The sequence below is a fragment of the Mycobacterium sp. shizuoka-1 genome, from assembly GCF_002723835.1.
Classification (GTDB): Bacteria; Actinomycetota; Actinomycetes; order Mycobacteriales; family Mycobacteriaceae; genus Mycobacterium.
Genome location: NZ_BEWG01000020.1, coordinates 110630 through 166705, shown reverse-complemented (window position 1 = coordinate 166705; position 56076 = coordinate 110630). Strand labels below are relative to the sequence as shown.

Annotated in this window: 58 protein-coding genes, 1 pseudogene and 1 riboswitch (1 of these 60 running past the window's edge); of the genes and pseudogenes, 25 read left to right on the top strand and 34 right to left on the bottom strand. The window is 68.4% G+C overall.

Annotated features, from left to right (window positions below):
- Positions 1-941, top strand: partial view of a GAF domain-containing sensor histidine kinase gene (locus tag MSZK_RS06060; protein ID WP_099245833.1) — the 3' portion only. The gene continues 628 nt to the left of window position 1, outside the view; the window shows 941 of its 1569 coding nt (coding positions 629-1569); its start codon lies beyond the left edge, outside the window; the stop codon is at positions 939-941.
- A gap of 11 nt (positions 942-952) precedes the next feature.
- Here the strand turns inward: MSZK_RS06060 and MSZK_RS06055 are convergent, their stop codons facing one another.
- The gene (locus MSZK_RS06055; RefSeq protein ID WP_233211133.1) at positions 953-1177 is read right to left on the bottom strand and encodes a three-helix bundle dimerization domain-containing protein; all 225 of its coding nucleotides are present in this window, start codon (positions 1175-1177) and stop codon (positions 953-955) included.
- Between the two features lie 143 nt (positions 1178-1320).
- Here MSZK_RS06055 and MSZK_RS06050 point away from each other — a divergent pair, with 143 nt between their 5' ends.
- On the top strand, positions 1321-1698 hold the full coding sequence (locus MSZK_RS06050) for a hypothetical protein (protein ID WP_142389876.1): 378 nt from the start codon (positions 1321-1323) through the stop codon (positions 1696-1698).
- Positions 1699-1713: 15 nt separating this feature from the next.
- Here the strand turns inward: MSZK_RS06050 and MSZK_RS06045 are convergent, their stop codons facing one another.
- Genes MSZK_RS06045 through MSZK_RS06020 form a run of 6 tightly spaced genes read right to left on the bottom strand, consistent with a single transcriptional unit; the run spans position 1714 to position 8285 of the window.
- A complete protein-coding gene (locus MSZK_RS06045; RefSeq protein WP_099245827.1) occupies positions 1714-2160 on the bottom strand; it encodes an SRPBCC family protein in 447 nt (148 codons plus the stop codon).
- 3 nt (positions 2161-2163) lie between these two features.
- The gene (locus MSZK_RS06040; protein WP_099245825.1) at positions 2164-2370 is read right to left on the bottom strand and encodes an antitoxin; all 207 of its coding nucleotides are present in this window, start codon (positions 2368-2370) and stop codon (positions 2164-2166) included.
- 3 nt (positions 2371-2373) lie between these two features.
- Positions 2374-4776 (bottom strand): HAD-IC family P-type ATPase, encoded by a 2403-nt coding sequence (locus tag MSZK_RS06035; protein WP_099245823.1) that lies wholly within the window; start codon positions 4774-4776, stop codon positions 2374-2376.
- Positions 4777-4804: 28 nt separating this feature from the next.
- Positions 4805-6388, bottom strand: coding sequence for a serine hydrolase (locus tag MSZK_RS06030; protein ID WP_099245821.1), 1584 nt, complete (start codon positions 6386-6388; stop codon positions 4805-4807).
- A gap of 18 nt (positions 6389-6406) precedes the next feature.
- Positions 6407-7522, bottom strand: a complete 1116-nt coding sequence (locus tag MSZK_RS06025) for an MBL fold metallo-hydrolase (protein ID WP_099245963.1) — start codon at positions 7520-7522, stop codon at positions 6407-6409.
- Between the two features lie 31 nt (positions 7523-7553).
- Complete coding sequence (locus MSZK_RS06020; RefSeq protein WP_099245819.1) at positions 7554-8285, bottom strand: enoyl-CoA hydratase; 732 nt, start codon at positions 8283-8285, stop codon at positions 7554-7556.
- A gap of 34 nt (positions 8286-8319) precedes the next feature.
- Here MSZK_RS06020 and MSZK_RS06015 point away from each other — a divergent pair, with 34 nt between their 5' ends.
- Entirely contained in the window at positions 8320-9792 is a 1473-nt protein-coding gene (locus MSZK_RS06015) for a carboxyl transferase domain-containing protein (RefSeq protein WP_099245817.1), read from the top strand.
- On the opposite strand, the gene MSZK_RS06010 is transcribed toward MSZK_RS06015, so the two are convergent.
- The 4 genes and pseudogenes from MSZK_RS06010 to MSZK_RS05995 all read right to left on the bottom strand — a co-directional run bounded on the left by MSZK_RS06010 (position 9789) and on the right by MSZK_RS05995 (position 14861).
- Complete coding sequence (locus MSZK_RS06010) at positions 9789-10394, bottom strand: NUDIX domain-containing protein (protein WP_233211132.1); 606 nt, start codon at positions 10392-10394, stop codon at positions 9789-9791. The two genes, MSZK_RS06015 and MSZK_RS06010, sit on opposite strands and share 4 nt — an antisense overlap.
- 46 nt (positions 10395-10440) lie before the next feature.
- Positions 10441-11088, bottom strand: a pseudogene (locus tag MSZK_RS06005) (phosphoribosyltransferase); the annotation flags it as partial.
- A 27-nt stretch (positions 11089-11115) separates the two neighbouring features.
- Complete coding sequence (locus MSZK_RS06000; RefSeq protein ID WP_099245811.1) at positions 11116-12933, bottom strand: ABC transporter ATP-binding protein; 1818 nt, start codon at positions 12931-12933, stop codon at positions 11116-11118.
- Positions 12930-14861 carry an ABC transporter ATP-binding protein gene (locus MSZK_RS05995; RefSeq protein WP_371411291.1) on the bottom strand — a complete coding sequence of 644 codons (1932 nt, stop codon included), beginning with the start codon at positions 14859-14861 and terminating at the stop codon, positions 12930-12932. The genes MSZK_RS06000 and MSZK_RS05995 overlap by 4 nt, the downstream gene beginning before the upstream one ends.
- A 228-nt stretch (positions 14862-15089) precedes the next feature.
- Between MSZK_RS05995 and prrA the strand changes: the two genes are divergently transcribed.
- Complete coding sequence (prrA, locus tag MSZK_RS05990) at positions 15090-15791, top strand: two-component system response regulator PrrA (RefSeq protein ID WP_047332111.1); 702 nt, start codon at positions 15090-15092, stop codon at positions 15789-15791.
- Between the two features lie 4 nt (positions 15792-15795).
- Entirely contained in the window at positions 15796-17133 is a 1338-nt protein-coding gene (locus MSZK_RS05985) for a HAMP domain-containing sensor histidine kinase (RefSeq protein ID WP_099245807.1), read from the top strand.
- A gap of 10 nt (positions 17134-17143) precedes the next feature.
- On the opposite strand, the gene MSZK_RS05980 is transcribed toward MSZK_RS05985, so the two are convergent.
- Positions 17144-17938 (bottom strand): SDR family NAD(P)-dependent oxidoreductase, encoded by a 795-nt coding sequence (locus tag MSZK_RS05980; RefSeq protein WP_099245805.1) that lies wholly within the window; start codon positions 17936-17938, stop codon positions 17144-17146.
- A 153-nt stretch (positions 17939-18091) separates the two neighbouring features.
- Here MSZK_RS05980 and MSZK_RS05975 point away from each other — a divergent pair, with 153 nt between their 5' ends.
- The 4 genes from MSZK_RS05975 to speB (MSZK_RS05960) are packed head-to-tail and all read left to right on the top strand — an operon-like array spanning position 18092 to position 22336.
- On the top strand, positions 18092-19654 hold the full coding sequence (locus tag MSZK_RS05975) for an ABC transporter substrate-binding protein (RefSeq protein WP_099245803.1): 1563 nt from the start codon (positions 18092-18094) through the stop codon (positions 19652-19654).
- Positions 19651-20286: a TetR/AcrR family transcriptional regulator gene (locus MSZK_RS05970; protein WP_099245801.1), complete on the top strand. Its 636-nt coding sequence runs from the start codon at positions 19651-19653 to the stop codon at positions 20284-20286. Before MSZK_RS05975 ends, MSZK_RS05970 begins: the two co-directional genes overlap by 4 nt.
- Positions 20286-21380: an agmatinase gene (speB, locus tag MSZK_RS05965; protein ID WP_233211131.1), complete on the top strand. Its 1095-nt coding sequence runs from the start codon at positions 20286-20288 to the stop codon at positions 21378-21380. The genes MSZK_RS05970 and speB (MSZK_RS05965) overlap by 1 nt, the downstream gene beginning before the upstream one ends.
- Complete coding sequence (speB, locus tag MSZK_RS05960) at positions 21380-22336, top strand: agmatinase (RefSeq protein WP_099245799.1); 957 nt, start codon at positions 21380-21382, stop codon at positions 22334-22336. Before speB (MSZK_RS05965) ends, speB (MSZK_RS05960) begins: the two co-directional genes overlap by 1 nt.
- Here the strand turns inward: speB (MSZK_RS05960) and MSZK_RS05955 are convergent.
- On the bottom strand, positions 22310-23086 hold the full coding sequence (locus MSZK_RS05955) for a class II aldolase/adducin family protein (RefSeq protein ID WP_099245797.1): 777 nt from the start codon (positions 23084-23086) through the stop codon (positions 22310-22312). The two genes, speB (MSZK_RS05960) and MSZK_RS05955, sit on opposite strands and share 27 nt — an antisense overlap.
- A gap of 104 nt (positions 23087-23190) precedes the next feature.
- Between MSZK_RS05955 and MSZK_RS05950 the strand changes: the two genes are divergently transcribed.
- Positions 23191-24135, top strand: coding sequence for a D-2-hydroxyacid dehydrogenase (locus tag MSZK_RS05950; RefSeq protein ID WP_158230553.1), 945 nt, complete (start codon positions 23191-23193; stop codon positions 24133-24135).
- On the opposite strand, the gene MSZK_RS05945 is transcribed toward MSZK_RS05950, so the two are convergent.
- The 5 genes from MSZK_RS05945 to MSZK_RS05925 are packed head-to-tail and all read right to left on the bottom strand — an operon-like array spanning position 24136 to position 27916.
- The gene (locus MSZK_RS05945) at positions 24136-24876 is read right to left on the bottom strand and encodes an SDR family oxidoreductase (RefSeq protein WP_099245959.1); all 741 of its coding nucleotides are present in this window, start codon (positions 24874-24876) and stop codon (positions 24136-24138) included.
- 51 nt (positions 24877-24927) lie between these two features.
- Positions 24928-25290 (bottom strand): FKBP-type peptidyl-prolyl cis-trans isomerase, encoded by a 363-nt coding sequence (locus tag MSZK_RS05940; RefSeq protein WP_099245793.1) that lies wholly within the window; start codon positions 25288-25290, stop codon positions 24928-24930.
- Positions 25291-25308: 18 nt separating this feature from the next.
- Positions 25309-26094 (bottom strand): GntR family transcriptional regulator, encoded by a 786-nt coding sequence (locus MSZK_RS05935; protein ID WP_099245791.1) that lies wholly within the window; start codon positions 26092-26094, stop codon positions 25309-25311.
- A 4-nt stretch (positions 26095-26098) separates the two neighbouring features.
- Positions 26099-26875 (bottom strand): 3-oxoacyl-ACP reductase FabG, encoded by a 777-nt coding sequence (gene fabG / locus MSZK_RS05930; RefSeq protein ID WP_099245957.1) that lies wholly within the window; start codon positions 26873-26875, stop codon positions 26099-26101.
- Positions 26876-26902: 27 nt separating this feature from the next.
- Positions 26903-27916: a phosphotransferase enzyme family protein gene (locus tag MSZK_RS05925; protein ID WP_099245789.1), complete on the bottom strand. Its 1014-nt coding sequence runs from the start codon at positions 27914-27916 to the stop codon at positions 26903-26905.
- Between the two features lie 298 nt (positions 27917-28214).
- Between MSZK_RS05925 and MSZK_RS05920 the strand changes: the two genes are divergently transcribed.
- Genes MSZK_RS05920 through MSZK_RS05910 form a run of 3 tightly spaced genes read left to right on the top strand, consistent with a single transcriptional unit; the run spans position 28215 to position 31427 of the window.
- A complete protein-coding gene (locus MSZK_RS05920; RefSeq protein WP_099245787.1) occupies positions 28215-29789 on the top strand; it encodes an APC family permease in 1575 nt (524 codons plus the stop codon).
- Between the two features lie 41 nt (positions 29790-29830).
- Entirely contained in the window at positions 29831-31150 is a 1320-nt protein-coding gene (locus MSZK_RS05915; protein WP_099245785.1) for an aspartate aminotransferase family protein, read from the top strand.
- Between the two features lie 28 nt (positions 31151-31178).
- Positions 31179-31427, top strand: a complete 249-nt coding sequence (locus tag MSZK_RS05910) for a DUF2630 family protein (protein ID WP_099245783.1) — start codon at positions 31179-31181, stop codon at positions 31425-31427.
- On the opposite strand, the gene MSZK_RS05905 is transcribed toward MSZK_RS05910, so the two are convergent.
- The 7 genes from MSZK_RS05905 to pdxH form a co-directional block, all read right to left on the bottom strand.
- Positions 31420-31836 (bottom strand): MarR family winged helix-turn-helix transcriptional regulator, encoded by a 417-nt coding sequence (locus MSZK_RS05905; RefSeq protein ID WP_099245781.1) that lies wholly within the window; start codon positions 31834-31836, stop codon positions 31420-31422. The two genes, MSZK_RS05910 and MSZK_RS05905, sit on opposite strands and share 8 nt — an antisense overlap.
- Positions 31826-33277, bottom strand: coding sequence for an MFS transporter (locus MSZK_RS05900; RefSeq protein WP_099245779.1), 1452 nt, complete (start codon positions 33275-33277; stop codon positions 31826-31828). The genes MSZK_RS05905 and MSZK_RS05900 overlap by 11 nt, the downstream gene beginning before the upstream one ends.
- Positions 33278-33415: 138 nt before the next feature.
- Complete coding sequence (locus MSZK_RS05895; RefSeq protein WP_199203207.1) at positions 33416-34714, bottom strand: citrate synthase; 1299 nt, start codon at positions 34712-34714, stop codon at positions 33416-33418.
- A gap of 105 nt (positions 34715-34819) precedes the next feature.
- On the bottom strand, positions 34820-35461 hold the full coding sequence (locus MSZK_RS05890; RefSeq protein WP_233211130.1) for a TetR family transcriptional regulator: 642 nt from the start codon (positions 35459-35461) through the stop codon (positions 34820-34822).
- Positions 35462-35498: 37 nt separating this feature from the next.
- A complete protein-coding gene (locus MSZK_RS05885; protein ID WP_099245775.1) occupies positions 35499-36161 on the bottom strand; it encodes a TetR/AcrR family transcriptional regulator in 663 nt (220 codons plus the stop codon).
- Positions 36162-36188: 27 nt separating this feature from the next.
- Entirely contained in the window at positions 36189-37469 is a 1281-nt protein-coding gene (locus MSZK_RS05880) for an MFS transporter (protein WP_099245773.1), read from the bottom strand.
- Between the two features lie 2 nt (positions 37470-37471).
- Positions 37472-38140 (bottom strand): pyridoxamine 5'-phosphate oxidase, encoded by a 669-nt coding sequence (pdxH, locus tag MSZK_RS05875; RefSeq protein WP_099245953.1) that lies wholly within the window; start codon positions 38138-38140, stop codon positions 37472-37474.
- A gap of 117 nt (positions 38141-38257) precedes the next feature.
- On the opposite strand from pdxH, the gene MSZK_RS05870 reads away from it, so the two are divergent.
- The gene (locus MSZK_RS05870; RefSeq protein WP_099245771.1) at positions 38258-39382 is read left to right on the top strand and encodes a citrate synthase 2; all 1125 of its coding nucleotides are present in this window, start codon (positions 38258-38260) and stop codon (positions 39380-39382) included.
- Positions 39383-39388: 6 nt separating this feature from the next.
- Here MSZK_RS05870 and MSZK_RS05865 read toward each other — a convergent pair whose 3' ends face one another.
- Positions 39389-40726, bottom strand: a complete 1338-nt coding sequence (locus tag MSZK_RS05865; RefSeq protein ID WP_099245769.1) for an MFS transporter — start codon at positions 40724-40726, stop codon at positions 39389-39391.
- Positions 40727-40873: 147 nt separating this feature from the next.
- Here MSZK_RS05865 and MSZK_RS05860 point away from each other — a divergent pair, with 147 nt between their 5' ends.
- Entirely contained in the window at positions 40874-41323 is a 450-nt protein-coding gene (locus MSZK_RS05860) for a VOC family protein (RefSeq protein ID WP_099245767.1), read from the top strand.
- A gap of 23 nt (positions 41324-41346) precedes the next feature.
- On the opposite strand, the gene MSZK_RS05855 is transcribed toward MSZK_RS05860, so the two are convergent.
- Both MSZK_RS05855 and MSZK_RS05850 read right to left on the bottom strand, forming a co-directional pair.
- Positions 41347-43038, bottom strand: a complete 1692-nt coding sequence (locus MSZK_RS05855) for an FAD-dependent oxidoreductase (protein ID WP_099245765.1) — start codon at positions 43036-43038, stop codon at positions 41347-41349.
- Positions 43039-43056: 18 nt separating this feature from the next.
- Positions 43057-44073, bottom strand: coding sequence for a diiron oxygenase (locus tag MSZK_RS05850; protein WP_099245763.1), 1017 nt, complete (start codon positions 44071-44073; stop codon positions 43057-43059).
- A 155-nt stretch (positions 44074-44228) separates the two neighbouring features.
- Here MSZK_RS05850 and serC point away from each other — a divergent pair, with 155 nt between their 5' ends.
- Entirely contained in the window at positions 44229-45344 is a 1116-nt protein-coding gene (gene serC, locus MSZK_RS05845) for a phosphoserine transaminase (RefSeq protein ID WP_099245761.1), read from the top strand.
- Between the two features lie 67 nt (positions 45345-45411).
- Positions 45412-46212 carry a septation protein SepH gene (gene sepH, locus MSZK_RS05840; RefSeq protein WP_099245759.1) on the top strand — a complete coding sequence of 267 codons (801 nt, stop codon included), beginning with the start codon at positions 45412-45414 and terminating at the stop codon, positions 46210-46212.
- A gap of 13 nt (positions 46213-46225) precedes the next feature.
- Here the strand turns inward: sepH and MSZK_RS05835 are convergent, their stop codons facing one another.
- From MSZK_RS05835 to MSZK_RS05825, 3 genes are read right to left on the bottom strand one after another with little or no spacing between them, the layout of a single operon-like run.
- Entirely contained in the window at positions 46226-46498 is a 273-nt protein-coding gene (locus tag MSZK_RS05835; protein ID WP_099245757.1) for a DUF2537 domain-containing protein, read from the bottom strand.
- 46 nt (positions 46499-46544) lie between these two features.
- Positions 46545-47387, bottom strand: coding sequence for an RNA methyltransferase (locus MSZK_RS05830; protein ID WP_233211129.1), 843 nt, complete (start codon positions 47385-47387; stop codon positions 46545-46547).
- Entirely contained in the window at positions 47384-47815 is a 432-nt protein-coding gene (locus MSZK_RS05825; protein WP_099245755.1) for a MarR family winged helix-turn-helix transcriptional regulator, read from the bottom strand. The genes MSZK_RS05830 and MSZK_RS05825 overlap by 4 nt, the downstream gene beginning before the upstream one ends.
- 102 nt (positions 47816-47917) lie before the next feature.
- On the opposite strand from MSZK_RS05825, the gene MSZK_RS05820 reads away from it, so the two are divergent.
- Entirely contained in the window at positions 47918-48208 is a 291-nt protein-coding gene (locus MSZK_RS05820) for a DUF2530 domain-containing protein (protein ID WP_099245753.1), read from the top strand.
- Positions 48208-48660 (top strand): SRPBCC family protein, encoded by a 453-nt coding sequence (locus tag MSZK_RS05815; protein WP_099245751.1) that lies wholly within the window; start codon positions 48208-48210, stop codon positions 48658-48660. The genes MSZK_RS05820 and MSZK_RS05815 overlap by 1 nt, the downstream gene beginning before the upstream one ends.
- Here the strand turns inward: MSZK_RS05815 and MSZK_RS05810 are convergent.
- A complete protein-coding gene (locus MSZK_RS05810) occupies positions 48657-49478 on the bottom strand; it encodes a DUF3027 domain-containing protein (RefSeq protein WP_099245736.1) in 822 nt (273 codons plus the stop codon). The genes MSZK_RS05815 and MSZK_RS05810 overlap by 4 nt on opposite strands.
- Before the next feature lie 69 nt (positions 49479-49547).
- On the opposite strand from MSZK_RS05810, the gene MSZK_RS05805 reads away from it, so the two are divergent.
- Both MSZK_RS05805 and MSZK_RS05800 read left to right on the top strand, forming a co-directional pair.
- Positions 49548-51257 carry an MFS transporter gene (locus MSZK_RS05805; protein ID WP_371411293.1) on the top strand — a complete coding sequence of 570 codons (1710 nt, stop codon included), beginning with the start codon at positions 49548-49550 and terminating at the stop codon, positions 51255-51257.
- On the top strand, positions 51254-51745 hold the full coding sequence (locus MSZK_RS05800) for a DUF2771 domain-containing protein (RefSeq protein WP_099245734.1): 492 nt from the start codon (positions 51254-51256) through the stop codon (positions 51743-51745). Before MSZK_RS05805 ends, MSZK_RS05800 begins: the two co-directional genes overlap by 4 nt.
- Here MSZK_RS05800 and MSZK_RS05795 read toward each other — a convergent pair.
- Positions 51742-52749 (bottom strand): glutathione S-transferase family protein, encoded by a 1008-nt coding sequence (locus MSZK_RS05795; RefSeq protein WP_099245732.1) that lies wholly within the window; start codon positions 52747-52749, stop codon positions 51742-51744. The two genes, MSZK_RS05800 and MSZK_RS05795, sit on opposite strands and share 4 nt — an antisense overlap.
- A 24-nt stretch (positions 52750-52773) precedes the next feature.
- On the bottom strand, positions 52774-53184 hold the full coding sequence (locus MSZK_RS05790) for a cold-shock protein (RefSeq protein WP_099245730.1): 411 nt from the start codon (positions 53182-53184) through the stop codon (positions 52774-52776).
- Between the two features lie 147 nt (positions 53185-53331).
- Here MSZK_RS05790 and MSZK_RS05785 point away from each other — a divergent pair, with 147 nt between their 5' ends.
- The 4 genes from MSZK_RS05785 to MSZK_RS32840 form a co-directional block, all read left to right on the top strand.
- Entirely contained in the window at positions 53332-53724 is a 393-nt protein-coding gene (locus tag MSZK_RS05785; RefSeq protein WP_099245728.1) for a YccF domain-containing protein, read from the top strand.
- Complete coding sequence (moaA, locus tag MSZK_RS05780) at positions 53721-54785, top strand: GTP 3',8-cyclase MoaA (protein ID WP_099245726.1); 1065 nt, start codon at positions 53721-53723, stop codon at positions 54783-54785. Before MSZK_RS05785 ends, moaA begins: the two co-directional genes overlap by 4 nt.
- The gene (locus tag MSZK_RS05775) at positions 54778-55047 is read left to right on the top strand and encodes a MoaD/ThiS family protein (RefSeq protein ID WP_099245724.1); all 270 of its coding nucleotides are present in this window, start codon (positions 54778-54780) and stop codon (positions 55045-55047) included. The genes moaA and MSZK_RS05775 overlap by 8 nt, the downstream gene beginning before the upstream one ends.
- A 215-nt stretch (positions 55048-55262) precedes the next feature.
- A riboswitch (cyclic di-AMP (ydaO/yuaA leader) is annotated at positions 55263-55480 on the top strand.
- Positions 55481-55489: 9 nt separating this feature from the next.
- A partial coding sequence (locus MSZK_RS32840; RefSeq protein WP_233211128.1) for a transglycosylase family protein occupies positions 55490-56076 on the top strand: 587 nt, incomplete at its 3' end.

The following is a 56076-nucleotide window of genomic DNA, read 5'->3' as shown; positions in this document are numbered from 1 at the left end:
GCGATTTCAGCTTCTACGCCACCCCGGACGACTCGGGTGGCCTGGCCGTGACGGCCACCACCCGGACCGAACTGATGGGCAGCCAGCTGTCCATGACCGAGTCGACGACGGGATCGGCCTTCACCGATCGCCGTCCGGTGCGCGTCAGCGAATTCCAGGACCTGTCACCGTCGGCCGATGCCCTGGCGGCGCTGGTGCTGCCGGTCTGCGAGCCCGACACCGCCACCGGTGTGCTGGTCTGCGTGGCGGCGCCGGGCAAGCAGTTCACCGAGGCGGACCTGGACATGGCGGCGGCGTTCGCCGCGCAGGCCGGGTTGGCGCTGCATCTGGCCACCGCGCAGCGGCGGATGCGCGAACTCGACGTGCTGACCGACCGCGACCGGATCGCCAGGGACCTGCACGACCACGTGATCCAGCGGCTGTTCGCGGTGGGCTTGTCGTTGCAGGGTGCGCTCAACGCCGAGCAGGCCGAAAGCGCGCGGCGCGTCACCGGCGCCCTGGACGATCTGCAGGAGGTGGTCGAAGAGATCCGCACCACGATCTTCGACCTGCACGGCGGATCGGTGACCCGGCTGCGCCAGCGCATCGAGCAGGCGGTGACCCGGATGACCGTCGACTCCGCGGTGCGGGCCGCGGTACACATCAGCGGGCCGCTGTCGGTGGTGGACGCCGCGCTGGCCGACCATGCCGAGGCGGTGGTGCGAGAAGCGGTCAGCAATGTGGTGCGCCACGCCCAAGCCCGCTCGGTGTCGGTGTCGGTGACCGTGGACGACGACCTGACCATCGGCGTCAGCGACGACGGCGTGGGGATCAGCGAGGACATCACCCGCAGCGGCCTGGCGAACCTGGCCGCCCGCGCCCACGAATGTGGCGGCCACTTCGCGATCACGCCGCGCCCCGGCGGCGGCACCAGGCTGGTCTGGTCGGCGCCGCTGCCCTGACCGGGCTCGCGCTAGGCCGAGATCTCGATCGCCGGCTGCACCTCGAACAGCGCGCGGCAGTGCCGCTCGACGAACAGCGGAACGAACTCGCGGATGCGCGCCCCGTCGAAGCGTCGGTGTGCGCTGTCCACGGTTTCGCTGATGACGTGATCTGGAACATAGGGGAACGACTCCGTCAGGCGATCCACCACCTGATCGATCTGGCGCCGCTCCTCAGCAAGTTCCACGCCGCACATCATCGGACGAAGTACGCCGGTTGCGCAACCACCGCTGTCACGGTGAGTGTCGGTCAGGTGTCGGGTCGGTGAACAAAAAGCGGTGGGCCAGACGATGTTCCACCCGGTGCGCGCCCGGCAGCGGGGTCGGATACAGTTCGCCCGTGACCTCACCGAGCAATGCGGACACGGGTAATCAGACTCCCGAATCCGCGAATCGCCAACAGGCGGAACATCTCCGGGAGATGCTGGTCGCCCAGTGTGAGCAACTCGACGCTGACCTGGCCACCTACGGCTCGGCCCTGGAGCGGTATCAGCGCCGCGGGGAGCAGACCCAGGCGCGGCGGATTCGCGGGATGATCCGCGCCGCCGAACGCGAGCGCCGCTCGGTGCAGGACCTGATCGCCGGATTGGAGCGGCGGTTCCTGGCCACCGAGCACCCGCGCGGTGAGCACAGCCGGCACCCGCTGCCGGGGCTGGTGCGCAACGGCACCCAGCGGGTACACCCCTACCCCAGCCCGCATCGGGTCATCCGGACCTAGCCGGTTGACGCGGAGCTAGGCCGGGGCGAACACCGCCACGAAGTTGTCCAGCGACTGCTTGATGTCGCCGCGCAGGGCACCGGCCACGATCATGCCGATTGGCCCGAACAGCGCCGGACCGCCGAGGTGGACGTCCATGGTCACCACGGAGGCAGCCGGGTTCTGCTCGTGCGCTCGGACCTTCCCGATCAGCTTGACCTTGACCCCACCGACACCTACCCCGTTGAGCGTCATCGCCTCCGGCGACTTGAAATGGACGATCGTCCACTTCACCCGGTTGGGCATGCCTTTGACCTCGACGATGGACTCCACCACGGTGCCCTTCTCCAGGGTCTCCGGCAGCACCGAGCGCCAGACGCGGTGGATCGTCAGCCAGTCCTTGTAGCGGGAGAGGTCGGACGCGTGCTCCCAGGCCTGCTCTGGTGGAAGTGGAACGTCTACGGATACCGAGAGTTTCGCCATAGGTCAGGTCGGCTGGTCGCCGGAGTCGGTGCGGTTCTTCTCGACGATGTTCTTGGCGGCGTCTTGCACCTTGTCGACGGTGCCGGAGTACTTGCCCTGCGTCTTCTCGTCGATGATGTCGCCGGCCTTGTCGATGACCTGGCCCACCTTGTCGGCGTTCTCGCTCAAGACTTCCTTCGTCTTGCCGAGGGCTTTGTCGAGGAATCCCATCGGTCAATCTTGCACCGAGGGCGCCCGTCGCCACAACGTCCGCCGTTCGCCCAGCGCCCGGCCCTGCAGCCACCACAACGCCTCGACCAGCACGGCGGCCAGCAACCCCATCGCCAGGCCGGACGAGGTGACTTCCAGGTTGGACGGGTCCAGCATGAAGATCCTGCGGGCCCACGGTATGGCGAAGATCACGACGTAGGCCAGACCGGAAACCGCCACCAACGCCACCCGCCACCACTCGTAGGGCCGCGCGACCACCGCCAGCACCCAGACCGCCCCCATCAACAGGGTGATCAGCGCGGCGGTCGAGGCCTGCAGTTGTTCGGCCGCGGTCGAGCTGTTGCCGTGATAGGCGATCAGGTACGACACGTAGGTGCTCAGACCGATCACCACCCCGGACGGCAGCGCCGAGGTCATCACCCGCCGGACGAACCCGGTGTGGGCGCGCTCGTTGTTGGGCGCCAGCGAGAGGATGAACGCCGGGATGCCGATGGTGAACCACGCCGCGATGGTCACGTGGATCGGCTGGAACGGGTACAGCAGCGGCGCGGTGCCGAACAGCTTGTGCGACAAGCCCGCAAGCCCCACCAGCAGCGCCAGCAGGACCGAGTAGACGGTCTTGGTGAGGAACAGGTTCGACACCCGCTCGATGTTGCCGATGACTCGCCTGCCCTCGCCAACCACATAGGGCAGCGTGGCGAACTTGTTGTCCAGCAACACGATCTGGGCCACCGCGCGCGAGGCGGGCGAGCCCGATCCCATTGCCACCCCGATGTCGGCATCCTTGAGGGCCAGCACGTCGTTGACGCCGTCGCCGGTCATCGCGACGGTGTGGTCACGCGACTGCAGGGCATGGACCATCGCCCGCTTCTGATCCGGGCGCACCCGGCCGAACGTGGTGTAGGTGGCCATGGCGTCGGCCAGCGCGTCGGGCTCCGACGGCAGGTTCCTGGCGTCCATCGTCTCACCGTGCAGGCCCAGCGCCCCGGCCACCGCGCCGACCGACACCGCGTTGTCACCGGAGATCACCTTCACAGAGACATGCTGGGAGGCAAAGTATTCCAGCGTGTCACGGGCATCGGGCCGGACCCGCTGCTCCAGGACGACCAGCGCCACCGGGGTGACGTGACCGGGCGCGTCCGGGCTGTCGACCGCGACGTCGCCGGCACCGAGCAGCAGCACCCGCATGCCGCGGGCACCGATCTCCTCGGCCTGGGCGGCCGTCGGCGAACCGGGGTCGAGCAGCACGTCGGGCGCTCCGATCAGCCAGTTGCCGTGCTCGCCGTAGGAGGCCCCACTCCACTTGGTGGCGGACTTGAACGGCGCGCTGGCAGTCGCGGTCCAGCCCGGCGCATCTGGATACGCCTCGGCGATGGCCTGCATGCTGGCATTGGGTTTGGCGTCGTCGGCGGCCAGCGCGGCCAGCACCTGGGCCACCCGCTGGCCGTCGTCGCTCACCGCCGTGACCTCGGCCAGCCGCATGCCGTTCTCGGTGAGGGTGCCGGTCTTGTCCGCGCACACCACGTCGACGCGGGCCAACCCCTCGATCGCGGGCAGCTCCTGGACCAGACATTGCCTGCGGCCCAACCGGATCACGCCGACGGCGAACGCGATCGACGTCATCAGCACCAGACCCTCGGGAACCATCGGCACCAACGCACCGACCATCCGCAACACCGATTCGCGCCAGCCCACACCCGTGGTGAACAACTGGGTGTAGATGATCAGCAGACCGGTGGGCCACAGCAGGTAGGTGATGAACTGCAGGATCCTGTTGATGCCGCTGCGCAGTTCGGATTTCACCAGCGTGAACTTGCTGGCCTCTTCGGCGAGCTTGGCGGCGTACGCTTCCCGGCCCACCTTGGTGGCGCGGTAGGCGCCGGTGCCGGCGACCACGAAGCTGCCCGACATCACTGTGTCGCCGACGTGCTTGGCGATCGGGTCGGCCTCACCGGTCAGCAGCGATTCGTCGACCTCAAGGTTTGCGGCCTCGAGCAGTTCGCCGTCGACGACGATCTGGTCACCCGGCCCCAACTCGATCACGTCGTCGAGGACGACCTCGTTGGGCGGCAGCGGGGTTGTCCCCGATCGGCGGCGCACGACGGGCTTGGCCTGCCCGACGATCGCCAGGTTGTCGAGGGTCTTCTTGGCCCGCAGTTCCTGGATGATGCCGATGCCGCTGTTGGCGATGATCAGCAGCCCGAACATGCCGTTGATCAGCGAGCCGGTCGCCAGCACGATCAGCAGCAGCACACCCAGGATGGCGTTGATGCGGGTGAACACGTTGGCCCGCACCACCTCGGCGACGCTGCGCGAGGCACGGGTGGGCACGTCGTTGGTCTTGCCCTCGGCGACCCGGGCGGCCACCTCGTCGACGGAAAGCCCCGCTGCAACACCGGTTGTCATTGGAATCCCTGCTCTTGGCGCGCGCGGCTCATCGGACGAAGGTCCCCATCTTTTCGGTGTCGTAGTACTCCAGAGTCAGCGTGCCCCCGGTGAACGTCGCCTTGGAAACGCTTCCCGGAGGGAAGTTCTCACTGGCGAACCGGAACGTGAACACGTCACCGTCCCAATGGGTGAGCTCGACCGTGTCCGGCCGTGGACCCAGCGACAGCGTGAGCGCACCGTTCTTCTCGGCGACCACCGCCGGACCCCAGTAGTCGTTGCGATAGGTGCCGACGTACGCGGCCGCCGGTCCGGCCGGGGCGGGGTTGGCGGGCGGGGTCTTTCCGGCCAGCGCACCGAACGGTTTGTCCATGTCGGCGAAGGCGTGCGCGTAGAGCGAGCGCCAATCCTGGCGGACCTCGCCGAACTGGACCAGATCGGCGAATTCGGCGGTCAGCGTCTCCGGGATGCCGGTCGGGGTGGCGTTGGTCAGTGCGACGATCGCGACGTCGGCGGACGGGATGATCACGAAGTTGGTGGCGGCCCCGAGGTCGAAGGCCCCCGAGTGACTCAGCTGCACCCGAGCCGCCGAGGTGGTGCCGACGTTGAACCCGTAGCCGTAGAAACCCGCTCGCGCCGCCGGCTCGTCGGGCGGGCTGGACACGATCTGCGGCGACACGGCGGGTAGCAGCGCGGCGGGTTCGACGATCTGGCGCCCGTCGTATCGTCCGTTTGCGAGCATCATCGTCAGCCAGTGGGTGAGGTCGTTGACCGACGAACTGACCCCGCCGGCAGGCGCCTCGGGATCGGCGTCGCGCCGATACAGCGGCTGGTATTTCCCGTCGATCCGGATGTGCGCGAGCGCCTTGTCGATCCTGGACTCGTAGTCGGCGAACCGCGAACTGGTCGATGTCATGCCCAGCGGCCGGTAGAGCACCTGGTCGCTGAGGTCCTCCCAGGACGTGCCCGCCGCCACGGCCACCGCCTCCGCGGCCGCGGTCAGCCCGAAGTTGGTGTAGGCGTACGAGGCACGGAACGGGGCGAGTGGAAGCTGGCGCAGCCGGTCCAGGATGTAGCGCCGGTCGTAGCCCAGGTCCTCGAGTTGGTCGCCGGCGTGGTCGGGCAGTCCGGAGCGGTGTGAGTACAGGTCGGCGACGGTGACCATCGTGGTGACCGCGGGGTCGGCGAGCGCGAACCACGGCAACTTGTCGATCACCGGGGTGTCCCAGCCGATCACATTGCGACCGACCTGATGTGCGACGACGGTGGCGCCGATCGGCTTGGACACCGAGGCCAGCTGGAACACGGTGTCGGGGTCCACCCGGTTGCCCGGGTCGTCGGCAGGCCGGGTGGCATCTTTGACGCCGAAACCCTTGGCGTACAACGTCTTACCGTTGTGCACTACAGCCACCGCCAGGCCTGGGATGCCGGAGGACTTCATCAGCTCCTCGGCGATGCCGTCGAGTTTGCCGACGGCATCGGCGACGGCGTTGTCCGGCAGCGGCGACGCGGGCACCAGCGGTGGCGGCTGATCGGACAGCGACGGGGTGGCGTGGCGGGGGGCCGAGCCGCTACACGCGGTGAGCGCGGCGACCAGGGCGACGATCGCGGCTCGCGCTGCCAGGGCGGTCATGGGATGAACCGTAGTGGCTCACAGCTCCCACCAGGGGTCTATTGCCCCCGCCGTGGCGGTCACCACCCGGCCTCCAGGGCGGGGAACCGCGGTCCGCACACCGGCGTCGTCGGCGGCCAGCAGCATCCGTTCGACCGGCTCCGCCCAGGGATGCGGCGCAAGCCGGAACGTGCACCAATGGATCGGGACCAGCAGTCCGGCGTCGGTGACGTCGCGGTGGGCCCGGACGGCTTCCTCGGGATTCATGTGGATGTCCGGCCACGCGGTGTTGTAGGCGCCGATCGGCATCAGGGTCAGGTCGAAGGGCCCGTGGTCGGCACCGATCTGGGCGAAGCTGCTGGTGTAGCCGGTGTCGCCGCCGAAGTACGCGCGGTGTTGCGGCCCGATGATCGCCCACGACGACCACAGGGTGGTGTTGCGGGACAGGAACCGGCCGGAGAAGTGCCGGGCGGGCGTGCACACCAGCGTCAGGTCGCCGATCCGGGTCTGCTCGTTCCAGTCCAGCTCGATGATGCGCTCCGGCGGGATGCGCCACTGGCGCAGATGTGCGCCGACTCCGAGCGGCACCACGAACGGTGCCCGCTGGGTACGGGCCAACGCGAGCACGGTGTCCATGTCGAGATGGTCGTAATGGTCGTGGCTGACGACCACCGCGTCGAGGGCGGGCAACGACTCCAGCGGAGTCGGTACCGGATGCAGCCGCTGGGGGCCGACGGCGCGCGACGGTGAACACCGGTCGCTCCACACCGGGTCGGTGAGCACCCGGTAGCCGTCGATCTCGATCAGCGCTGTCGAATGGCCGAGCCAGCTGACCGCCAGCGGCTGCGAGCTGATCGGCGCCGCCGAATGTGCCACCGGGATCACGCCGCGGGGACGGCTGGCCGAGCGGCTGCTGAGCATGTCGAACAGGACCAGCCGGTTCTCCTCGGCGTCCAGCTTCAACGGTGCCGCCGGTTCGAGGTTGTGGAAGACGCCCTCGCGGTAGTGGGGTGAGCCGTTGGCGACCGGACGGATTTCCCCGGGACCCGCCCCCAGCGATGCGGGGGTGTCGTTGAGCGCACGCAGCAGCCAGCCGCCACCGGCCAGGGACGCGGTCCCGGCAGCCAGCCGCAGCGCGCTCCGCCCCGACGGCAGCAGTACGGCGACTCGCGGACGGCCGGGCAAATTAAGCGCCCTTGAACTTGGCGGCACGCTTCTCGATGCGCGCCACCTGGGCCTCGATGACGTCCTGGCTGCCCCACGCCTTGTCGAACAGCTCCTTGTGGGCGGGCCACTGCTCTTCGAAGGCGCCGTCGTCGTTGAGCACTCGCTTGGAAGCCTGCAGCGACAGCGGGGCCAGCCCGGCGATCTCGGCGGCCCACGCCTGGGCATCGGCCAGGTCACCGAGCCGGTTGGCCATCCCGGTCAGCAGCGCCGTATCGGCGTCCAGCTTCTCGGCGGCCAGCAGCATGCCGCGGGCGCGGCCATAGCCGGCCAGCGAGCTCAGCCGCCGGATACTCCAGTTGTCCAGCGCCAGACCGTATTTGGCGATCGGGAACTGGAAGTAGGCACCGGGGGCCACCACCCGCAGGTCGCAGATCATCGCCAGCTGCACACCCGCGCCGATCGCCGGACCATTGATCGCTCCGATCACCGGCATCGGGACGGCGTCGATCGCCTTGTTCAGCGCGATCGCCTTGTCCGGGAAGTCCGCGGCGAACACGTCCCCGGACAGGTCGGCTCCGGCGCAGAAGACGGTGCCCTGGCCGGTCAGCACGATCGCCCGGACATCGTCGGCGGCCGCCTTCTCCACCGCCTCGCGCAGCGAGTCGACGAGCTCGGAATTGAGTGCGTTGCGCCGCTCCGAACGCTGCAGCTCGATCGTGGTCACATCGCCCACGCGGTTGATACCGATCATGACCGAGAGCCTACTGGCCGATTAACCTCGCCTCATGAGTCGCATCGGGGCCACCGAACTGCGCGATGCGGCCCTGGACCCAGGGTCGTTCCGAAGTTGGGATGACGCACCTTTGCTCGTCGAGGCCGACGAGGCCTATGCCCGCGAGCTCGAGCAGGCCCGGGCCGCGACCGGTTTCGACGAGTCGGTGGTGACCGGTGAGGGCACCGTGTTCGGCCGCCGGGTTGCGGTCGTGGCCTGCGAGTTCGACTTCCTGGCCGGGTCGATCGGGGTGGCCGCGGCCGAGCGCATCACCGCGGCCGTCGAGCGTGCGACGGCCGAGAAGCTGCCGCTGCTGGCCTCGCCCAGCTCCGGGGGCACCCGCATGCAGGAGGGCACGGTCGCCTTCCTGCAGATGGTGAAGATCGCCGCGGCTGTCACCCGGCACAAGCAAGCCCACCTGCCCTATCTGGTGTACCTGCGGCACCCGACGACCGGCGGCGTGTTCGCGTCATGGGGTTCGCTGGGGCACATCACCGCCGCCCAGCCGGGCGCGCTGATCGGGTTTCTCGGGCCGCGTGTCTATGAGCAGCTCTACGGCGAACCATTCCCGCCCGGTGTGCAGACCGCCGAGAACCTGCTGCGGCACGGCGTGATCGACGCGGTGGTCGGCGTCGAGGCGCTGCGCGCGACACTGGATCGCGCGCTGAGCGTGCTCACCGACATGCCGACCGCACCACCGGACGCGGTGCCCGACGAGCCGGTGGCCGACATCCCGGCCTGGGACTCGGTGGTGGCGTCGCGGCGTCCGGACCGCCCCGGTGTCAGCTGGTTGCTACGCGAGGCCGCCACCGACCGCGTGCTGCTGTCCGGGACGCATGGGGAGGCCGCCAGCACGGTGCTGGCGCTGGCCCGGTTCGGCGGCCAGCCCGCCGTGGTCGTCGGGCAACGACGGGTGGTGGGCGGCGTGGTAGGTCCGGCCGCACTGCGCGAGGCCCGCCGCGGCATGGCCTTGGCGGCGGGCCTGCGGCTACCGCTGGTGCTGGTGATCGACACCGCGGGGCCGGCGCTGTCCGCCGACGCCGAACAGGACGGCCTGGCCGGCGAGATCGCCCGCTGTCTGTCCGAGCTGGTGACGCTGGACACCCCGACGGTGTCGGTGTTGCTCGGCCAGGGCAGCGGCGGGCCGGCACTGGCGATGGTGCCCGCCGACCGGGTGTTGGCCGCCCAGCATGGCTGGCTGGCCCCGCTGCCCCCTGAGGGCGCCAGCGCCATCGTCTTCCGCGACACCGCACATGCGCCGGAATTGGCTGCGGCACAGGGTATTCGGTCTGCAGATCTGCTGCGCAACGGGATCGTCGACGCGATCGTGCCCGAACATCCCGATGCCGCCGACGAGCCGGTCGAATTCGCCCACCGGCTCTCCGATGCGATCGCCCGGGAGATCCACGCCCTGCGGGACACCCCGCCGGACCTGCGCTACGCGGCGCGGCTGCGGCGTTACCGGCGGATCGGACTGCCCGGCTAAGGACTGCGCCGGAACAGCTCGGCGGGCCGCCCGCCGGTGCGGGTGACCAGGTGGCCGGTCGGCCGCAGCAGCGGCTTCATCAGCCGCCGGAAACCGTCGCGCTGCAACGGCCGGCCCGCCACCGCCTCGTGCACCCGATGCAGCTCGCCGAGGGTGAACTGACGACCCAGGAGGTGGTCGGGGTCCGGCTGGGCGGCGTAGCGGTCGCGGACGTGCGCCACCGCGCGGGCGACGATCTCCCCGTGTCCGTACCGTAGCCGGCCCGGCCGGGCCACCGCGACGAGCCGGGTCCGGTCTGGGGTCCGCGCAGCAAGCCTGCGGATCGGGACGACCTCGACATGCGCCACCGACAACACCCACCCACGGCTGTCGCGGGCCGGGTCGTCGTAGACGTGCAGTTGGCTCGGCCGGAGCCCGCGCACATCGGCCTTGACGCGAAGGGACCTTTCGACGGCGTCGGCGAGCCGTTCGCCGGGGTGCAGGAAGGTTCCCGGCAGCGCCCAGCCCGGGCCGTCGGATCGTCGCACCTGCAGCACCAGCAGCTCCGGATCGGCCGGGTCGAGGGTCAACAACGCGGTGTCCACCGCCACGTGTGGGCTCACCAAATCACCCAGGTGAGTTTCGGTTGTATCGCTGATTAACTCATTGTTGCGTAAAGCCGCGGCCGGCGCAGTCCAACAGCGTGCACACCTCCTCGTCGGAGGTCTGCCGGAAGTCATCGTAGCCCTGGCCGACCGCGGTGAAATGGGCTGGTGCGCCCAGACATACGACCTCGTCTGCGTAGTGGCGCAAGTCGGCGATGGTGTCGGGGGCGCCGATCGGGGCGGCCAGCACGACCGTGGCCGCGCCGCCGGCGCGCGCCACCAGACACGCCGCCCTGGCCGTGGAACCGGTGGCGAACCCGTCGTCGACGATCAGCACCACCCGTCCGGCCAACGGAATCGGCGCCCGATCGCCGCGATAACGCCCGACGCGGCGCTCGAGTTCGGCGCGCTGGGCGGCCTGAACCTCGGCCATCTCGGCATCGCTGACCGACACATGCCGCAGCACCGCGTCGTTGAGAACCCGCACCCCACCCTCGCCGATCGCACCGAACGCCAACTCAGGCTGGCGGGGCACGCCGAGTTTGCGCACGACAAGCACATCCAGCGGGGCCTGAAGCGCGTTGGCGACCTCGAAGGCGACCGGAACCCCGCCACGCGGCAGGCCGAGCACCAGTACGTGGCGACCCCGGTAGGCCGTCAACGCGGCGGCCAGCCGGCGGCCCGCGTCGGCCCTATCCAAATAGCGCTGCATACCTCCGAGTATCCGGCGAGAACGCGGTTACGCCAGCGATTCCAGCCACGCCCGGTGTAGCGCGGCATACCGACCCTGCGCGCCGATCAGCTCGCCCGGCGGCCCGTCCTCCATGACGCGACCGTGCTCGAGCACCAGAACCCGATCGGCGATCTCGACGGTCGACAACCGGTGGGCGATGATCAGCGCGGTCCGGTCGGCCAGCACGGTTCGCAACGCCCGCTGCACCAGCCGCTCGCTGGGGATGTCCAGCGACGAGGTCGCCTCGTCGAGAATCAGCACCGCGGGGTCGGCGAGGAACGCGCGGGCGAACGCGATCAACTGGCGCTGTCCGGCCGACAGCCGTCCGCCGCGGGTGGCGACGTCGGTGTCGTACCCGTCGGGCAGCGCCGCGATGAACTCGTCGGCACCGACCGCGGCCGCGGCGGCGTGCACCTGCGCGTCCGACGCCGACGGCCGACCGAACCGGATGTTGTCGGCGATGCTGCCGGAGAACAGGAAGTTCTCCTGGGTGACCATCACGACGTGGCGGCGCAGGTCGCTCTGGGCGAAGTCCCGCAGGTCGACGCCGTCGAGGGTGACCGCCCCCGCCGTCGGGTCGTAGAACCGGGCGATCAGCTTGGCGATGGTGGTCTTGCCCGCACCGGTGGTGCCGACGAGCGCCACGGTCTGCCCCGCGGGCACCACCAACGACAGCTCGGGAAGCACGGGACGGTCCGGCACATAGCTGAATTCCACATCGCGGAACCCGATCTCACCGCGTACCCGCTCCAGGTGCACCGGGGCCGCCGGATCGGCGATCGCCGGCTTCTGCGCCAGCACTCCGGCCAGCTTCTCCAGCGCCGACGACGCCGACTGGAAGGTGTTGAAGAACTGCGAGATCTCCTGCATCGGTTCGAAGAACATCCGCAGGTACAGCAGGAACGCCGCCAGAGTGCCGATGGTCATCTGGCCGTGCAACACCCGGTAGCCGCCGTAGATCAGCACCACCCCGGTGGTCAGGTTGCCGACGAGCTTGACCGCCGGCATGAAGATCGCCAGCAGCCGGAATGTCCGCTCGTTGTCCTCACGGTACCGGTCGGCGACCTCGTCGAAGATCTGCTGGTTGCGCGGCCCGCGGCGGTAGGCCTGCACCGCCTTGATGCCGGTCATCGTCTCGACGAACTGCACGATCACCAACGCGGCGCTCTCTCGCACCCGGCGATAGGTCTTGGCCGATTCCGAGGAGAACCACCACACCAACCCGACCAAGATCGGGAACGCGGCCAGACACATCAGCCCCAGCCGCACATCGAGGACGACCAGCACGACGGCCGTGCCGAACAACGTCAGCACCGCGGTGATCAGGCTGTCGAAGCCGGTCTCCAGCATGTCCTGGATCGCCTCGACATCGTTGGTCAGCCGGCTGACCACCCGCCCGGACGTGTAGCGGTCGTGGAAGGCGACGTCCAGGCGCTGGAAGTGCCGGAACACCCGTCGGCGCACCTCCAGCAGCACCCGCTGCCCGATGCGCCCCGAGCGGTTGAGGAACACCAGCCGGCTGATCGCCTGCACACAGACCACACCGCACAGCGCGGCGACCACGATGACCAGTTCGCGCGCCGACCCGCCGGCCAGCAGCGGCGGGATCGCGTGGTCGATACCGCGTTGTACGAGCAGCGGAACCGACAGTCGTGCAACGTTTTCCACGATGACCACCAGCGCCAGCAGTCCGACGGCGGCCCGAAACGGCGTCAGCAGCGAGCCCAGCAGTGCCCGGGCCTCGCGGCCGCGGGGACGGGCCTCGTCGATGGGCAGGTCGTCGGGCTGCTCGTCGAGCCGGCCACGCCATTCGGTCGCGGTCATCGCCGCCTGCCGTCTGAGGCGTAGTCGGCGGTGCGCCGCGTGGCGCCGCGCTCACCGCAGGCCTCCTCGTAGGCGCGGTCGAGCCGGCCGCGGGCGTCGTCGTCCTCCCAGTCACACCGCGGCTCGCAACCGTCGTCGAGTTCGTCGTCGGCGGCCAGCAGGAAGCGGTAGCGGGGCACCGTCGCCAGCAGTTCGGTGTGGGTGCCGATGTGGGTGATCGTGCCTGCACCGTCGACCGAATCGAGCAACGCGACCTTGTCGGCCAGCAGGACCGTCGAGGCGCGGTGGGCGACCACCACCGCCGTGATCCCGGCGAGCACCCGTCGCAGCGCCTCGGTGACCGCGGCTTCGGTGTGCACGTCGAGGGCCGACAGCGTGTCGTCGAGCACCAGGATGCGGGGTGCGGCCAGGATCGCCCGGGCCAGCGAAAGTCGTTGGCGCTGGCCGCCGGACAGGCTCATGCCCTGCTCACCGATGCGGGTCTGCAAACCGTAAGGCAGGTCGTAGACGAAGTCCGCGGCGGCGATCTGAACGGCCCGGGCCAGTTCCTCGTCAGTGGCCTCCGGGCGACCCAGCCGCAGGTTCTCGGCCACCGACATCGAGAACAGGGTCGGATCCTCGAACGCGGTGGCCACGGTTTCGCGCAGCGCCTCCAGCGACAGCTCGCGGATGTCGGTGCCGTCGATGCGGATCGCACCCTCGGTGACGTCGTAGAGCCGGGGCAGCAGCGACGCCAGCACCGACTTGCCCGAGCCGGTGGCGCCGACCAGGGCCAGTGTCTCCCCCGGTTCCACGGTGACGTTGACGTGGCGCACGGCGAACGTGCCGCTGTCGGGGAACCTGAACCCGACGTCATCGAACTCCAGCCGGGAACCCCGCGGGGCCTGCGCGCGGGGGCCGTCGGTGATCTCGCGCGGGGCGTCGAAGATCTCGGCGATCCGATTGGCCGCCGTCATCGCCTCCTGAGTCATCGACAGCAGGAAACCCAGCGACGCGATCGGCCAGACCAGCGACAACATCATCGTGATGAACGCGACGAGGGTGCCGAGGGTGACCAGGCCGTGCCCGGCGGCGTAGGCCCCGAACCCCAGAACCACGATCAGCGTGAGGTTGGGGATCACCTCGAGCAGAGTCCAGAACTTCGCCGACACGGCGACCTTCTGGATCTGCGTGTCGTAGAGCGTGCCGGCCTGTTCGTCGAAGCGCTGGTAGACGTAGTCCTCCCGGCCGAACGACTTCACCGCCCGCAACCCCAGCGCCGACTCCTCGACATGGGTGGCGACGTGGCCGGCCTGGTCCTGGGCCTGCCGGGACAGCAGGGTGAAGGTGCGCTCGAAGTGCAGCACGGTGAGCGTGATCGGTGCGATCGAGATCAACACCACCACCCCCAGCGGCCAGTACATCGCCAGCAGGATGGCGGTGACCACGGTGATCTGCAGGACGTTGAGCAGCAAGAACACCAGGCCGAACGAGAGCAGGCGCCGAATCGTGCTGAGGTCGTTCATGATTCGCGACAACAACTGACCCGACTGCCAGCGGCCGTGAAACGACATCGGCAAGATCTGCAGCCGGGCATAGAGATCCTTGCGGATGTCGGCCTCGACACCCATCGTGGCCCGGGCGATCAGCCAGCGGCGGATGAACCACAGCACGGCTTCGGTCACGCCCACCCCGACGGCCGCCGCACCGAGCAGCCACAGGCCGTGCTGGTCCTGATGGCGCACCGGTCCGTCGATCACCGCCTTGGTCATCAGCGGGATCGCGACGGTGGCAACCAGGCTGGTGACCGCGACGGCGACCATCGCGATCCAGCGGGCCCGGTACGGCATCAGGTAGGGCAACAGGCGGAACAGATCGGTGCCGGCCCGAGGCACTCGCGGCGGCGCGGCGATGGCCGGATCCGGGCGGGCGCCCGATTCGGAAGTCACCACATCCACCACGTCAACCATTTCCCTCGTCACCGACACCGCTGAACGTATGCGCCCGGTCCGACATGACTCCCCTGCATTCGATGATCGCACGCACGGCAATCGGTTATCTGGCGCGCCATCCCCACGGTAAAACCTCAACGAACATTGAGGTCAAACCCTTCCGCCGCACGTCCGTGTCGCGGCGGCCTCCCACTGGTCGGACCCTCGATCAGGCAAGATAGGGCCATGGACAGTAGTTCGGCCGCACCCCGGGTACTGGTGGTCGATGACGATCCCGACGTGCTCGCATCACTGGAGCGCGGGCTGCGGCTCTCCGGGTTCGAAGTCGCCACCGCCGTCGACGGTGCCGAAGCGCTGCGGTCGGCCACCGAAACCAGGCCCGATGCGATCGTCCTGGACATCAACATGCCGGTGCTCGACGGCGTGAGTGTGGTGACCGCGCTGCGCGCGATGGACAACGATGTGCCGGTATGCGTGCTCTCGGCCCGCAGCTCGGTCGACGACCGGGTCGCCGGGCTCGAAGCCGGCGCCGACGACTACCTGGTCAAGCCGTTCGTGTTGGCCGAATTGGTGGCCCGGGTCAAGGCGCTGCTGCGCCGGCGCGGCTCCACGGCCACGTTTTCCTCGGAAACCATCCAGGTCGGACCGCTCGAGGTCGACATCCCCGGCCGCCGGGCCCGGGTCAACGGCGTCGACGTCGACCTGACCAAGCGCGAGTTCGACCTGCTCGCCGTGCTCGCCGAGCACAAGACGGCGGTGCTGTCCCGCGCGCAACTGCTCGAGCTGGTGTGGGGCTACGACTTCGCCGCCGACACCAACGTCGTCGACGTCTTCATCGGCTACCTGCGTCGCAAACTCGAGGCCGGCGGCGCGCCCCGACTGCTGCATACCGTGCGCGGCGTGGGCTTCGTGTTGCGCACCCAGTGACCCCGTGAAGCTCGCGGGGATCTTTCGCCGCACCCCGTCGCTACGCACCCGGGTGGCGTTCGCGACAGCGATCGGCGCCGCGATCGTGGTGACCATCGTCGGCACCATCGTCTGGATCGGTATCACCAACGACCGCCTGGAACGGCTGGACCGGCGGTTGGACGAAGCGGCGGGCTTCGCCGTCCCCTTCGTGCCGCGCGGGCTCGACCAGATCCCGCCCTCGCCCAACGACCAGGACGTGGTGATCACCGTCCGCCGCGGCGACCAGGTGCGGTCCAACTCCCCGGTGGTGTTGCCCCGGGTCGACTCCGATTACGCGACAACCTACGTCGACGGGGTCCGCTACCGGGTCCGTACCGTGGAGCTGTCCTACCCCGAAGCCACCTCGCTGGAAGTCGGCGCCACCTACGACGACACCATCGCCGACACCAACAACCTGCATCGCCGCGTCCTGATGATCTGTGGGCTGGCCGTGGGCGCGGCCGGTCTGCTGGGCTGGCTGCTGGCCACCTTCGCGGTGCGGCCGTTTCGCCGGCTGGCGGCCCAGACCCGGCAGATCGAAGCCGGCGACAAGGCCCCGGACGTGGAGATCGGCGGTGCCACCGAGGCCGTCGAGATCGGCGAGGCGATCAAGGGTCTGCTGGAGCGGATCTGGACCGAACAGGACCGTACCCAGGCGGCCTTGGCCTCGGCGCGCGACTTCGCCGCGGTGTCGGCCCACGAGCTGCGCACCCCGCTGACCGCCATGCGCACCAACCTCGAGGTGCTGGCCACCTTGGACATGACCGACGAACAGCGCAAGGAAGTTCTCGGCGATGTCGTGCGCACCCAGAGCCGTATCGAGGCCACCCTGGGCGCGCTGGAACGGCTTGCCCAGGGCGAACTTTCGACCGAGGCCGACCACGTTCCGGTCGACATCACCGAACTACTCGACCGCGCCGCGCACGACGCGATGCGGGTCTACCCCGACCTCGAGGTGTCGCTGGCGCCCTCGCCCACCTGCATCATCATCGGCCTGCCCGCCGGACTCCGGCTGGCTGTGGACAACGCGATCGCCAACGCCGTCAAGCACGGCGGCGCGACCCGCGTGCAGCTCTCGGCGGTCAGCTCCCGCAACGGAGTCCAGATCGCGGTCGACGACAACGGCACCGGCGTGCCAGAGGCCGAGCGCGCGGCGGTCTTCGAACGGTTCGCCCGCGGGTCTACGGCCTCGCACTCAGGCTCCGGGCTCGGCCTGGCACTGGTCGCCCAGCAGGCCGAATTACACGGCGGCACAGCGACACTGGAAGACAGCGCGCTGGGCGGGGCGCGGCTCGTGCTGCGACTGCCCGCGCCGAGCTGAACCCCGGGGCTCACGCCGCCGTGGTGGCCCCGCAGATGGCGTTGCCGCCGTCGATGATCAGCGTGGTGCCGGTGACGTAGGAGGCGCCCGGGGTCGCCAGGAACGCGACCCCGGCCGCGACCTCGTCAGCGGTGGCGGAGCGTCCGATCGGAGTGGCGTTCCCGGCAGCGACTTCCGAGGGCAGCTGCGCTGCCGTCGCGATCCAGCCGGGCAGCACGAGGTTGGCAGTGATGCCGGTCTTGGCGTAGTCGACGGCCATCGACCTGGTCATCCCCAGCATCGCCGCCTTAGCGGTGTGATAGCCCACGTCACCGGTGTAGGCGGTGAGCACACCGGCCGTCGAGCCCACGTTGACCACCCGGCCGTATCCACGCTCGACCATCCCGGGCAGTGCCGCCCGGGTGACCTGGAAGGCGGTGTCAAGGTTGCGCCGCAACGCAAGTGACCATTCCTCGTCAGTCATCACCATCAACGGGTTGGGCTCCTCGGGGCTGTGCACCGAAGCCAGTCCGGCGTTGTTCACCAGGATGTCCAGCTTGCCGAACGCCGCGACCGTGGCTGCGACGAGCCCACTGGCCGCTTCAGACTCGAACAGGTCGGCGATGTGCGCCGCGGCGCGGATGCCCTCACCGGCCAGTTCCTCGGCCCGGCGGTGCACCCGATCGGTCGTGCCGGTCACCATCACCGCCGCCCCCAGCTGACCCAGCAGCCGAGCCGAGGCAAAGCCGATGCCGATCTCGCTGCTCGATCCGGTCACCAGGGCCACCTGACCGGTGAGGTCGAACGCACCAGGAGTAGCGGGCATTGTGGTTGCTCCCTTCGAATTTCAGCTGTCCTGGCTGAGGGTAGGGCGCCCGCACAGGCATTTCTAGGTCAGACGTCCAAGTCTTGGACGTTCGTACAAGGTGGTAACCGTCATGTCACACAGCCGAAATCAGGTGAGCTGAGACTTGGCCGCATGAAAATCAGGTCGGGAATCGCACCCCTGGCGATCGCCACGTTGTTGCTGGCCGGTACCGCCTGTTCGGCAAAGACCAACAGCCCCAATGAGGCGGGGGCCACCGCTTCGACGGTGCGGACTCCGCTCATGTCCGATCCACCGCCGCTGGACCCAGATACCTTCTACCAGCCCGAGGGTCTGCTGATCATGACCTCGACGTACCAGGGATTGCTGCAATACGCGCCGGGATCGACCAAGATCGCCCCACTGCTGGCCACCAAGTGGGACGTCTCGCCGGACGGTCTGACCTACACCTTCACCCTGCGCGACGACGTCAAGTTCTCTGACGGCACACCGTTCGACTCCGCGGCGGCCAAGGCCAGCTTCCAGCGGCGGATCGACATGGCCGGCGGACCGGCCTACATGCTGGCCGATCTCAAGGACATGCAGACTCCCGACCCGCACACCTTCGTGGTCACCCTCACCAAACCCGTTGCGCCGTTTCTGGATTACCTCGCCTCCCCGTACGGTCCGCTGATGACCAGTCCGACCGCGGTGGCCGAGCACGCCAGCGGCAACGACCATGCGTCGGCGTGGCTGGCGTCGCACACCGCCGGAACCGGTCCCTACGAACTGACCGAGGCGGTGCCGGCCAGCCACTACACGATGACCGCCAACAAGAACTACTGGGGCACCGCGCCGCAGATCACCTCGGTGAAGATGCCGGTGGTGGCCACCGCCGCGGTTCAGCGCCTCCAACTCGGCAACGGCGAGCTGGACATGATCCTGCACGGTCTGGCCAAGGTCGACTACGACGCGCTGGCCGGCGGCCCGGACACCGAGGTGCTGCAGGAGAACGCACTGATCAAGACGATGATCATGGTCAACCCGGCGTCGGCGGTCTTCTCCTCGCGTGACGCGCGGGCCGCGCTGTCTTCCGCGCTCGATGTAAACGCGCTCACCACACAGGTTTTCGGCGCCCAGGGCGCACCGTCCACCCAGTTCTACCCGATCGGCATGTTGCCAGACGGGGCAGTGCCCGACACCCACGACTACGATCCGGCCAAGCTGGCGGCGGTCGGCAAGAGCGGTGGCGACGTGCAGATCGGCTACCCCACCGGGGACAGCAGCCTGCAGGACCTGGCCAACCAGCTGCAGGTGATTTTGCAGCAGGCCGGGCTGAAGGCGACGATCCGCGACTTCCCGCTGGCGCAGTTCTTCGCCCTGCCCGAGAACCCGGATCAACGTCCGGACCTGATGCTGGCCTCGATGAATCCCGACGCCGCCCACCCCGACACCTGGTCGCGGATTTACCAATACACCAACGCTCCGGTCAATATCCAGGGCTGCTCGGTCCCTGAGGCCGACAAGCTGCTCGACGCCGGCAGCATCGAACCCGACCCGGCGAAATCGCAGGCGCTCTACATCGAGGCGGCCAAGGCCTACCGCGATTCGCTGTGCTGGGTGAACATCTCCGACCTGCACAACACCATCGCCGCGCGGAAGGGCTACTCAGGCTGGCAGAGCCAACCTGCCTGGATGTGGGACACCGACTTCTCCACGCTGAAGCACCAGGGATGACGGCGGGCACCACCGCCCGCGGTGCGGCGCGCCGCACCGAGATCATCGACGCCGCCATCGAGGTGATGGCCCGGGTCGGACTCGCCGGACTGTCAATGCGGCTGGTGGCCAACCAGGCCCAGATACCGCTGGGTGCGCTCAGCTACTACTTCGACGACAAGTCGGATCTGATCGCGCAGGCCTTCGCCCAGCTGTCCGACCGGGAGATCGACCGGGTGGTGCGCACCGCGGAGCGCCTGGAACCGTCGATGTCGCCGGAGGAACTCGCCGACCTGGTGGCCGACATGATCATCGATGGCTTCAGTTCACCGCGCGGGGCGATCGTCACCCGCTACGAGTTGGTCACCGAGGCCAGTCGCGACGAGCGGCTGCGCCCGATGTTCGAAGCATGGTACGCGGCAATGATTCCGGCGCTGAGCCGGCTGTTTCGCGAGCTCGGCTCACGACAGCCCGAACTCGACTCCCGCACGGTGATGGCGGTGATGGCGGGCCTGGAGATCGACAATCTCTACCGGCCGCTGGGACCGGTGGACAAGCGCCGGATCCGGGCCACCTTGCGGCATGCGTTCACCGCCGTCATCGCCCTGCTCCACACCGGTGCCGGCAGCACCCAACCCCGAAGGCGGAACTGATGGGCACCCTGTTCGGTCCGGACATCACCTTTCTCGGTGTCCCCCGCTGTGACCTCTCCGACGAATCAAGTTACGCCGGGGCCGATATCGTCATCCTCGGTGCGCCGCTGGACGGCGGGACGAACTATCGCTCCGGTGCCCGGTTCGGCCCCAGCGCCCTGCGTCAGGCCTGCTATCTGCCGCAGGACGGTTCGCGCCCCAGCCTCGCCCTGCGCGTCGACGGCCTCAAGGACCTGCGGGTGTACGACGCCGGTGACGTGATGCTCTACAGCGGGAACATCGAGCAGGCCGTGGCGATGATCACCGAGGAGGTCTACAAGATCAGCGCCGCCGGAGCGATCCCGATCATCCTCGGCGGCGATCACACCATCGCCTGGCCCGACCACACCGGAGTCGCCCGCCAGCACGGGTTCGGCAAGGTCTCGATGATCCACTTCGACGCCCACGCCGACACCGGGGACATTCACAACGGGTCACTGGTCGGCCACGGCACCCCGATGCGCAGGCTCATCGAGTCCGGGGCGTTGCGTGGAGATCGCTTCCTGCAGTTGGGATTGCGTGGCTACTGGCCCGACGAACCGGTGCTGCAATGGATGGCAGCCCACGGTCTGCGGTCCTACGAGATGACCGAGATCGTGGCGCGCGGCCTGTCGACGTGCCTGACCGAGGCTTTCGAGATCGCCACCGCCGACTGCGAGGGGGTGTTCCTGTCGGTCGACATCGACGTGTGCGACCCCGGCCACGCACCCGGAACCGGCACACCCGAGCCGGGCGGCTTCTCGGCCCGCGAACTGCTCGACGCCGTGCGGCGGATCTGTTACGAACTGCCCGTCCTCGGTGTCGACATCGTCGAGGTGGCCCCACCCTATGACCACGCCGACATCACCGCGCTCCTGGGCAACCGTGTTGTGCTGGAGGTTATCTCGGCAATCGCACGGCGCCGCAGAGACCATGCCGACGGCACCACCTGGGATCCGGCCCTGCCCCTGCTCGCCGGTCGGGCGGTCGACGAACAGTTGCGCCTGATCACCGCGGGCGAGGATGCCCGCCGCCGCGGCGAAGGCGGCGCCCGACCCCACCACCACGACCACTGATGTCACCGCCACCACGGCCGCCGATCGGCGCCACACCGTCGACCCAGGTCCCCCGCTACGCCGGCAAGGGCACCTTCGCCCGCATCGCCGACATCCACGAGGTGGCCGACTACGACATCGCCGTGGTGGGCTTGCCGTTCGACGGCGGCACCTCCTACCGGCCGGGAGCCAGATTCGGTCCGATGGCGGTCCGCCAGGCCGCCCGCACCCTGCGTCCCGGCTATCACGTCGAGTTCGGGGTGGCCCCACTGGAAACCGTGCAGATCGTCGACGCCGGTGACGTCACCATCACCCCCTTCGACATCCCGGCGGCCTGCACCCAGATCGAGAACGGGATCCGCGAGATCATCGGCGACCGGGCCCGCCGGTTCGTGGCCGTCGGTGGCGATCACACCGTCGCGCTGCCGAACCTGCGCGCGTTGCACGCCGTACACGGCCCGCTGGCACTGGTGCACTTCGACGCCCACCTGGACACCTGGGACACCTATTTCAACGCTCCGGTCACCCATGGCACGCCGTTCCGCCGGGCGTTCGAAGAGGGCCTGCTGGTCGAGGACCACTGCATCCACGTCGGCATCCGCGGCCCGATCTACGACCGGATGGACCTTGCCGACGACGCCCGGATGGGGTTCGGGATCATCCGCGCCGGCGACCTCGACGTCATGGGAGTCGAGGCGGCCGTCGACATCGTCACCCGACGGGTGGCCGACCTGCCCGTGTACCTCTCGATCGACATCGACGTCTTGGACCCCGCCTTCGCACCGGGCACCGGGACACCCGAGTCGGGTGGCCTGACCTCACGAGAGCTGCTACGGATGCTGCGGCGGCTCAACGGAATCCACGTCGTCGGAGCCGACGTGGTCGAAGTCGCACCCGCCTACGACCACGCCGAAATCACCTCTATCGCCGCAGCCACCGTGGTGTTCGATCTACTGAGCCTGATGGTCGCCGACTGAGGAAAGCACGTCGGGCAGGTACGTTCGCTGCGCCCACTGGAATACCTGCCAGGCCGCCGGTTCATCATAGGTGTCGCGCGCCCGCAGCGCGGCCTGCGCACTGATCGGCTTGGCGTTGCGCGCCTTGACCTGAACCTCGGCGCACCGCTCCATCAGCAGGAAGTAGCCGACGGCCGCATCCACGGATCCGGCGACCGTCAGCAACCCGTGGTTGCGCAGGATCGCCGCCCTGGCACCACCGATGGCGGCCGCGATGCGCTTGCCGCCATCTGTCGACCCGATGTTGACCTCCTCGTCGTCGAAGATCTCGTGATCGTCGAAGAACGCGCAGGCCTCCTGCGAGATCGGTGCCAGCTTGGTGACCTCGGCCGAAAACGGGGTCCCGTAAGGTGTGTGGCAGTGCGCGGCGGCCACGATGTCGGGTCGGGCCTCGTGCACCGGGGCATGAATGTAGTAGGCGGCGACGTTGATGTGACCGCCACCGTCCACCGAGCCGTCGGCATGGACCAGCACCAGATCGTCGACGGTCATGAAGCGAAACGGCACCCCGTAACGGCCGAGCCAGAAGCTGTCCGGGTTTTCGGGATCACGCGCCGAGATGTGGCCGTCACCCAGTGACCCCCAGCCCAGCGCGCCGAACACCCGGTAGGCCAGTGCCAACCGTCGCTTCCGGTGCGCCCGCAGCGCGACCGGATCGGCGATCACCGGTTCGCCGGCGTCCGGGTCGAGGAATGCCGCGTCTGATTCCATCGTGCGATCACCTTGCCTCGGGCCGCCGAATGATCCATTGGGCGGCGGCTTTTCGTCTCCTCTAGACTAGCGATATCGACGTCATCGAGCGCCCCCGCATTCTGGTGGTCACCGAACCCGACCCCGAACTGCCGCCTCCGCCTCTGGGTTCGGTGCCGGCCGATGTCGAGGTGGTCGTCGTGGGTGGCACACCTTCCGACGATCAGCTCACCGGAGTGCAAGCCCTGTTCGTCTGGGACCACAGATTCTCCGAACTGGGCCCCCTGCTGCGCCGCGCGCACGACGTCCGCTGGGTGCACGCAGCGTCGGTGGGGGTCAACCGGCTGCTCTGCCCCGAGGTTCGCCGCGTCACACTCACCAATTCTCGTGGAGTGTTTGATGTTCCGATCGCCGAGTGGGTGATCGCCGCGGTACTCAGTCACGTCAAAGGCCTCGCCGAGACCTGGTCGCGGCAACGCGAACACCGCTGGCAGTACCGGACCACCGGACGGCTGGCCGGCCGCCGCGCCGCCGTGCTGGGCACCGGATCGATCGGTCGCGCCATCGCCGAGCGCCTGCGCCGTCTGGACGTGTCGGTCACACTGGTGGGCCGCACGGCCGGAGTCGACCCGCACTTCGGCGCCATCCGCCCCAGCGACGATCTCGTGACGGTGGCCGCGGAGGCCGACGTGCTCGTGCTGGCCGCTCCGCTCACGCCGGCGACCACCGCCCTGGTGGGCGCCGATGTGCTCGAGGCGTTGGGGCCGCAGGGATTTCTGGTCAATGTCGGGCGCGGACCGACACTGGTCGAACACGAACTCGTCGAGGCGCTGCGCGCCGGAGCGATCGCCGGGGCCGCACTCGACGTCTTCGAAGTGGAGCCGCTGCCGGTCGACTCTGCGCTGTGGTCGATGCCGAATGTGCTTGTCTCACCGCACGTTTCGGGCGACTACATCGGATTCGACGCCGACATGGTCGCGGTGTTCACCGACAACCTCAACCGCTGGCTGCGCGGCGAACCGCTGGTCAATGTCGTCGACCCCGACCTCGGCTACGTGTCGAGCCGCTGATCAGGCACCTTCGGGCTGGCGCCACTCGATCGGCCGCAGCAGCACGAGCTCGGGGATCACACAACTACGGGACACCCGGATGGTCAGCCGGATCGCTTCGGCGATGTCGCCGGGCGCGATCATCTCCTCGCTGCCCACCGTGTCCCGGTAGTCGTCGGCCATCGGGGTGTCCACCAGCCCCGGGCAGATCGCGGTGGCCTTGATGCCAGAGGTCGCCAGTTCGTCGTGCAAGGACTCGGTGAAGCCGACCACGGCGAACTTGGTCGCCGAATACGACGCCAGCGTCGCCTCGCCTCGCTTGCCGGCATTGGAGGCGATGTTGACGACCTGTGCCGATTTCCGCTGCTCGACAGCGACTTTCAGCAGCGGCAGGGATTTGTCGGTCAGCAGGATCACCGCGCGGACATTGACCGCGAGCTGCTGGTCGAGAAAGTCCGCGGTGATCTCGCCGACCGCACGGTTGCCCGCGACACCGGCATTGTTCACCAGCAGGTCCAGCGAGCCGTGCCGGGCGGTGTGGTCGGCGACGATCTGGTCGAGGAACGACTCGTCGGCCAGCGACCCCGCCAATGTGTGCACCGGCGGACCGGATCCCAGTGCCGAGGCCACTGCCGCCAACTTGGCCGGATCCCGCCCGACGAGGGTGATCGCAAAACCCTCGTCGTGCAACATCGCGGCGATGGCCGACCCGATCCCGCCGGACGCGCCGGTGAGAATCGCACTACGCGGTTGGTTACTCACACCGGCATTACACACGCCTGCGCCGGGCGGCGCTCGCCGACGACGTATCGACTAGCGGGTGGACAGCAGGTCGATGACGAAGATCAGCGTCTTGCCGGACAGCTGGTGTCCGGAACCGGCCGGCCCGTAGGCCTGCTCCGGCGGGATCGTCAGCTGTCGCCGACCGCCCACCCGCATGCCCGGGATGCCGTCCTGCCAGCCCTGGATGAGCCCGCGCAGCGGGAACGAGATGGACTCTCCGCGCTTCCACGAGCTGTCGAACTCTTCACCGGTGTCGTACTCGACACCCACATAGTGCACATCCACGACGGCGCCGGGCGTGGCCTCGTCGCCCTCGCCGACCACCAGGTCTTTGATGACCAGTTCGGTGGGCGCCGGGCCGTCGGGAAACTCGATCTCGGGTTTGGTCGTCACCGCTCACACAGTAGTCGCTCAGGCGCTACTGACCGAGCGTTCTACCCGGCCGTCGGTACCGCGGCGCTCCCGCGCGGTGACCGTCGATGTGGTGGCCGTCAGCCGAACCCGATCAGCACGGAACAGGTCGTAGGCGTACTCGAACGGCCGATCGGCCGAATCGCGGGTGACGCGGGTGATCGCCACCAACGGACGCCGATGTGCGATGCCCAGCCAGTCGGCCTCGCGCGGGCTGGCGCTGACGACCTCGATGGTCTCGCTGGACGTCGCAGGCACCAGTCCGTACCGGACCGCGAACAACTCGTACAGTGAGCCGCCCAGCGGCTGCTCGAGCAGATCGACGACGTGCTCGGCGACGAAGCACGAGAAGTCGACCGACAGCGGGACCCCGTCGGCGTATCGCAGCCTACGGATCGCGAAAACCTCATGGCTGTCCTCGATTTCCAGCGCGGCCGCCTCGGCCGGGGTGGGCGGCCGCCGATCGGTGGCCAGTACCCGGGTGGCGCTGGTGTGGCCCCCGCTGCGCAGCCGGGCCGGCAGCCCGGCCAGCTCGGCGGCGTTGCGCTGGACCACATCGGCCCGGACGAATGTTCCGCCGTTGCGGCCCGTTCGTCGTTCCAGCACGCCCGCACGGCTCAGCGGTAACAGCGCGCTGCGCAGGGTGGACCGGGACACCTCGAAACGGTCGGCCATCTCGCGCTCGGTACCCAGCCGGGAGCCGGGCCGCAGCGCGCCCTGGGCCAGCATCGACAGGATGCGCCGCCGCACATCCTCGGCGACCGGTCCCCCCTCCGACTCCTCCATCGGACTAGGGGCGTACCGCATCCGGCGACTCCGGCAGCACCTGGCCGCCGTCGACTGCGATGGCCTGGCCGGTGATGTAGCCGGCTTCGACCGTGGCAAGAAACGCGGCGAGGTGACCGATGTCCTCCGGCTTGCCCAGTGCACCGGCCGGGATCGCGCGGGTCATGCCCGCGATGTACTCCTCGCCCATGTCGGCGAGGCCTTCGGTGAAGATGTTGCCCGGCAGCACCGCGTTGACCGTGATCCCATGCGGCGCCAATTCGATTGCGGCGGTACGCATGAATCCCAGCTGTGCGGCCTTGGAGGCGCCGTAGTGCGACCAGCCGGGAAAACCGGTGATCGGCCCGGTGATCGACGACGTCAGGATCACCCGGCCCCGCCCGGACGCGATCAGAGCGTCCAGGCAGGCCTGCACGGTGAACACGTTGCCCTTGACGTTGACGTCGAGCACTTCGGCGAGCTGAGCAGGCGTCATGGTGGCCAGCGGCGCATCGGGGAAGATGCCCGCGTTCGCGCAGACGACGTCGATACCGCCGAACGCCGCGACGACGTCGGCGGCTAGGCCGGCGCACGCCGCCGGGTCGGTGACGTCGGTCTGCACACCCAGCACCTTTCCGGCACCCAGGGCGTCCAGTTCGGCGACCGCAGAGTCGAGTCCGGCCGCCGAGCGCGCGGCGATCGCCACATTGGCCCCGGCAGTTGCGAACACCGAAGCGATCCCTCGCCCGATTCCCTTGCTGCCCCCGGTGACCACCACCGACGTCGACTCCAGATCAAACACGTGCAATCCTCTCTGTCACAGCGTGATTCATACCCGCGAGCCGAAGATCGCGTCCTGCAGCCAGGTGCGATCCTCGAGATACCGCTGCGCCAGCCGGGCAGTGTTCGGTGCGAACTCCTCGCCGACGCCGATCGCCGCGTCGGCGTCGAAGTGCGAGGCGATCCATGCGGTGAGCATGATCCGGCGCATCATCACGAACGACGGGATGAGGGCCAGGTGCTCGGCGGGGAACGATCCGGCCTCGAAATAGCCGGAGAGCCATTGCGAGATGATCCGTTCGCCGGCCGGGGTGTCCTCGATGAACGACACCGCCGCGCCGAGATCGGCCAGGTACCAGGACCAACCGCAGTCGTCGAAGTCGATCACGGTGATACCGGCCGCGAGGTCGGCGGGGTCGACCATCAGGTTCGCCAGCCGAAGATCGGCGTGCACCAGGCCGAACCGGTCTGGTGCGCAGCCGAAGTCGGTCAGCTTGGCGGTGATGTCGTCGGCGGCGCGCTGGATCACCAGTCGGTCGTCCTCGGTCAGCCCCGGAGCCAGTCGCCAATTACCCCAGCGGGCATGCGGGCCGAGGATGGTCTCGAGATCCCAGCGAAATCGGGTGAATCCGGCGGGAAGAGCCCAGCTCCTGGAATGCTCGTGCATGACGGCGGTGAGCCTGCCGAGTTCGTCGAAACCGACGGCCTCGGGATCCTCCTCGGCCGTGCAGCCGGCTACGAATGTCACCGCGTCGACGTGCAGCGCCGCACCCTCGACCTCGGCAACAACAACGTCGGTGCCGTCTCGGGCAGCCACCAACTCCGGCGTGGTGACCGAAGTCTCGGCCCGCAGCGCCTGCATCCACGCCAGCTCCGAGCGGATCGCCGCCAGGGAGTGATATCCCGGCCGGTGCACCCGCAGCACGATCGGATCGTCGTCGCAGACCAGGTAGGTGGCGTTCTCGGACAGGCTGAGCAGGCGCAGCGGCGCCTCGGCGGAGCGGCCGTAGGCGGGAAGGGCAGCGCGCGCGAACGACTCATGGGTCGGCGGCAGTCCCGGCATGCGACCAGTGTGGACCATAACGGCACACCGAGCAGACCAAATCGGCACTTTTAACGCGCCTGTTTCCTACCAAAGGATTGGGAAACACGATCGAAACATTCGCCCGGCATTTCTCCGATTCTTCCTGTTGACCAGGGGATCTGGCCGGGGTAACAATGTCGACGTCGCACCACAAAGCCGTTGTCGACATTGCCCTCGCCCCCGGGCCGCACCTGCACCCGGACAAAAACAGACCAGCCGAACCAGACCAAAAGGCGAGCGCGACCTCCAGTCACGTTCGAGATCGGATATTCACACTATGAGCGACATCATCGATCCGCCCGCTACGGAAGTCACCGGTGGTAACACCGGAACCGTCCAGCGGCTCAAGCCCAATGCCGTCGGGCTGATCGGCGTCCTGTTCATGGCCGTCGCCACCGCCGCGCCCATCACGGCCATGGTCGGCAACGTGCCGATCGCGGTGGGATTCGGCAACGGCGTCTATGCGCCCGCCGGGTACTTCGTGGCCACCATCGTGCTGACGCTGTTCGCGATCGGCTACGCCGCGATGAGCAAGCACATCACCGCCACCGGTGCGTTCTACGGCTACATCTCGCACGGCCTGGGCCGCATCGTCGGTCTCGGTGCCGGCTTCCTCACCGCGATGGCCTACATGGTCTTCGAGGCCTCGCTGATCGGCATCTTCGCCTTCTTCGGCAACGACACCTTCAACACCCTTTTCCACGTGAACATCCCGTGGATCGTGTTCGCGATCGCGATGCTCGCGATCAACGCACTGCTGACCTACTTCGACATCAACGTGGCGGCCCGCGTGCTCGGGGTTTTCCTGGTCACCGAGATCGTGATGCTGGCGCTGATGGCGCTGTCGGTGTTGTTCACCGGCGGCGGCCCGCAGGGTTGGTCCTGGGGATCGCTGAACCCGCTCAATGCTTTCCAGAATCTGTCCGGCTCGGTGGCCGGCGCCGACGGCAGTCTGATCACGGTGGCCGGCTCGGCAGGCATCGGCTTGTTCTTCGCGTTCTGGTCATGGGTCGGTTTCGAGTCCAGCGCGATGTACGGCGAAGAGTCCAAGAACCCCAAGAAGATCATCCCGATCGCGGTGATCAGCTCGGTGATCGGCATCGGCGTGTTCTACGTGATCATCTCGTGGCTGGCGATCGTGGGCACGGGTCCGCAGAACGCCGTTGCGCTGGCCCAGGATTCGGCGACCGCGGGTGACATCTTCTTCGGGCCGGTCGGCGCACATCTGGGCGTCTGGGCCGTCGACCTGTTCAAGATCCTGCTGATGACCGGTTCGTTCGCCTGCGGTATGGCGTTCCACAACTGCGCCGCGCGCTACATCTACGCGATCGGCCGGGAGAACGTGATCCCGGGCATGCGCACGACCCTCGGCGCCACCCACCCCGCGCACGGCTCGCCGCACATCGCAGGCTTCGTGCAGACGGCGTTCGCCACCGTCGTTGTGCTGTTCTTCGCCCTCACCGGCCGCGACCCCTACACCGGGTTGTACGGCCTGATGGCGCTGCTCGGCACCACCGCGATCATGATCGTGCAGGCACTGGCCGCGTTCGCGGTGATCGCCTACTTCCACATCGGCAAGAACCATCCGGAGACGGCCAACTGGTTCCGGACGTTCGTCGCTCCCCTGCTGGGCGGGCTGGGCATGCTCTACGTGGTGTACCTGCTGGCGAAGAACGCGTCGTTCGCCGCGGGCACCGCCGCCTCCGACTGGGTCTTCGCTGCGATCCCCTACGTGGTCGGCGCGGTCGGAATCGGCGGTATCGTTCTGGCAGTGGTACTGAAATACACGTCGCCTCAGCGCTATTCGGAGCTGGGACGGACGGTGCTCGAGGAGGCGCACGAGCGCCAGTGAGTGCAGTCACGGGTCGCGTCAACGAGGCTAGGGAGTAGTCGATGAGTTTCTCGAACATCATGGATTCCAACAGCTACTCCGCCGACCATCCGGTCGATCCCGCCACCGAATCGTTGATCGCGGCCCGTGACCGCATGCTCGGACCGGCGTACCGGCTGTTCTACCAACGGCCGGTACACCTGGTTCGGGGCGAGGGAACCCGGCTCTACGACGCCGACGGCGCCTGCTATCTGGACGCCTACAACAACGTCGCCAGCGTCGGTCACTGCCACCCGCACGTGGTGGAAGCCGTCAGCCGGCAACTGTCCACGCTGAACACCCACACCCGCTATCTGCACGGCGGCATCGTCGACTACAGCCGCCGACTGCTGGACACCATGCCCGAGCAGGTCGATCAGGTGATGTACGCCTGTACCGGCTCGGAAGTCAACGACCTGGCCCTGCGGGTCGCCGAAATGCACACCGGTGCAACGGGTCTGATCGTCACCAGCGACGCATATCACGGAAACACCGCCGCGGTCACCGCGATCTCGCCGTCCATCGGCGGGAGCACTGTGCTCGGCGAGCACGTCCGTGCGATCGCCCCGCCGGACAGCTACCGGATCCCGTCGGACGAACTCGCCGCCCGGTTCACCGCCGACGTCGTCGCCGCCATCGCCGACCTCACGGCATCCGGAGCCGGGATCAGCGCACTGATCGTGGACACCATCTTCTCCTCCGACGGCATCTACCCCGATCCGTCGGTGCTCGCCCCCGCGGTGGCGGCGGTACACGACGCGGGCGGGCTGTTCATCGCCGACGAGGTACAACCCGGGTTCGGCCGCACCGGCGACGCGATGTGGGGGTTCCTGCGCCACGGTGTCGTCCCGGACCTGGTGACGATGGGCAAGCCGATGGGCAACGGGCTGCCGATCGCGGCCATGGCGGCCCGTGCCGACGTCCTCGACGCGTTCGCCCGCGGGGTGCCCTACTTCAACACCTTCGGCGGTAACCCGGTCACAGTGGCCGCGGCCGCGGCTGTGCTCGATGTCATCGAGGACGAGAAGCTGATGCGCAACGCCGCCGAGGTGGGCGGCGAACTGCGCTCTGAGCTGGCCCGGCTGGGCAGCGGCCACCCCCGGATCGGCGACGTCCGGGGCGCCGGCCTGTATGTCGGCGTCGAGGTCGTCACCGAGGCGGGCGAGCCCGACCGGGCCGGGGCTCGCGCTCTGGTCAACGCCATGCGGGAGCGCCGGGTCCTGATCTCGGTGTGCGGGCGCGACGGCAACGTACTCAAGATCCGTCCACCGCTGGTCTTCTCGAGTTCGGATGTGGACTGGTTCTGCACGGAGTTCGCCGCGGTTGTGACTTCGCCGTTCTGAGCGCGCCGATCTCGGGCACACTGGAACCGTGGCAGAAGACAACGACACCCTCGCCCGAATCCACGACCTGGTGGCCCAGGAGCGCGAGCTGCGCGAAAAGTTGGTGCATCGGGAGATCGATCCGTCCGAGGAGCATGCGCGCCTGCGCGCCATCGAAACCGAACTCGATCAGTGCTGGGACCTGCTTCGCCAGCGCCGCGCGCTGCGCGAGACCGGCGGCGACCCTGGCGACGCCACCGTGCGCCCGGCCGACGAAGTCGAAGGCTATCTCAGCTGAGCACGCGGGCCAGGATGGTCCGCAACGTCTGCAAATCCTGCTCGTCGAGCGCAGCGAGGGCCTGCGGGGCCGGGTCGTCGGTGTCGTCGAGCACGGCGATCACCTCGCGGCCCGCCGCGGTCAGTGACACCAGCTTGCAACGCCGGTTGTCCGGATGCGGCCGGCGCACCACCAGCCCACGCGTTTCCAGATCGTTGACCGCCACCGTGGCTGCCGGCGCATCGATGGTGGCTGCCTCGGCGACCTCCTTGACCGTCATCGGTTGCGACGCCAGCCGACGAAGAATCCGAATCCTGCTGAACGGCAAGCCGGTTCGGTCCACCACCGCGCGCCGCCAGCCGTCCTTGTTGTCCAGCACCAGGCTCGACATCGACCGCCACACCTGATCGGCCACCGGATTACCCGACATGGGCGGCCTCGCTTCGCCTGTTCTCGATCAACGGGGCCAGCCGCTGCGCGGAGCGCATCGCGCGCCCCGAGGTGGACACGACGGCCAGCAGCGTGATCACCAGACCCAGTCCGATGCTCACCCACCACAGCGGCCTGGCCGCCGAGGTGAAGTCGGTCCCGACCACGGCCAGCGCCGAACCGGCAACCGAACCACACAGCGCCACACCGATACTCACGCCGACCTGCCTGCTGGTGGAGGTCACCGCGGAGGCGGCGCCCGCGCGGTCGCGCGGCATCCCGCTGACCGCGGCATTGGTGATCGGCGCATTGACCATGCCGAAGCCGATGCCGTAGACCGCAAAGATGCCCAGCAGCGCCCAGATGCTGGTGGTGGCGGTGAGGAAGGTCAGCATCACCGATGCGGTGGTGATCAGGACGCCGGACACCAGCAGCGACGGCCGGGCACCGAAGCGGCCGACCAGCCGGCCGGACAACGGCGAGAAGAACAGCGCGCCGATCGCGATCGGAAGGTAGATCAGGCCGGTGTGCGCCGCGGAGTAGCCGCGCTCACCTTGCAGATAGAGCGACATCATGAACAGGAAGGCCCCCCAGGCGGCGAAGGCGCACACGGCAGTGACCGTAGCCGACGAGAACGGGATGCTGCGGAAGAACCGCAGATCGATGAAGGGGTCGTGGCGGCGTGACTCGTAGCGCAGGAAAAACAGCAGGGCCAGCGCCGCGCCGGCGGCGATAGCCAGGATCCGCGGGTTGGTCCAGCCCAGCCCGGGCGCCTCGATCAGCACGAACACCACGCCGAACAGCGCCAGCACCGCCAGCAGCTGACCGACCGGATCGATGTCCCGCATGGTGGCCGACTTGCTCTCCGGCACGAAGATCGCGGTGAGGATGATCGCCGCCGCGCAGATCGGCAGGTTGATCCAGAACACCGCGCGCCAGCCGATCGCCTCGATCAGGAATCCACCGACAATCGGGCCCAGCGCCATCGAGATGCCGACCACCGCACCCCAGAATCCCAGTGCCCGGGCGCGCTCCACCCGACCGACGAAGATCTGCGAAATGATCGACAGTGCAACAGGATTCATCATCGAGCCGCCGAGGCCCTGCACCAGGCGGGCGCCGATCAGGGTGTCGATGTCGGGCGCCAGGCTGCACAACAGCGAGCCCAGCGCGAAGGTGGCCAGGCCGATCTGGAACACCCGGCGGCGGCCGAACCGGTCGCCGGTTGCACCCGACAACATCAGCAACGACGCCAGCACCAGGGTGTAGATGTCGATCACCCACTGCATCTGCGAAGGCGAGGCGCCCAGATCGGTCCGGATCGCCGGGATCGCGACGTTCACGATCGTCGCGTCCATCGAGACGATCAGCAGACTCAGGCAGCACGACGCCAAGATGATCGTCTTGCGCCGCGCGCTCGGTTCGCCAACAGTTGTAATCACACAATCATTGTGAAACTACAACTGTTGACGGGTCAAGCCGGTACTGCGCCGAAATCGACGAAATGGTGAAGATCACTCGCACTTCTGCGCCGAAACGTCGGTTTGGGCGCGAGAAGTGAAAGAGAAAGAGAAAGAGAACTAGCCGCGGGTGTCGATGGTCGCGTAGTCGCGCTCGGTGTAGCCGGTGTAGATCTGGCGCGGGCGGCCGATCTTGCTGCTGCCCTCGTCGTGCATCTCGCGCCAGTGCGCGATCCAGCCCGGCAGCCGGCCCAACGCAAACAGCACGGTGAACATCCGGGTGGGGAAGCCCATCGCGCGGTAGATCACGCCGGTGTAGTAGTCGACGTTCGGGTAGAGCTTGCGCTCGATGAAGAAGTCGTCGGTGAGCGCGATCTCCTCGAGCTGCTTGGCGATGTCCAGCAGCTCGTCGTCGCCACCGAGCTTGCCCAGGATCTTGTCGGCCTGCTCCTTGACGATGCGGGCCCGCGGATCGTAGTTCTTGTAGACCCGGTGCCCGAAGCCCATCAGCTTCACACCGTCTTCGCGGTTCTTGACCTTCTTGACGAAGGTCTGGACGTCGTCGTTGCCGGCACGGATCTTCTCCAGCATCTCCAGCACCGCCTGGTTGGCGCCGCCATGCAGCGGGCCCCACAGCGCATTGATGCCACCGGAGATCGAGGTGAAGAGGTTGGCCTGTGACGAACCGACCAGCCGCACCGTCGACGTCGAGCAGTTCTGCTCGTGGTCGGCGTGCAGGATCAGCAGCATGTCCAGCGCGCGGACGATCTCGGGATCCACCTCATAGGGCTCGGCCGGGAAACCGAACGTCATCCGCAGGAAGTTCTCCACCAGCGTCAGCGAATTGTCCGGGTAGAGGAACGGTTGCCCTTCGGACTTCTTGTACGCATAGGCCGCGATCGTCGGCAGCTTGGCCAGCAATCGGATCGTGGACAGCTCCACCTGCTTCTTGTTCAGCGGGTCGAGCGAGTCGGGGTAGTACGCGCTCAACGCGTTGACCGTGCTCGACAGCACCGGCATCGGGTGCGCGTCGCGGGGGAATCCGTCGAAGAACCGCTTCAGGTCCTCGTGCAGCAGGGTGTGCCGCTGGATCTGGGTGGTGAACTTCTCCAACTGCTCGGTGGTCGGCAGCTCGCCATAGATCAGCAGATAGCTCACTTCGATGAACGTCGACTTCTCGGCGAGCTGCTCGATCGGGTAGCCGCGATAGCGCAGGATGCCCGCGTCGCCGTCGATGTAGGTGATGGCGCTCTTGGTCGACGCCGTGTTCACAAATCCCTGGTCGAACGTCGTGTAGCCGGTCTTGGCCAGCAACGGGCCCAGCGCGATCCCGTCAGACCCCTCCGTCGCTTTGACGATGTCGAGATCCAACTCGCCGCCCGGGTACTTCAGGGTGGCGGTCTCGTCGGTTGCGGCCACATGAACCCCTTCTGAGCTCTTCGACGCCTGCATAGGCTGTCCGTACTAGGTGAAGGTAGTCGCTATTGTGCCGTCACGCCCGCGGGGGGTTGAGCACCGGGTACGTCACGGCCGCCACAGCCCGGTGAAAATGCCGTACACCGACTCGATTCGGTCGCACAGGGCGTCGCGCTCGATCGGCGGTCCGTCCACGGTGCCCAGTTCGTGGCAGGCCACCCCCATCACCACCGCCCACGTGTCGAACAGGATGCGGATCGCCGGGTGATCGGTGGGTACGCCCATCCGCCGCGCCGCGACGTCGACGGCGTTCTGGTGAAACCCGTCCGTGCGGAACATGAACGGCGCCAGCCCGATCGCCGGGGCCGAGTTCACGATCGTCAGCAACAGTCGCATGCGGTCGAACGCCGACGAATCCGGGCAGTCGTACTGCGCGCTGCGGAAGGTCTCGAGGTGAGCCCGGGCCAGCGCCTCGTACTGGGTGATATCGGTCGGCTGACGGGCGAAGCAGTCGGCCACGTCGGCGGCGACGTCGTCGAGGATCGCGACGATCACGGCCTCTTTGCTCGGGAAGTACCGGCTGAAGGTGCGCGGGGCGATCTCCGCGGCGGCCGCGATCTGCTCGACGGTGGTGTTGTGATAGCCCTGTTCGGTGCACAGCGCGATGGCCGCATCGATCAGAGTTGCCCTGGTGCGCTGCTTCTTGAGTTCGCGTAGACCGGGAGCGCCCGCGTTCGCGACCACCGCCACGTCGCGCCACCCCCCTCGCCACTCGCGAGTCCCGACGTCAAGGCATAGAGGATAGCCCCGGTCCCAGCTCTTTGGCAGCAATTTCGAAGTATTCACCAAAGGTGCGGTCCAACCGGTCGGCCATGATCGCCGCGCAGTCGTCGTACTCGGCGGGCGAGATCACCAGCCGACCCCAGGCCGCGGCGCTCAGCGCGCCCCATACCGACACGATCAGCGCCACCTGCTGATCCCGCGGGTCGACCCCCAGTCGCGCGGCCAACGCGATCGCCAGAGGGTGCAGCCGCGATGCCGCCGCGGCCAGCCGGAGCGCACCGGAGGACGAGATGACGGTGATCATCAACACCAGACGCTGGGTGGTCAGTTCGGTCGAGGCACCGGACTGCACCCTCCGCAGCGCCTGAGTGTGCGCGCAGGCCAGCGCGGTCAACGGCGGAACGGACGGCACAATGGTGGCCAACTCGATCACCGCCGCCCCGACCATGTCGTCGAGCACGGTCATCATCACCGCGTCCTTGGTCGGGAAGTATCGGCTGAACGTGCGCGGTGACACCTCGGCCGCCGCCGCGATCTGATCGACGGTGATGTTGTCGTAGCCGTGCTCCATGCACAGCTGCACGGCGGCGTCGACCAGCATCGCGCGGGTGCGCTGCTTCTTGCGTTCACGCAGCCCCTGATGCGCCGGCGCGATGACGTGGGCCACGGGGCAATCGTAGTCGGAGCCCACCGATCAAGGATTGACCCGCTGCACCCGATACCGCACGAATGCCGGGACCGCCGCGGCCGCTGCCAACACCCCGAGGACCACCAGTACTCCCCCGCCCGTGGCGGCGATCGTGGTGCCGACTGCCGCGGCGGCGACGCCGTGCACCGCATCGGCCAGCCGGGGGCCACCGGCGACGACGACGAGGAAGACGCCCTGCATCCGTCCGCGCAGTTCGTCGGAGGCCGCCTCCTGCAGAATCGTCGACCGGAACGCCGCCGAGACCATGTCGGCGGCACCGCCAACGGCCAAGAACGCCAACGCAATCCACAACGCTGTCCCGGCTCGGCCGCCGGCCATCCCACCTGCCACCCCGAAGCCGATCATCGCCGCTCCCCACACCACGATCGCGGCGACGACGGCCAGGCCCTGGCGGCGCACCCGGGGAAACCAGCCGGAGAACACCCCACCTGCGACGGCGCCGAACGACATCGCCGCCGCCAGCAACGCCATCGTGGTGCCGCCGGTGACCGGGCCGCCGAAACTCTCGTGCGCCATCTCGGGGAACAGCGCCCGCGGCATGCCGCAGATCATCGCGATCAGGTCGACCACGAACGACATCAGCACGACCTTGTTGCCTGCGAGGTAACGGAAGCCCTCCAGCACCGCGCCGATCCCCCAGCGGGACACCCCGTCGACGACCGCCGACTCGAGCGCCGGAATGGCGGCGATGCGCAGCGTCGCCCAGATCGGCAGCACACAGGTGACGGCGTCGATCAGATAGAGCGTCGACAGGTCCACCCAGTGCAGCATCAGGCCGGCCAGCAGCGGGCCCACGATGGCGCCAAACTGCTGCACGGTCATGTTCAGCGAGTTCGCGGCGGGCAGTTGGTCGATCGGCAGCATCCGCGGGATGGCCGCACTCAGGGTCGGCGAGTTGATCGCGTAGAAGGCCTGCTGGACGCCGAGGAGGACCAGCACCACCCACACGTTGTTCAGCGTCATCGCCGCCTGCAGCCACAGCAGCACCGAGGACACCGCCAGCCCGCAGGACGTGATGATCAGCAGCAGTCGCCGGTCCATGGCGTCGGCCCAGGCCCCGCCCAACAACCCGAACACGATCAGCGGCACCAGCGCGAACACCCCCGCCAGACCCACATACGCCGAGTTCTGGGTCAGTGCGTACAACTGCACCGGCACCGCGAAGATGGTGAGGTTGGCACCGATGACCGTGACGATGCCGGCCACCCACAGCCGCCGGAAATCCGGCGTGCGCAGGGGCGTGGTGTCGGCGAAAAGCCGCGCCACCGTTAGGGCTGCAGTCGCTCGATGCGGTCGCCCGGTCCTGACGTCGGCCCAGCGGCTCCGGTGGTCACCCGAATCCTGTTGTGGATCCGGTTCTCCCGGCCCTGCCAGAACTCGATCACCTCGGGGGCGATCCGGTAACCGCCCCAGTGCGGGGGCACCGGGACCTGCTCGTCACCGGCGAACCGCTCGGTGACCTCGGCGAGCTGTGCGAGCAGCTCGGCGCGCGAAGAGATCGGACGGGACTGTGCCGACGCCCAGGCGCCCAGTTGCGACCCACGTGGACGCAGCGACCAGTACTCGGCGGTCTCCTGCTCGGTGACCTTGGTCACCGAGCCCCGGATGTGTACCTGCCGGCCCAGCGCATACCAGGGGAAGGTGACCGCGGCGTACGGCGTCACGGCGAGTTCGGCGCCCTTGGCGGAGTCGTAGTTGGTGTAGAAGGTGATTCCGGTCGCGTCCACGCTTTTGCACAACACCGTCCGGCTGACCGGTCTTCCCGCATCTGTTCCAATGCCGATGGTGGCCAGCACCATGGCGTTGGGTTCGGCGACCCCGGCAGCTTCCGCATCGGCGATCCACCTGTGCAGCAAGGCAAGCCAGCCGTCGGCGAGCCAGTCGGCGTCGAGGTCGCTGCTGCCGTCCTTTTCCACCGAGCCGTACTCGACTCGCATCGCCGCAAGGCGATCGCCATCGGGAAACTCCACGGGCTAACGGTACGCCGCGCCCGCCCGGACCGGGGTTACCGACCGGTAGCGGCCGCCGGATCGCCGAGTGGGACAATCCAGACCATGACTGTGGTACCCGACGATTTCGTGCCCGGCCTGGAAGGGGTGGTGGCCTTCACCACCGAGATCGCCGAGCCTGACAAAGACGGCGGTGCGCTGCGCTATCGCGGCGTCGACATCGAGGATCTGGTCGGCAAGCGGGTCACCTTCGGCGACGTCTGGGCCCTGCTGGTCGACGGCCGGTTCGGCGACGGGCTGCCGCCCGCCGAACCCTTCCCGCTACCGATCCACACCGGCGATGTGCGGGTCGACGTGCAGGCCGGGCTGGCGATGCTGGCGCCGATCTGGGGCTACGCCCCGCTGCTGGACATCGACGGCGAGACCGCCCGCGATCACCTCGCCCGCGCGTCGGTGATGGCGTTGTCGTACGTCGCCCAGTCGGCACGAGGCATCTACCGGCCCGCCGTGCCCCAGCGTGTGATCGACGAATGTTCCACCGTCACAGAACGTTTCATGACCCGCTGGCAGGGCGAGCCGGATCCGCGGCACGTCGAGGCGATCGACGCCTACTGGGTGTCGGCCGCCGAGCACGGCATGAACGCCTCGACGTTCACCGCCCGGGTGATCGCCTCGACCGGCGCCGACGTCGCCGCAGCACTGTCCGGCGCGATCGGCGCGATGAGCGGCCCGCTGCACGGCGGGGCGCCGGCCCGGGTGCTACCGATGCTCGAAGAGGTCGAACGCCACGGGGACGCCCGCGCGGTGGTCAAAGGCATTCTCGACCGCAACGAAAAGCTGATGGGCTTCGGACACCGGGTCTACCGCGCCGAGGACCCGCGCGCCCGGGTGCTGCGGGCCACCGCCAAGCGGCTCGCGGCGCCGCGCTACGAGCTGGCCGTCGCCCTCGAGCAGGCCGCCCTGGCCGAACTTCGCGAACGCCGCCCCGACCGGGCCATCGAAACCAACGTCGAGTTCTGGGCCGCGGTGATCCTCGACTTCGCCCAGGTGCCGGCGAAGATGATGCCGGCGATGTTCACCTGCGGCCGCACCGCCGGGTGGTGTGCCCACATCCTCGAGCAGAAGCAGCTCGGCAAGCTGGTGCGGCCCTCGGCGATCTACGTCGGGCCGGCGCCCCGCTCCCCGGAAGCGGTGGAGGGCTGGAGCGAGATCGCCCACAAGCCCGGCTGAGGCTGCTCAGGCCCGAAACGCCGAACCTCGTTCCCGATCCAGATAGGTGTCGGCCTTGTTGTGCAGGAAGAACACGTAGACCACCAGCGACACCGCGATGCAGACGGTCACGTAGCCGATGAACAGCGGCACCTGACCATGCTCCTTGGCCGCCTGGTAGATCAGCGGCGCCGTCCCGCCGAAGATGGAGTTGGCGAGCGCATAGCCGACCCCTACACCGAGTGCGCGAACCTGCGCCGGGAACAGTTCCGACTTCACCAGCGCGTTGATCGAGGTGTACCCCGTCAGGATCACATAACCGACCGCGACCAGCGCGAAAGACGCCAGCGGCGAGCGGGTTTGGGGCAGGAACGTGATGAGAACATAGGTGTAGAACAGGCCGCCGACACCGAAGAACACCAACATCGGCTTGCGACCGATCCGGTCGCTGATGATCCCGCCCACCGGCTGAAGCACCATTAGGAAGATCAGCCCGGTCAGGTTCACCCATGTCGCCGTCATGCCCTCGCCCTTGAACGCGGTCTTGACGATCGCCGGCGCATTGACGCTGTAGGTGTAGAACGCCACCGTGCCGCCAAGCGTGATGAGGAAGCACAGCAGCAGCGGCCGCCAGTACTGCGTCAACAACGTCCGCATGGACCCCGCACCGGTGTCCTGCCCCGTCTTGGCCGCCTCGATGACATCCTCGGACAGCGACTCGTCCATCGTGCGTCGCAACCAGAACACCACCACGGCCGCGACGCCACCGACGGCGAATGCGATGCGCCAACCGAACTCGCGCAACTGAGCGTCGCTGAGGAACGACTGCAGGATCAGCAGGGTGAACTGCGCCAGCACGTGCCCGCCGATCAGCGTCACGTACTGGAACGACGAGAAGAACCCGCGCCGCTCCCGCGTCGCGGCCTCCGACATGTAGGTCGCCGACGTGCCGTACTCTCCGCCGGTTGCGAAGCCCTGCACCAGCCGGGCGACGACGAGGATGATCGGCGCCGCCATTCCGATCACCGCCTGCGACGGCACCAGCGCAATCATCAAGGAACACAGCGCCATCAACGACACGCTCACCGTCAGCGCCGCACGTCGGCCGTGCCGGTCGGCGAAGCGCCCGAAGAACCATGACCCGACCGGGCGCATCACGAAGGTGATCGCGAATATCGCATACACGTAGACCGTCGAGTTCTTCTCCGACTCGTCGAAGAACTGGCCCTCGAAATACGTTGCGAAGACGGTGTAGACGTAGACGTCGTACCACTCGACCAGGTTTCCGGAGGACCCTCGGATCGTGTTCCAAATGGCCCGCCGGGTTTCGGCGGCGCTCGACCGCGGGACTGTCGTGGTGGTCATCGTTGTCCTCCCCTGTGTCAGCCCGAACGTACTCCATCTTTTGTCGGTCCCCGGTGGTTCCCTGAGGCGTGGGCGATGAGTTTCGCCCACCCGCGCCGTCTACACCGGGGGCGGCCGGTCGGCCGTCAGAACTGACAGGAGGCTGTTATGGCGATCGAGATTCAACCCGCACTATCCCCGCACCTGGTCGTCGACGACGCGCCCGCGGCGATCGACTTCTACGTCAAGGCGTTCGGCGCGCAGGAGATCGGCCGCGTGCCCCGCCCCGACGGCAAGCTGATCCACGCCGCCGTGCTGATCAACGGCGCGATGGTCATGCTCAACGACGACTTCCCCGAGATGTCGGACGGCAAGTCGATGACCCCGCCGGCGCTGGGCGGGACGCCGGTCACCATCCACCTCACCGTCACCGACGTCGACGAGAAGTTCGCGCGGGCGGTCGACGCGGGCGCCACCGTGGTGATGCCGCTCGACGACCAATTCTGGGGCGATCGGTACGGGATGGTGCGCGATCCGTTCGGACACCAGTGGTCGCTGGGCCAGCCGGTGCGCGAAGTCAGCTACGACGAGATCCAGCAGGCGATGAGCCAGGGCTGAGCCGCGACCGGCCGAGCGCCGGGTCAGCGCATCAGCGCGGCGAGCAGCCGCCTGGCCAGCGGCGGCTCCGGCGCCCGGGCAGCCACCGCGACCATCGCGGCCGGGTCGGTGTATTTCACCCGCGGCCGGCCCTCCTTCTCGCCGCGGGCGGTCTCGGCCCCGTCGATGGCCCGCCACCCCGACGCATCGACGACGTTCGGTTGGCGTGAGCGGATCAGCTTGTCCAGCAACGCCGGTCGCGCGGTCGGATCGGTGAGCAGACCCGCGTTGAAGTCGTCGACCAAGGTCGACACCGTCTGCATCGAACAGGACTTGTTGGTGCCGATGAAACCGGTCGGTCCGCGCTTGATCCATCCCGCGACGTAGGCACCGGTGACGGGCTCGCCGGAGACGGGATCGATCACCCGACCATCCCGGTTGGGGACGACCGCGGCCGCCTCGTCGAACGGCAGGCCGGGGATCGGCGCGCCGCGGTAGCCGATCGAGGTCAGCACCAGGCCCGCCGAGATGCGCTCGGCGTCCTCGGTGCCGGTGCGTTGGAACTCCACCGCGCTGACCCGGTCGGCACCCAGCACACGATGTGGTGTCAGGCGATAGGCCAACCGGATCCGCCGGCGCCTGGAGTCTTCGTCCTCGGCGGCCACCGGCAGCGCGGCCAGGATCTCGAGTTTGGCGATCGTGGCGGGGTCGGTGGCGGTGGTCAGATCCTGCTTGACCAGATCGTGGTCGTCGGGACCGAGCACGACGTCGGCCGTCGACGTCAGCCCGATCAACTCGGGCAGTGTGAACGCCGAGTCGGCCGGCCCGCGGCGCGCCGCCACGACGACCTCGCGCACAGCCGAGCCACGCAGCGCCCGCAGCGCGATATCGGAGATGTCGGTGCGCCCGAGAGCATCGGGATCCGCGGTGAGGATCCGCGCCACGTCGAGCGCCACGTTGCCGTTGCCGATCACCACGACCCGCTCGTGTCCCAGATCGACGTCGAGCCCGGCGAAGTCCGGATGACCATTGATCCAGGCCACCGTCTCGGTGGCCGTCTGCGTGCCGGGCAGCTCCATGCCGGGGATGTCGAGCCTGCGGTCGTTCGGCGCACCCACGGCATAGAGCACCGCATGGTGGTAATTCAGCAGTTCGGCGTGCGAAATATGTTGGCCTACTTCAACATTGAGATAGAAAGTGAATCCGCGCTGGCTGCTGATCCGATCGAACAGCCGGGTCACCCCTTTGGTGTTCTGATGATCGGGCGCGACGCCGGCCCGAGCCAGGCCGTAGGGCGTGGGCAGCTTGTCGAAGACGTTGACCCGCACCCCCTTCTGGGTGAGCAGCTCGTCGGCGGCATACATCCCCGCCGGCCCCGAGCCGACCACCGCGACGGTGAGATCGGTGCCGCCGCGGCGTACCTCGGGCGCGGGAAGCACCGGAGCGAGCTTGGAGGTCGGCGGCAGCTTCTCCCCAGCCGGGCGCTGCGGGTAGTACCCGGCGTTGAGCGCGACGAACGGCAGCTGCGCCGTGGTCAGCCCGGTGTCCGGTGCGATGGCATCGACCGGACAGGCGCTCACACACGCCCCGCAGTCCACACAGGCCACCGGGTCGATGTGGAGCATCTCGGCGGTCGCGAAGCCCGGCTCGTCGGGGCTGGGATGGATGCAGTTCACCGGGCAGGCGTAGACGCAGGACCCGTCGCTGCAGCACGACTGGGTGATCACATGGGGCACAGGCGTGAGTCCTTCGGTTTACGCGACGGCGACCACGTGCTGGCGGGCAGGCTCGCTGCGGTAACGGCTCGGCGGACCGTCGATCTTGCAGAGCCGCCAGATCCGCTTTGCCAGCGGGTTCATCAGACCGGTGTCCTGGCACAGCATCCGGACGTCACCGAACATGTCGCGCAACATCTGCCGCGACTGTGGCGAGGCGAAGAAGATCTCCTTGCGCACCGAGCGCGGGATGTCGAATTCCGTCCAGAACGCCTTCGGCGGCACGATGATCGCCGAACACAGCACCCGCATCACCACCGGCACGAACAGCGACAGCCAGAACCGCTTACGCCGCGGCAGGTGCGGGACCCGCTTGCGCAGGTACTCGTGGGCAAACGAGATGTGGCGTGCTTCCTCGGCGACGTGGATCGCCATGACGCGCTCCATGATCGGGTGCAGCGTCTTGCCTTCACGCAGAACGTTCTTCTGGGTGTGGTCGATGGGCTCCTCGCCGGCGAGGATGCCGAACCAGAACGGGATCGGCAGCGGACCGGCCACCAGTGGGATCGCCGGCTGAACCCACTTCAGCAGCCGCGGCATGCCCGGCACATCGGCGCCGATGTGGTTCACCATCTCCTGAAACATCATGGTGTGGTTGCACTCTTCGACGGCCTCGTGCAGGCAGTAGCGGTATTCCGGCGAGCCGTTGGGCGTCCAGAACGCGTACTCCATCAGTCCGCGGATGAGGATCGACTCGAAGTGCAGGCCGACCTTGGCGACGTTGGACTGACGCCACATGCCGATCTCGATCTGCCGCTGCCGGGACTGTGCCTGATACCAGGGGTGCTGGCCGATCGGGTCGGTGGCCGGCAGAATCCAGCGCTCGTCGTCTGGGACCACAGCGAACTCGGGCGAGTCCCAGTCGATGTCGGTGTAGGGATTGAAGTTCCTGCGCACCGACCCTTCGGACAGCGTCATGAGCTTCTCGACATAGGCGGTGTCGTCGGTGACGTCCATGTTCCGACGCCAGCGCCTGATCATCCGGGTTCTCGCCATGACAGCCTCCTCAGAGAGGTTTACATTGGGGCGGGTGTTGTCCAAACGGTACCGCAGGTATCGCATAACTGTCCATACCCGTTTTTCGGTTTGCTGAACACCTCGGGCCACCCCTGCGTTTCGGCGGCAACAGCGCCGGCTCCTAGGCTTGAGGCATGGCTGATGTGCTCACGATCCCCGCCGACCTCAAGCCCGCCGACGGCCGCTTCGGCTGCGGCCCCTCGAAGGTGCGCCCCGAGCAGCTCGACGCGCTGAGCGCAGCGGCCGCACTGTTCGGCACCTCGCACCGGCAGGCACCGGTGAAGAACCTGGTCGGACGGGTCCGCGACGGGCTGCGCGAGTTCTTCTCGCTGCCCGACGGTTACGAGGTGATCCTGGGCAACGGCGGCGCGACGGCCTTCTGGGACGCCGCCGCGTTCGGCTTGATCGAGAAGCGCTCGCTGCACCTCACCTACGGCGAGTTCTCCGCGAAGTTCGCCTCCGCCGCCACGGCCAACCCCTTCATCGACGACCCGATCGTGATCAAGGCCGACGCGGGCAGCGCACCCGAGCCGCAATCCGATCCGTCGGTCGACGTCATCGCCTGGGCGCACAACGAGACCTCCACCGGTGTCGCCGTCCCGGTGCGCCGACCCGCCGACTCCGGCGATGCCCTGATCGTCATCGACGCCACCTCAGGCGCGGGCGGACTGCCCGTCGACGTCAACGACGTCGATGCGTATTACTTCGCGCCCCAGAAGAACTTCGCCAGCGACGGCGGGCTGTGGCTGGCCGTCGTGTCGCCGGCGGCACTGGCGCGCATCGAGGCGATCGCGGCGTCCGGCCGGTGGGTGCCCGACTTCCTGTCGCTGCCGATCGCGGTGGACAACAGCCTGAAAAACCAGACGTACAACACCCCGGCGATCGGCACGCTGGTGCTGATGGCCGAGCAGATCGACTGGCTCAACGGCAACGGCGGGCTGGACTGGGCGGTCAAACGCACCGCCGACTCCTCGCAGCGGCTGTACTCCTGGGCCGAGGCCTCCTCGTACGCGACTCCGTTCGTCAGCGATCCGGCCCTGCGCTCGCAGGTGGTGGGCACCATCGATTTCGACGACGCGGTGGACGCCGCGGCCGTGGCCAAGGTGCTGCGGGCCAACGGCATCGTCGACACCGAGCCGTACCGCAAACTGGGCCGCAACCAGCTGCGGATCGCGATGTTCCCGGCAATCGAGCCCGACGACGTCTCCGCGCTCACCCAGTGTGTGGACTGGGTTGTCGAACGGCTCTAGACCTCCCGGCGTGTCCTAACCGTTATATTCCGCCGGCTGGGTTAAATTCCCGACGAAGGAGGTCGACATGCGAGAACTCAGGGTGATCGGACTCGATGTCGACGGAAGGCACATCATCTGCGAAGGTCCCGACCCGGCCGACAAGTTCACCCTGCAGGTCGACGACCGACTGCGCGCCGCCGTCCGCGGTGACCGGTCGCTGGGCCAGACCCTGAGGGACAAAGAGGTCAAAGGCGTGTTGCGGCCCAGAGATATTCAGGCCCGCATCCGTGCGGGTGCATCCGTCGAACAAGTCGCCGCGTCGTCCGGCATGGACGTCAGCAAGGTCGAGCGCTTCGCGCACCCGGTGCTACTGGAACGCTCCCGGGCGGCCGAGCTCGCCACCGCGGCGCATCCCGTCCTCGCCGATGGTCCGGCCGTGACCACACTGCTCGACGCGGTCACCACCGCGTTGGTGGCTCGCGGCCTCAACCCGGAAGCCACCGAGTGGGATGCCTGGCGTGCCGAGGACGGCCGCTGGGTGGTGCAGCTGGCATGGCAGGCCGGCTTGTCCGACAACGTCGCCCACTTCCGCTTCAGCCCGGGCGCTCACGGCGGCACGGTCGCCGCCCTCGACGATGCCGCCAGTGAGCTGATCGATCCGGGATTCGAGCGCCCGCAGCTGCGCCCGGTGGCCCCGGTCGCGCAGTTGGAGTTCGAGGAGCAGGCACCTGCCCCGCCGGTCCCGGTCGACGAGACACCGGCCACCGCCCCGGCCCCTGCTCAGACTCCGGCGCCCGCCCCGCGGGCCCGGCGCGCCAAGGCCAAGCCCACCGTCCCCGGCTGGGAAGACGTCTTGCTGGGCGTGCGCTCCAGCGGCGAGCGCTGATCCGGCCGCCCGGCTAGTGGGCGGCGACCAGCGCGAGTAGCGTCAGCCAGCCGCCGGCGACTCCCAGACCGGCCCCGAGGACGAACCAGCGTCGCACCGGGATTCGCCGCCAGCCCCACAAGGTGGGGGCCAAGCCGCCCACCGCGATCAGATTCAGTGTGATCGCGACCAGCGGATGCACCCGAATCATGCCGAGGCTGAGCACGACGATCGCGGCGCCGGTGACGACGGCGACAAAGGCCGCCACGGTCAACCCGGTCCCCCACGGCGTCGACTCGTCCACCATGCCGGCCCTCCTCGCGGGTCGCTTCGCTCCTGCCCTCCGAAAGAGCCTATCGAGTGCGCGCCCGCTCGTAGAACGCCAGCGCGGCAGCCGTGGCGACGTTGAGCGAATCGGTGCCCCGCGACATCGGAATCCGGACCCGAACGTCGCTGGCCCGCATCGCGGTCTCGGTCAGCCCTGGTCCCTCCGCACCGACCAGCACTGCGACCTTCTGCTCAGCAAGCCCGACCATCGCCTCGGCCAGCGTCTGCGCCGCCGGATCGGGTGTCATCGCCAGCAGCCGGAACCGGCGCTCGCGCAGGTCGCCGAGATCGCCCGGCCACTGGTGCGCTCGGGCGAAGGGCACCAGCAGCGCATGACCCATCGACACCCGCACCGCGCGGCGGTACAGCGGGTCCGCGCACCCGGTGCCGAACAGCACCGCGTCCACCCCGAGGCCCGCGGCGTTGCGGAAGATCGACCCCAGGTTCTCGTGGTCGTTGACCCCTTCCAGGACCGCGACCGTGCGGGCCCCCTCGAGGACCTCTGCCGGTGTCAGCTCGGCCGGGCGCCGGGCCGCGGCGAGCACACCCCGGTTGAGGTGAAAGCCGACCACGTCGGCCATCACCTCGGCGGAGGCGCGGTAGAACGGGGCTCTCACCCCGATCAGGTCGCCGGCCAGTTCGTCGAGCCGACGGCCGGTACCCAGGAACGCGTGCGGGGTGAACCGCGACGCGATCATGCGCTGGGCCACCAGCACACCCTCGGCGATCACCAGTCCCTTGCCGCTGGGCAGGTCCGGCCTGCGGTCGACGCTGTTGAGGTCGCGGAAGTCGTCGACGCGAGGATCCGCCGGGTCGGTGATGTCGATGACCTCAGGGCCGCCGGGCACGCCGAAGACGTTGTCGCTCACGCGTCTTCGTCGACGAGCACGGTCATCAGATCGGCGGCCCGCAACAGGATTCCGCGATCCTCCCGGTCGAGCGTCGCCAGCCTGCCACGCAACCACTCCTGGCTGGCTTCGCGCTCGCTGTCCACCAGCCGGGCGCCGGCCTCGGACACCGCAATCAGGATCTGGCGGCCGTCGGCGGGGTGGGACATCCGCACCACCAGCCCGAGGTCGACCAGCGAGGCGATCACCCGGGTCATCGTCGGCGGCCGGACCCGTTCCTTGACCGCCAGCACCCCCGGCGTCATCGCGCCGTCTTTGGCCAGGGTGGCCAGCGCCGACAACTGCGAAAGGGTGACCGGTGATTCGGGACGGCGGAAGCGCAACTGGCGGGCAAGCCGCATCACCGCCAGCGACAAATCGCTGGCCAGCCGCTGGTCACCGTCCAACACAAACGCAAAGACTACGACACGACCGGACCCGATCCACGCTGAACCCGCAACTGCGGCCGATGCCCGGCAGGCCGCCGAGGCCATCGGTTAGGTTGGACGACAATGCCTTCCGACCAGCCGTCCGAACCCGAGCCGCCGGCGCTGCCCGCCGCGCTGCTCGATCCGTGGCCCGTCATCGTCGCGGGCGCCGTGCTGTGGGCGTTGGTCACCGTGGCGGCATTCACCCTCACCGCGCTCGAGTCCTGGCGCCCGATCGCGATCGCCGGGCTCGGCACCGGGGTGGTCGGCACCTCTATCTTCCTGTGGCAACGCACCGCCGTACGACGCGGTGCGCGAGGCGCGCAGACCGGCCTCGAACCACGACAACCGAAGACAATCGACAAGGAGAAGTGATGGCAGCGCCGCTGTTACAAGCAGAGATCGAGATCAATGCCCCGGTCAGCCGGGTGTGGTCGCTGATCTCGGACCTGGGCAACATGCCCAAGTGGAGCCCGCAGTGCCGGCTGATGAAGCCGCTGGGCCAGGTGCGTCCGGGCACCCGCACCGTCAACCTCAACCGTCGCAACAACCTGTTCTGGCCGACGACGTCGACGATCACCGAGCTGATTCCCGAGCGCAAGCTGGCGTTCCGGGTCAACGCCAACAACACCGTGTGGAGCTACGAGCTCGAACCGACCGCCACCGGCACCCGGGTCGTCGAGTCCCGCCACGCCGAGAACGGCGTCAAGGCCGTCTCGTCGATGACGGTCAACGCCGTCATGGGTGGGGTGCCGAACTTCGAGAAAGAACTGGTCGAAGGGATGAACACGTCGCTGGCGCGGATCAAGGCCGCCGCCGAACGCTAGTCCTGCTCGGCGGTTTCGGGGCTCTCGACGACGGTGGTGACCTCCACGACCTCGAGCACACCGTCGTCGTACGGGTCGTACAACGGTGAGCCGCTGCCCGGCGGCGGCGGGGTGTCCGAATGCGCGCCGCAGCCGTACTCGAAGTCGACCACATGGGCGTCGGCGGACATCTCGTTGCAGCACACCCCGAACATCGCGCCGAGGGCACCAGCCAGCGGCACCATGAACCCGCAGTCGCGGCACACCCGCTTGGTGCCGCGGGCCATCGGCGCGCCGGGTCCGAACTCGCCGTCGTGCCACCGCTGCGCGGCGTCGTCGCGGCCGAGGGCGCTGAGCACCTGGCGGCGACCGAAACCGACCTCGTAGGCCACGTCGTCGATGGCGGGGTCGCCGGTGGCGGTATATCCCGGGGCCAGCCGCGGATCGTCCTTGGCGGGTGCGAGCAGATCACCCGGGCTCAGGTCACCGGGCTTGACGCGCTCCTCCCACGGCACCCACGCCGGGGCCAGCAGTGCCGTCGGGCCGGGCACCAGCACCACTTCACTGACCGTGGCGTGGTCCGCGCCGGGGCAGGCCGCCACCACGACCGCCCACTGCCAGCCCTGATATCCGGGCATGTTCGCCAGGAAGCGGTGGGTTGCCGCGGTCTCGTCCTCGAAGCCGACACCGAGGTACTCGCCCACGGTGTCGCCGCTGAACTCCACGATGGCCTGGCGTGCCTGGTCCACGGCGCCGCTCAGCACGGCGGCGACGGCGTCCGTCGGCGCGCCGGGCGGGGCCGGGGCGTAGGGGGCTGCGGAGTCGATCGAGCTGTCCATCGTCACCAATCTTGCCTCACGGGCTGCGTACGCAGCCACACCGGTCACGTGCGCGCCCCATCTGTCGGCATGGGGGACAATCGTGGCGTGTCTGGAAGCCCGCGTGACGAACCCCGCGCGAATCCGGCGTTCGGCCGCCGCTCCTCGGCCGGCTCCCCCGACGAACACCCCGGGATGGCCAACTACCCCAGCGACGGGGAGGGTTATCGCCGGCCGGGCGCCACCCGGCGGTCCAACCCGATGCCCAGTGCCAATCGATACCTGCCGCCGCTGGGTGACCAGGATCAGCGCACCGAGCACCTGTCGGCCCCGCCACCGGGAGCTCGCGGCGTCGGCGGCGCCGCCGGCGAGCGTGTGACGGTCACCCGCGCGGCGGCGATGCGTAGCCGCGAAATGGGCTCGCGGATGTATTCGATGGTGCACCGGGCCGCGACCGCCGACGGCGCCGACAAGTCCGGCCTGACCGCGCTGACCTGGCCGGTGGTCGCCAACTTCGCGGTGGACTCGGCGATGGCGGTGGCGCTGGCCAACACCTTGTTCTTCGCCGCTGCGACCGGGGAGAGCAAGGGCAAGGTCGCGCTGTATCTGCTCATCACGATCGCGCCGTTCGCGGTGATCGCCCCGCTGATCGGTCCCGCGTTGGACCGCGTCCAGCACGGCAGGCGCGCGGCGCTGGCGATGTCGTTCATCCTGCGCACCGCGCTGGGAATCGTGTTGATCATGAACTACGACGGCGCCACCGGCGGCTACCCGTCGTGGGTGCTCTACCCGTGTGCGCTGGGAATGATGGTGCTGTCCAAGTCGTTCAGCGTGCTGCGCAGCGCGGTCACCCCGCGGGTGATGCCGCCGACGATCGACCTGGTCCGGGTGAATTCGCGGCTGACGATGTTCGGGCTGATCGGCGGCACGATCGTCGGCGGCGGTATCGCCGCCGGCGCGGAGTATGTGCTGACCACGATCTTCCAGCTGCCGGGCGCGCTGTTCGTCGTCGTCTTCGTCTCGGTGGCGGGCGCGTCGTGGTCGATGCGGATCCCACGCTGGGTGGAGGTGACCGAAGGCGAGGTGCCGGCCACCTTGACCTATCACGGCGACACCGGCCCGCTGTGGCGCGCCGACCACGAACCGGCGAACAAGAAGGGTGCCCGTCGACAGCCGTTGGGCCGCAACATCATCACCTCGCTGTGGGGCAACTGCACGATCAAGGCGATGGTCGGGTTCCTGTTCCTGTATCCGGCGTTCGTGGCGAAGTCTCACGAGGGGAACAGCTGGGAGCAGTTGGCCATGCTCGGCCTGATCGGCGCGGCCGCCGGAATCGGGAACTTCGCAGGCAACTTCACCGCCGCCCGGATGAAGCTGGGCCGGCCGGCGATGCTGGTCGCGCGGGCCACGGTCGCGGTGACGGTGATGGCCCTGGTGGCCGCCGTCACCGGCAACCTGATCGTCGTTGCGGTGGCCGCACTGATCACCTCAGGATCGACGGCGATCGCCAAGGCCTCGCTGGACGCCTCGCTGCAGGACGACCTACCCGAGGAGTCGCGGGCGTCGGCGTTCGGCCGCTCGGAGTCGGTCCTGCAGCTGTCCTGGGTGCTCGGCGGTGCACTCGGAGTGCTGGTGTCGACCCAACTGTGGGTCGGTTTCACCGCTATTGCCGCGCTGCTGATCCTCGGTCTGGCCCAGACCATCGTCAGCTACCGCGGCGATTCCCTGATCCCCGGTTTCGGCGGCAATCGGCCGGTGCTGGCCGAGCCCGAAGGCGCGTCGGCGGTGACCAACCGGTGAGCCGCTCGATCCGCTGGCTCCTGGCGGTTCTCGTCGTCCTGGCGTCAGCCGGTGCGGGGATCGGCGCGTGGGCGCTGACCCGCGACACCGGCTCGCGGCTGCCCGAGATCAGTGCGTATTCGCACGGACATTCGGTACGCGTCGGGCCGTTCGTGTACTGCAACGTGACGAACCTCAACGACTGCCAGAACCCGCAGACCCAGGGCGAACTGTCGGTCGACGAGCGCTACCCCGTCCAGCTGTCGGTGCCGACGTCGATCGGCCGGGCGCCTTGGCGGCTACTGCGCGTCTACGAGGACGAACGCAACTCGACGACCACCCTCTTTCGGCCGAATACCGAACTGGCCGTGACCATTCCGACCGTGGATCCGCAACGCGGCAAGCTGACCGGAGTGGTGGTGCAGCTACTCACCCTGGTGCAGGATCAGAACGGCGAGTTGCGCGACGCTCCGCACGCGGAGTGGTCGGTGCGCCTGGTCTGGCCTTAGACCGCACCGTGACCGGCCGGCACTCGCTCGGCTTCGGGCGTCGGCCCCGGCGGAGTTCCGTCGCCGAACGGCCTGCCGCCCAGGGCTTCTCGCCCATGAGGTGTCAGCCAGTTGGCCAGTTCGGGGCCCTTCGGCACGATCCCGGTCGGATTGATGTCGGCGTGCACGATGTAGTAGTGCTGTTTGATTTGGACGAAGTCGGTGGTGTCGCCGAATCCCGGTGTCTGGAACAGGTCGCGGGCGTAGGCCCACAGCACCGGCATCTCGGCGAGTTTGGTCCGGTTGCACTTGAAGTGGCCGTGATACACCGGATCGAAGCGGGCCAGCGTGGTGAACAGCCGCACGTCGGCCTCGGTGATCGTGTCGCCGACCAGGTAGCGCCGGTCGGCCAGCCGCTCCGAAAGCCAGTCCAGCGCCGCGAACAACCGGTCGTAGGCGCTCTCGTACGACTCTTGTGAGCCGGCGAACCCGCACCGGTAGACGCCGTTGTTGACCTCGGTGTAGATCCGTCGGGCCACTTCGTCGATCTCGTCGCGCAGCGGCTCGGGATACAGCGCCGGAGCACCGGGCCGGTGATAGGCCGACCACTGGGTGGAGAAGTCCAGCGTCATCTGTGCGAAGTCGTTGGTGACGACCTGCCCGGTGGTGACGTCGACGATCGCCGGCACCGTGATGCCCTTGGGGTAGTCGGCGAACCGGGCGAAGTAGGCGTCCTGCAGTCGCGGGATCTTCAGCACCGGGTCCACGCCGCCGGGATCCAGATCGAAGGTCCAGCTGCGCTCGTCGTGCGTCGGCCCGCAGAACCCGATGGACAGCACGTCCTCCAGACCGAGCAGCCGGCGCACGATGATCGTGCGATTCGCCCACGGGCAGGCCCGCGCGACGATCAGCCGGTACCGGCCGGGCTCGACCGGATAGCCGTCGGCACCGTCAGCGGTGATCCGGGTGGTGATGTAGTTGGTATCGCGATTGAACTCGCCGCCGCCGGCGACATAGGCACCCACGGGTCCAGTGTTCCCGAGCGGCGGTTAGGCGTCGAGCTCCCGAGCGACTGCCTTGACGACCTCGGACACCCGCCGCGCAACCTTGCGATCCGGGTAGCGGCCCTTGCGCAGTTCGGGCTGCACCGCGCCTTCCAGCAAGGTGATCATGTCCTCGACCATGCCGTGCAGTTCGTCCGGGGTGTGCTTGCGCTCGACCGGCGCGGACTCGCGCCGCGTGCGGGTCAGGCTCGGCGGCGGGTCGATCAGCTTGACGCTCAACGCTTGCGGCCCGCGACGCCCGGAGGCGACACCGAACTCCACCTTCTGGCCGGCCTTGAGACCTTCGACCCCCTCGGGCAGCGCCGACGCGCGCACGTAGACGTCCTCGCCGTCCTCCTGGGACAGGAAGCCGAATCCCTTCTCGGCGTCGTACCACTTCACCTTGCCGGTCGGCACTGGTCTCACCTGCTTGTCTAACGGGTCCATGACAACATGACGAAGCGTCCCGCCGGTGCGAGACGCGTGTCGGTGATCCTACTCGGGAACACGTAGGGCCAGCACCCCTGTTTGGTTCGGTAGGCTGGGCAAACCGCTGGAGGAGACATGCGCCTGATCCTGAACGTCATCTGGTTGCTGTTCGGCGGGCTCTGGCTGGCCCTCGGCTATCTGCTGGCCGCGCTGATCTGCTTTGTCCTGATCGTCACCATTCCGTTCGGATTCGCCGCACTGCGGATCGCGAACTATGCCCTGTGGCCGTTCGGGCGAACCATCGTCGACAAGCCCGGTCCGCGACCGGGTGCCCTGGTGGGCAACGTGATCTGGGTGCTGCTGTTCGGGCTGTGGCTGGCGATCGGCCACGTGGTCAGTGCGGTGGCGATGGCGATCACCATCGTCGGAATCCCGTTGGCGCTGGCCAATCTCAAACTCATTCCGGTCTCGCTGGTGCCGCTGGGCAAGGAGATCGTGCCCACCGACCAGGCCTGGGCGGCGGCATGACGATGACCTCGCTCGGGCTGCCGGCGATCCGCCGCGACCCGCAGGAGCACCCGGCCGACATGCCGCGCAGCGGTCCACTCGTCGACACCTTCGGCCGGGTGGCCACCGACCTACGGGTGTCGCTGACAGATCGGTGCAATCTGCGCTGTACCTATTGCATGCCGGCCGAGGGCCTGGACTGGCTGCCCGGCGACGAACTCCTGACCCGCGACGAGCTGACCCGGCTGCTGACGCTGGCGGTGACCCGGCTGGGAATCGACAGCGTGCGCTTCACCGGCGGCGAGCCGCTGCTCTACCGAGGGCTCGAGGACGTCGTCGCGGCGGTGGCCGCGCTGCGGCCCCGCCCGGAGATCGCACTGACGACGAACGGGGTGGGGCTGGCGCGGCGGGCCCAGGGCCTGGCCGACGCCGGGCTGGATCGGGTCAACGTCTCGCTGGACAGCCTGGACGCCGAACATTTCGCCGCCATCACCCGGCGCGACCGGCTCACCGACGTCCTGGAGGGCCTGTCGGCGGCCGCCGCCGCGGGCCTGGGGCCGGTGAAGGTCAACGCGGTGCTGGACCCGGTCAGCGGCCTCACGGACGCCGTCGAACTGCTGGACTACTGCCTGCGCTTCGGCTACCAGCTGCGCATCATCGAACAGATGCCGCTCGACGCCGCACACCTGTGGAGCCGCGAGTCCAGCCTGGGCGCCGACGAGATTTTCGCCGAGTTGGCCGCGCACTTCGACCTGGTTGCCGATCCCGCTCCGCGGGGATCGGCGCCGGCTCAGCTGTGGCAGGTCAACGGCGGCCCGGCCACCGTGGGCATCATCGCGTCGGTATCGCACGCGTTCTGCTCGGCGTGCGACCGGACCCGCCTGACCGCCGACGGGCAGATTCGCAATTGTCTGTTCGCCGCCGATGAGACCGACCTGCGGGCGTTGTTGCGGGGCGGTGCCGACGACGACGCGCTGGAGGCGACCTGGCGTGCAGCGATGTGGCGCAAGGCGGCCGGACACGGCATCAACGACCCGGGTTTCGTGCAGCCGCAACGGCCGATGAGCGCGATCGGTGGCTGAGGTGAGTAACCCCGTGACCGTGACAGTGCGTTTCTTCGCCGCGGCCCGGGCCGCCGCGGGCGCCGAGTCCGATGAGGTGAGTGTGTCGCAAGGGGCCACAGTGGCCGATGTGGTGGACCAACTGTGTTGCCGCAGTGACGAATTGGCACGGGTGTTGCAGCGATGCTCGTATCTGTGCGACGGCATCGCGGTCCGCGATCAGGCCAGCGAACTGCGGTCGGGCCAGACCTTGGACGTGTTACCCCCGTTCGCCGGCGGATGATCGTGATTTACGTCACATCACGATCAGGTAACGAGATGGCCACGGCCCGGTTTACCGTCCGAATTACCTGGGGGAACGCCAATCTTTCGTGGGGCTTTAACCTTTTTTAAGGTTTGCCACTAGCAGAAACGCCCGAAATTGCAAAAGGTGACGGCACTCTCGGTTGCCGTTAGCGTCTCTGCCAGGCCCACCCCCTCAACCAGGGCAGGCCCTCTCCGCTCTTAGCGCTGAGCTCCATCCAAGGAGCGGAGAGACCAACGAGAACCATGGATGGAGGCGGGGGACCCACCGGTCCACCGAGTATCGGACCAGGAACCGCTCGCGGCTCCTTGGGGTGAAGCCGAGATCGTCTCCTCGGAGACGACGACGGCCGGGCGACCTCTCCAGCCCGAACCCGACAGCTGACCTCGCAGGCGCATTGAAGAGAGGAAATCATCGCCCTATGAGTGGACGGCATCGCAAGCCCACTTCATCGTCTGTCAGTGTCGCCAAGATCGCGGTCACGGGTGCGGTCATCGGAGGCGGCAGCGTCGCCTTCGCCGCCCAGGCCCAAGCGGCTCCCGATGCCGAGTGGGATCAGGTGGCCCGCTGCGAATCCGGCGGCAACTGGGCCATCAACACCGGTAACGGTTATCAGGGTGGCCTGCAGTTCTCCCCCGGCACTTGGGCCGCGCACGGCGGCGGCAAGTACGCCCCGGCCGCCAACATGGCCACCCGCGACCAGCAGATCGAGATCGCCGAACACGTCTTGGCCACTCAGGGCCGCGGCGCGTGGCCGGTGTGCGGTCGCGGCCTGTCGGGGGCGACCCCCCGCAACGTGATCAACGAGCCCGCGCCGGACGCCCCGGCGATCGAGCCCGCGTCCTTCGACGCGCCTGCGCCCGACGCTCCGGCTCCGGACGCCCCGGCCGACCTGCCGCCCGCTCCGGCCGACCTTCCCCCGGCACCGGCCGACCTGGCACCCGCACCGGCGGACCTGCCCCCGGCACCCGCCGACCTGCCGCCCGCTCCCGCCGAGCTGCCGCCCGC

What these genes read in the sequence shown, in the direction of transcription:
- MSZK_RS06015 (WP_099245817.1), top strand. Translation starts at nt 8,320, where the DNA reads ATGAGTCGCATCGGGGCCACCGAACTGCGCGATGCGGCCCTGGACCCA.
- MSZK_RS06045 (WP_099245827.1), bottom strand. Translation starts at nt 2,160, where the DNA reads ATGGCGAAACTCTCGGTATCCGTAGACGTTCCACTTCCACCAGAGCAG.
- pdxH (WP_099245953.1), bottom strand. Translation starts at nt 38,140, where the DNA reads ATGCGAGTCGAGTACGGCTCGGTGGAAAAGGACGGCAGCAGCGACCTC.
- MSZK_RS05865 (WP_099245769.1), bottom strand. Translation starts at nt 40,726, where the DNA reads ATGACCACCACGACAGTCCCGCGGTCGAGCGCCGCCGAAACCCGGCGG.
- speB (WP_099245799.1), top strand. Translation starts at nt 21,380, where the DNA reads ATGTCACCGCCACCACGGCCGCCGATCGGCGCCACACCGTCGACCCAG.
- MSZK_RS05850 (WP_099245763.1), bottom strand. Translation starts at nt 44,073, where the DNA reads ATGGCGAGAACCCGGATGATCAGGCGCTGGCGTCGGAACATGGACGTC.
- MSZK_RS05935 (WP_099245791.1), bottom strand. Translation starts at nt 26,094, where the DNA reads ATGGAGGAGTCGGAGGGGGGACCGGTCGCCGAGGATGTGCGGCGGCGC.
- MSZK_RS05805 (WP_371411293.1), top strand. Translation starts at nt 49,548, where the DNA reads ATGGGGGACAATCGTGGCGTGTCTGGAAGCCCGCGTGACGAACCCCGC.
- MSZK_RS05970 (WP_099245801.1), top strand. Translation starts at nt 19,651, where the DNA reads ATGACGGCGGGCACCACCGCCCGCGGTGCGGCGCGCCGCACCGAGATC.
- MSZK_RS05920 (WP_099245787.1), top strand. Translation starts at nt 28,215, where the DNA reads ATGAGCGACATCATCGATCCGCCCGCTACGGAAGTCACCGGTGGTAAC.
- prrA (WP_047332111.1), top strand. Translation starts at nt 15,090, where the DNA reads ATGGACAGTAGTTCGGCCGCACCCCGGGTACTGGTGGTCGATGACGAT.
- MSZK_RS06035 (WP_099245823.1), bottom strand. Translation starts at nt 4,776, where the DNA reads ATGACAACCGGTGTTGCAGCGGGGCTTTCCGTCGACGAGGTGGCCGCC.
- moaA (WP_099245726.1), top strand. Translation starts at nt 53,721, where the DNA reads ATGACGATGACCTCGCTCGGGCTGCCGGCGATCCGCCGCGACCCGCAG.
- serC (WP_099245761.1), top strand. Translation starts at nt 44,229, where the DNA reads ATGGCTGATGTGCTCACGATCCCCGCCGACCTCAAGCCCGCCGACGGC.
- MSZK_RS05975 (WP_099245803.1), top strand. Translation starts at nt 18,092, where the DNA reads ATGAAAATCAGGTCGGGAATCGCACCCCTGGCGATCGCCACGTTGTTG.
- sepH (WP_099245759.1), top strand. Translation starts at nt 45,412, where the DNA reads ATGCGAGAACTCAGGGTGATCGGACTCGATGTCGACGGAAGGCACATC.
- MSZK_RS06030 (WP_099245821.1), bottom strand. Translation starts at nt 6,388, where the DNA reads ATGACCGCCCTGGCAGCGCGAGCCGCGATCGTCGCCCTGGTCGCCGCG.
- MSZK_RS05860 (WP_099245767.1), top strand. Translation starts at nt 40,874, where the DNA reads ATGGCGATCGAGATTCAACCCGCACTATCCCCGCACCTGGTCGTCGAC.
- speB (WP_233211131.1), top strand. Translation starts at nt 20,286, where the DNA reads ATGGGCACCCTGTTCGGTCCGGACATCACCTTTCTCGGTGTCCCCCGC.
- MSZK_RS06040 (WP_099245825.1), bottom strand. Translation starts at nt 2,370, where the DNA reads ATGGGATTCCTCGACAAAGCCCTCGGCAAGACGAAGGAAGTCTTGAGC.
- MSZK_RS05785 (WP_099245728.1), top strand. Translation starts at nt 53,332, where the DNA reads ATGCGCCTGATCCTGAACGTCATCTGGTTGCTGTTCGGCGGGCTCTGG.
- MSZK_RS05955 (WP_099245797.1), bottom strand. Translation starts at nt 23,086, where the DNA reads ATGGAATCAGACGCGGCATTCCTCGACCCGGACGCCGGCGAACCGGTG.
- MSZK_RS05925 (WP_099245789.1), bottom strand. Translation starts at nt 27,916, where the DNA reads ATGCCGGGACTGCCGCCGACCCATGAGTCGTTCGCGCGCGCTGCCCTT.
- MSZK_RS05815 (WP_099245751.1), top strand. Translation starts at nt 48,208, where the DNA reads ATGGCAGCGCCGCTGTTACAAGCAGAGATCGAGATCAATGCCCCGGTC.
- MSZK_RS06000 (WP_099245811.1), bottom strand. Translation starts at nt 12,933, where the DNA reads ATGACCGCGACCGAATGGCGTGGCCGGCTCGACGAGCAGCCCGACGAC.
- MSZK_RS05870 (WP_099245771.1), top strand. Translation starts at nt 38,258, where the DNA reads ATGACTGTGGTACCCGACGATTTCGTGCCCGGCCTGGAAGGGGTGGTG.
- MSZK_RS06020 (WP_099245819.1), bottom strand. Translation starts at nt 8,285, where the DNA reads ATGATCGGTATCAACCGCGTGGGCGATGTGACCACGATCGAGCTGCAG.
- MSZK_RS05905 (WP_099245781.1), bottom strand. Translation starts at nt 31,836, where the DNA reads ATGTCGGGTAATCCGGTGGCCGATCAGGTGTGGCGGTCGATGTCGAGC.
- MSZK_RS05915 (WP_099245785.1), top strand. Translation starts at nt 29,831, where the DNA reads ATGAGTTTCTCGAACATCATGGATTCCAACAGCTACTCCGCCGACCAT.
- MSZK_RS05980 (WP_099245805.1), bottom strand. Translation starts at nt 17,938, where the DNA reads ATGCCCGCTACTCCTGGTGCGTTCGACCTCACCGGTCAGGTGGCCCTG.
- MSZK_RS05820 (WP_099245753.1), top strand. Translation starts at nt 47,918, where the DNA reads ATGCCTTCCGACCAGCCGTCCGAACCCGAGCCGCCGGCGCTGCCCGCC.
- MSZK_RS06055 (WP_233211133.1), bottom strand. Translation starts at nt 1,177, where the DNA reads ATGTGCGGCGTGGAACTTGCTGAGGAGCGGCGCCAGATCGATCAGGTG.
- MSZK_RS05810 (WP_099245736.1), bottom strand. Translation starts at nt 49,478, where the DNA reads ATGGACAGCTCGATCGACTCCGCAGCCCCCTACGCCCCGGCCCCGCCC.
- MSZK_RS05835 (WP_099245757.1), bottom strand. Translation starts at nt 46,498, where the DNA reads ATGGTGGACGAGTCGACGCCGTGGGGGACCGGGTTGACCGTGGCGGCC.